This window comes from Kutzneria sp. NPDC052558 (genome assembly GCF_044547355.1).
In the GTDB taxonomy this organism is placed as follows: Bacteria; Actinomycetota; Actinomycetes; order Mycobacteriales; family Pseudonocardiaceae; genus Kutzneria.
In genome coordinates this window covers 42,943-94,241 of sequence record NZ_JBIUAG010000019.1, presented here as the reverse complement: position 1 = coordinate 94,241, position 51,299 = coordinate 42,943, and the positions used below count along the sequence as shown (strand labels likewise).

At 71.6% G+C, this 51,299-nt stretch carries 44 protein-coding genes and 1 riboswitch; of the genes, 8 read left to right on the top strand and 36 right to left on the bottom strand.

Going from position 1 to position 51,299, the window contains the following annotated elements; all coding sequences use genetic code 11:
* Positions 1 to 131: 131 nt before the first annotated feature.
* Genes nadC through nadA form a run of 3 tightly spaced genes read right to left on the bottom strand, consistent with a single transcriptional unit; the run spans position 132 to position 3,597 of the window.
* A complete protein-coding gene (nadC, locus tag ACIG5F_RS30285) occupies positions 132 to 971 on the bottom strand; it encodes a carboxylating nicotinate-nucleotide diphosphorylase (RefSeq protein WP_396523271.1) in 840 nt (279 codons plus the stop codon).
* Positions 968 to 2,584: an L-aspartate oxidase gene (locus ACIG5F_RS30280; RefSeq protein WP_396523269.1), complete on the bottom strand. Its 1,617-nt coding sequence runs from the start codon at positions 2,582 to 2,584 to the stop codon at positions 968 to 970. Before ACIG5F_RS30280 ends, nadC begins: the two co-directional genes overlap by 4 nt.
* Positions 2,581 to 3,597, bottom strand: coding sequence for a quinolinate synthase NadA (nadA, locus tag ACIG5F_RS30275; RefSeq protein ID WP_396523267.1), 1,017 nt, complete (start codon positions 3,595 to 3,597; stop codon positions 2,581 to 2,583). The genes ACIG5F_RS30280 and nadA overlap by 4 nt, the downstream gene beginning before the upstream one ends.
* A 50-nt stretch (positions 3,598 to 3,647) precedes the next feature.
* Here nadA and ACIG5F_RS30270 point away from each other — a divergent pair, with 50 nt between their 5' ends.
* A complete protein-coding gene (locus tag ACIG5F_RS30270) occupies positions 3,648 to 4,364 on the top strand; it encodes an NUDIX domain-containing protein (protein WP_396523265.1) in 717 nt (238 codons plus the stop codon).
* A gap of 5 nt (positions 4,365 to 4,369) precedes the next feature.
* Positions 4,370 to 5,050 carry an LON peptidase substrate-binding domain-containing protein gene (locus ACIG5F_RS30265; RefSeq protein ID WP_396523263.1) on the top strand — a complete coding sequence of 227 codons (681 nt, stop codon included), beginning with the start codon at positions 4,370 to 4,372 and terminating at the stop codon, positions 5,048 to 5,050.
* A gap of 82 nt (positions 5,051 to 5,132) precedes the next feature.
* On the opposite strand, the gene ACIG5F_RS30260 is transcribed toward ACIG5F_RS30265, so the two are convergent.
* The 5 genes from ACIG5F_RS30260 to ACIG5F_RS30240 form a co-directional block, all read right to left on the bottom strand.
* Entirely contained in the window at positions 5,133 to 5,756 is a 624-nt protein-coding gene (locus ACIG5F_RS30260; RefSeq protein WP_396523384.1) for a DUF2567 domain-containing protein, read from the bottom strand.
* 246 nt (positions 5,757 to 6,002) lie between these two features.
* Positions 6,003 to 7,013: a biotin synthase BioB gene (bioB, locus tag ACIG5F_RS30255; protein ID WP_396523261.1), complete on the bottom strand. Its 1,011-nt coding sequence runs from the start codon at positions 7,011 to 7,013 to the stop codon at positions 6,003 to 6,005.
* A 156-nt stretch (positions 7,014 to 7,169) separates the two neighbouring features.
* Positions 7,170 to 7,886: a dethiobiotin synthase gene (gene bioD / locus ACIG5F_RS30250; protein WP_396523259.1), complete on the bottom strand. Its 717-nt coding sequence runs from the start codon at positions 7,884 to 7,886 to the stop codon at positions 7,170 to 7,172.
* A 35-nt stretch (positions 7,887 to 7,921) separates the two neighbouring features.
* Positions 7,922 to 9,187 carry an adenosylmethionine--8-amino-7-oxononanoate transaminase gene (locus ACIG5F_RS30245; protein WP_396523257.1) on the bottom strand — a complete coding sequence of 422 codons (1,266 nt, stop codon included), beginning with the start codon at positions 9,185 to 9,187 and terminating at the stop codon, positions 7,922 to 7,924.
* A 10-nt stretch (positions 9,188 to 9,197) separates the two neighbouring features.
* The gene (locus tag ACIG5F_RS30240) at positions 9,198 to 9,866 is read right to left on the bottom strand and encodes a response regulator transcription factor (protein ID WP_396523255.1); all 669 of its coding nucleotides are present in this window, start codon (positions 9,864 to 9,866) and stop codon (positions 9,198 to 9,200) included.
* A gap of 120 nt (positions 9,867 to 9,986) precedes the next feature.
* On the opposite strand from ACIG5F_RS30240, the gene ACIG5F_RS30235 reads away from it, so the two are divergent.
* On the top strand, positions 9,987 to 11,027 hold the full coding sequence (locus tag ACIG5F_RS30235; RefSeq protein ID WP_396523383.1) for an alpha/beta hydrolase family protein: 1,041 nt from the start codon (positions 9,987 to 9,989) through the stop codon (positions 11,025 to 11,027).
* Here the strand turns inward: ACIG5F_RS30235 and ACIG5F_RS30230 are convergent.
* From ACIG5F_RS30230 to dnaE, 3 genes are all read right to left on the bottom strand, one after another.
* Positions 11,014 to 12,627 (bottom strand): protease pro-enzyme activation domain-containing protein, encoded by a 1,614-nt coding sequence (locus ACIG5F_RS30230; protein ID WP_396523253.1) that lies wholly within the window; start codon positions 12,625 to 12,627, stop codon positions 11,014 to 11,016. The genes ACIG5F_RS30235 and ACIG5F_RS30230 overlap by 14 nt on opposite strands.
* Positions 12,628 to 12,638: 11 nt before the next feature.
* Positions 12,639 to 13,853 (bottom strand): cytochrome P450, encoded by a 1,215-nt coding sequence (locus ACIG5F_RS30225; RefSeq protein ID WP_396523251.1) that lies wholly within the window; start codon positions 13,851 to 13,853, stop codon positions 12,639 to 12,641.
* 128 nt (positions 13,854 to 13,981) lie between these two features.
* Positions 13,982 to 17,518 carry a DNA polymerase III subunit alpha gene (gene dnaE / locus ACIG5F_RS30220; protein WP_396523249.1) on the bottom strand — a complete coding sequence of 1,179 codons (3,537 nt, stop codon included), beginning with the start codon at positions 17,516 to 17,518 and terminating at the stop codon, positions 13,982 to 13,984.
* 223 nt (positions 17,519 to 17,741) lie between these two features.
* Between dnaE and ACIG5F_RS30215 the strand changes: the two genes are divergently transcribed.
* On the top strand, positions 17,742 to 17,918 hold the full coding sequence (locus tag ACIG5F_RS30215; RefSeq protein ID WP_396523247.1) for a hypothetical protein: 177 nt from the start codon (positions 17,742 to 17,744) through the stop codon (positions 17,916 to 17,918).
* Complete coding sequence (locus ACIG5F_RS30210) at positions 17,905 to 18,780, top strand: tetratricopeptide repeat protein (RefSeq protein ID WP_396523245.1); 876 nt, start codon at positions 17,905 to 17,907, stop codon at positions 18,778 to 18,780. Before ACIG5F_RS30215 ends, ACIG5F_RS30210 begins: the two co-directional genes overlap by 14 nt.
* On the opposite strand, the gene ACIG5F_RS30205 is transcribed toward ACIG5F_RS30210, so the two are convergent.
* A complete protein-coding gene (locus ACIG5F_RS30205; protein WP_396523243.1) occupies positions 18,746 to 20,404 on the bottom strand; it encodes a purine-cytosine permease family protein in 1,659 nt (552 codons plus the stop codon). The two genes, ACIG5F_RS30210 and ACIG5F_RS30205, sit on opposite strands and share 35 nt — an antisense overlap.
* Positions 20,405 to 20,534: 130 nt before the next feature.
* On the opposite strand from ACIG5F_RS30205, the gene ACIG5F_RS30200 reads away from it, so the two are divergent.
* The gene (locus ACIG5F_RS30200; RefSeq protein WP_396523241.1) at positions 20,535 to 21,479 is read left to right on the top strand and encodes an AsnC family protein; all 945 of its coding nucleotides are present in this window, start codon (positions 20,535 to 20,537) and stop codon (positions 21,477 to 21,479) included.
* 176 nt (positions 21,480 to 21,655) lie between these two features.
* On the opposite strand, the gene ACIG5F_RS30195 is transcribed toward ACIG5F_RS30200, so the two are convergent.
* Genes ACIG5F_RS30195 through ACIG5F_RS30185 form a run of 3 tightly spaced genes read right to left on the bottom strand, consistent with a single transcriptional unit; the run spans position 21,656 to position 24,535 of the window.
* Positions 21,656 to 22,540 carry an RluA family pseudouridine synthase gene (locus ACIG5F_RS30195; RefSeq protein WP_396523382.1) on the bottom strand — a complete coding sequence of 295 codons (885 nt, stop codon included), beginning with the start codon at positions 22,538 to 22,540 and terminating at the stop codon, positions 21,656 to 21,658.
* 37 nt (positions 22,541 to 22,577) lie between these two features.
* Positions 22,578 to 23,150 carry a signal peptidase II gene (gene lspA, locus ACIG5F_RS30190; protein WP_211765939.1) on the bottom strand — a complete coding sequence of 191 codons (573 nt, stop codon included), beginning with the start codon at positions 23,148 to 23,150 and terminating at the stop codon, positions 22,578 to 22,580.
* Between the two features lie 35 nt (positions 23,151 to 23,185).
* Positions 23,186 to 24,535 carry an aminotransferase class V-fold PLP-dependent enzyme gene (locus ACIG5F_RS30185; protein ID WP_396523239.1) on the bottom strand — a complete coding sequence of 450 codons (1,350 nt, stop codon included), beginning with the start codon at positions 24,533 to 24,535 and terminating at the stop codon, positions 23,186 to 23,188.
* 36 nt (positions 24,536 to 24,571) lie between these two features.
* Positions 24,572 to 24,686: riboswitch (SAM riboswitch) on the bottom strand.
* A 177-nt stretch (positions 24,687 to 24,863) separates the two neighbouring features.
* Between ACIG5F_RS30185 and ACIG5F_RS30180 the strand changes: the two genes are divergently transcribed.
* The gene (locus tag ACIG5F_RS30180) at positions 24,864 to 25,139 is read left to right on the top strand and encodes a hypothetical protein (protein WP_396523237.1); all 276 of its coding nucleotides are present in this window, start codon (positions 24,864 to 24,866) and stop codon (positions 25,137 to 25,139) included.
* 193 nt (positions 25,140 to 25,332) lie between these two features.
* Here ACIG5F_RS30180 and ACIG5F_RS30175 read toward each other — a convergent pair whose 3' ends face one another.
* The 11 genes from ACIG5F_RS30175 to ftsZ form a co-directional block, all read right to left on the bottom strand.
* Positions 25,333 to 26,817: a potassium/proton antiporter gene (locus ACIG5F_RS30175; protein ID WP_396523235.1), complete on the bottom strand. Its 1,485-nt coding sequence runs from the start codon at positions 26,815 to 26,817 to the stop codon at positions 25,333 to 25,335.
* Between the two features lie 107 nt (positions 26,818 to 26,924).
* Positions 26,925 to 27,179 (bottom strand): DUF167 domain-containing protein, encoded by a 255-nt coding sequence (locus tag ACIG5F_RS30170; protein ID WP_396523233.1) that lies wholly within the window; start codon positions 27,177 to 27,179, stop codon positions 26,925 to 26,927.
* Entirely contained in the window at positions 27,176 to 27,724 is a 549-nt protein-coding gene (locus ACIG5F_RS30165) for a TetR/AcrR family transcriptional regulator (protein ID WP_396523231.1), read from the bottom strand. The genes ACIG5F_RS30170 and ACIG5F_RS30165 overlap by 4 nt, the downstream gene beginning before the upstream one ends.
* A gap of 129 nt (positions 27,725 to 27,853) precedes the next feature.
* A complete protein-coding gene (gene ileS / locus ACIG5F_RS30160) occupies positions 27,854 to 30,973 on the bottom strand; it encodes an isoleucine--tRNA ligase (protein ID WP_396523228.1) in 3,120 nt (1,039 codons plus the stop codon).
* 286 nt (positions 30,974 to 31,259) lie between these two features.
* A complete protein-coding gene (locus ACIG5F_RS30155; protein WP_396523226.1) occupies positions 31,260 to 31,889 on the bottom strand; it encodes a hypothetical protein in 630 nt (209 codons plus the stop codon).
* Between the two features lie 126 nt (positions 31,890 to 32,015).
* A complete protein-coding gene (locus ACIG5F_RS30150; RefSeq protein WP_396523224.1) occupies positions 32,016 to 32,819 on the bottom strand; it encodes a DivIVA domain-containing protein in 804 nt (267 codons plus the stop codon).
* 70 nt (positions 32,820 to 32,889) lie between these two features.
* Positions 32,890 to 33,186: a YggT family protein gene (locus tag ACIG5F_RS30145; protein WP_184866210.1), complete on the bottom strand. Its 297-nt coding sequence runs from the start codon at positions 33,184 to 33,186 to the stop codon at positions 32,890 to 32,892.
* Positions 33,187 to 33,205: 19 nt separating this feature from the next.
* A complete protein-coding gene (locus ACIG5F_RS30140; protein WP_396523222.1) occupies positions 33,206 to 33,862 on the bottom strand; it encodes a cell division protein SepF in 657 nt (218 codons plus the stop codon).
* Positions 33,863 to 33,930: 68 nt separating this feature from the next.
* The gene (locus tag ACIG5F_RS30135; protein WP_396523220.1) at positions 33,931 to 34,662 is read right to left on the bottom strand and encodes a YggS family pyridoxal phosphate-dependent enzyme; all 732 of its coding nucleotides are present in this window, start codon (positions 34,660 to 34,662) and stop codon (positions 33,931 to 33,933) included.
* Entirely contained in the window at positions 34,659 to 35,357 is a 699-nt protein-coding gene (gene pgeF / locus ACIG5F_RS30130) for a peptidoglycan editing factor PgeF (protein ID WP_396523218.1), read from the bottom strand. Before pgeF ends, ACIG5F_RS30135 begins: the two co-directional genes overlap by 4 nt.
* 158 nt (positions 35,358 to 35,515) lie before the next feature.
* Positions 35,516 to 36,841 carry a cell division protein FtsZ gene (gene ftsZ, locus ACIG5F_RS30125; RefSeq protein WP_396523216.1) on the bottom strand — a complete coding sequence of 442 codons (1,326 nt, stop codon included), beginning with the start codon at positions 36,839 to 36,841 and terminating at the stop codon, positions 35,516 to 35,518.
* Positions 36,842 to 37,280: 439 nt separating this feature from the next.
* Here ftsZ and ACIG5F_RS30120 point away from each other — a divergent pair, with 439 nt between their 5' ends.
* Entirely contained in the window at positions 37,281 to 38,387 is a 1,107-nt protein-coding gene (locus ACIG5F_RS30120; protein ID WP_396523214.1) for a pyridoxal-phosphate dependent enzyme, read from the top strand.
* A gap of 78 nt (positions 38,388 to 38,465) precedes the next feature.
* Here the strand turns inward: ACIG5F_RS30120 and ACIG5F_RS30115 are convergent, their stop codons facing one another.
* The 10 genes from ACIG5F_RS30115 to ACIG5F_RS30070 all read right to left on the bottom strand — a co-directional run bounded on the left by ACIG5F_RS30115 (position 38,466) and on the right by ACIG5F_RS30070 (position 51,062).
* On the bottom strand, positions 38,466 to 39,581 hold the full coding sequence (locus tag ACIG5F_RS30115; RefSeq protein WP_396523212.1) for an FtsQ-type POTRA domain-containing protein: 1,116 nt from the start codon (positions 39,579 to 39,581) through the stop codon (positions 38,466 to 38,468).
* Between the two features lie 79 nt (positions 39,582 to 39,660).
* A complete protein-coding gene (murC, locus tag ACIG5F_RS30110) occupies positions 39,661 to 41,031 on the bottom strand; it encodes a UDP-N-acetylmuramate--L-alanine ligase (protein WP_396523210.1) in 1,371 nt (456 codons plus the stop codon).
* On the bottom strand, positions 41,028 to 42,110 hold the full coding sequence (murG, locus tag ACIG5F_RS30105; protein WP_396523381.1) for an undecaprenyldiphospho-muramoylpentapeptide beta-N-acetylglucosaminyltransferase: 1,083 nt from the start codon (positions 42,108 to 42,110) through the stop codon (positions 41,028 to 41,030). Before murG ends, murC begins: the two co-directional genes overlap by 4 nt.
* A 14-nt stretch (positions 42,111 to 42,124) precedes the next feature.
* Positions 42,125 to 43,594: an FtsW/RodA/SpoVE family cell cycle protein gene (locus tag ACIG5F_RS30100; RefSeq protein ID WP_396523208.1), complete on the bottom strand. Its 1,470-nt coding sequence runs from the start codon at positions 43,592 to 43,594 to the stop codon at positions 42,125 to 42,127.
* Positions 43,591 to 44,946 carry a UDP-N-acetylmuramoyl-L-alanine--D-glutamate ligase gene (murD, locus tag ACIG5F_RS30095; RefSeq protein ID WP_396523206.1) on the bottom strand — a complete coding sequence of 452 codons (1,356 nt, stop codon included), beginning with the start codon at positions 44,944 to 44,946 and terminating at the stop codon, positions 43,591 to 43,593. The genes ACIG5F_RS30100 and murD overlap by 4 nt, the downstream gene beginning before the upstream one ends.
* A complete protein-coding gene (gene mraY, locus ACIG5F_RS30090; protein WP_396523204.1) occupies positions 44,943 to 46,034 on the bottom strand; it encodes a phospho-N-acetylmuramoyl-pentapeptide-transferase in 1,092 nt (363 codons plus the stop codon). Before mraY ends, murD begins: the two co-directional genes overlap by 4 nt.
* The gene (murF, locus tag ACIG5F_RS30085; protein ID WP_396523202.1) at positions 46,031 to 47,500 is read right to left on the bottom strand and encodes a UDP-N-acetylmuramoyl-tripeptide--D-alanyl-D-alanine ligase; all 1,470 of its coding nucleotides are present in this window, start codon (positions 47,498 to 47,500) and stop codon (positions 46,031 to 46,033) included. The genes mraY and murF overlap by 4 nt, the downstream gene beginning before the upstream one ends.
* Complete coding sequence (locus ACIG5F_RS30080) at positions 47,497 to 49,020, bottom strand: UDP-N-acetylmuramoyl-L-alanyl-D-glutamate--2,6-diaminopimelate ligase (RefSeq protein WP_396523200.1); 1,524 nt, start codon at positions 49,018 to 49,020, stop codon at positions 47,497 to 47,499. Before ACIG5F_RS30080 ends, murF begins: the two co-directional genes overlap by 4 nt.
* A 49-nt stretch (positions 49,021 to 49,069) precedes the next feature.
* The gene (locus ACIG5F_RS30075) at positions 49,070 to 49,558 is read right to left on the bottom strand and encodes a hypothetical protein (protein ID WP_396523198.1); all 489 of its coding nucleotides are present in this window, start codon (positions 49,556 to 49,558) and stop codon (positions 49,070 to 49,072) included.
* 133 nt (positions 49,559 to 49,691) lie between these two features.
* Positions 49,692 to 51,062 carry an FAD-binding oxidoreductase gene (locus ACIG5F_RS30070; protein WP_396523196.1) on the bottom strand — a complete coding sequence of 457 codons (1,371 nt, stop codon included), beginning with the start codon at positions 51,060 to 51,062 and terminating at the stop codon, positions 49,692 to 49,694.
* Between the last annotated feature and the right edge of the window lie 237 nt (positions 51,063 to 51,299).

Below are 51,299 nucleotides of genomic sequence, written 5' to 3'. Positions count from 1 at the left end.
CCGCCCGGGCCGGCCGTCGGGTGGTTTTGGGGGGGGGTCCCCCGGGGGGGGGGGGGGGGGGGGGGGCGCCCCCCGGGGGGGCCCGGGGGGGGTGCGGGCGCGGGGCCCCACGTCCGCGTGGGCTGATTCGGCTACATGTCCATCCCCAGGTCCAGGACCGGCGAGGAGTGGGTGAGGCCGCCGACCGACAGGTAGTCGACGCCGGTCTCGGCGTAGACCCGGGCGACGTCCAGGGTCAGGCCGCCGGAGGCCTCCAGCAGGGTGCCGGTGCCGGCGGCCTTGGTGCGGCGGAAGGCCTCGGCGCACTGCTCGGGCGTGAAGTTGTCCAGCAGCACGAGTTCGGCGGCGGCCGCGAGGGCCTCGTCGAGCTGGTCGAGGGTGTCGACCTCGACCTCGCACGTGAGCGTGGGCGCGTAGGCCCGGGCGGCGGCGAGGGCGGCGCTGACCGAGCCGGCGGCCTGGACGTGGTTGTCCTTGATCAGGATGGCGTCGCCGAGGCCGAGGCGGTGGTTGACGCCGCCGCCGCACCGCACCGCGTACTTCTGCAACAACCTAAGGCCGGGAAGGGTCTTGCGTGAGTCCCGTACCGCGCATCCGGTGCCCTCGATGGCGGCGACCCAGGCCGCGGTGGCGGTGGCGATGCCGGACAGGTGGGTCAGCAGGTTCAAGGCTGTCCGCTCAGCGGTGACGAGGCCACGAACCGGACCGCGCACGACCAGGGCCGGGGAGCCGGCGGCCAGGTGGGCGCCGTCGTCGACCTTGGACACGAGCTCGTAGTCGGTGACCTCGTCGAGCACGGCCAGCGCAGCCGGCACGCCGGCGATCACACCGGCCTTGCGCGGCGTGAAGCTGGCGACGGCCACGGCGTCGGACGGCACGGTGGCCAGGGTGGTGGCGTCCGGGCCGTAACGAAGGTCCTCGGCCAGCGCGGTCTTGATGACCCGCTGAAGATCGTCGATGTCGATGCTCACGCCACACCCCCGAGCAGAGGACGCTCGGACAGGAACGGCCGGCCGGCGGCGTCCAGGCGCACCGGGATGGACCGCTGCCACGAGGCGTCGTTGCGGTTCGGATAGTCGTCGCGGACGTGGCAGCCGCGCGACTCGGTGCGCTCGGCCGCCACGGCCAGCAGGATCTCGGCGGCCATGGTCAGGGCCGCGTCCTCGACGCCGACCCGTGTCCGAAGTGGACGGACGACGGTCGACTTCTCCAGCACGGCGGTGGCCGTGGCCAGGCCGTCCACGGTGCGGCCGATCGCAGCGTGCCGGGACATGGTGCGCTGCAACACATCCCGCTCGGTCACGGCCCACGCCAGCGAACCCAGCAGCTCCGCCCTGCGCGGATCGCCGAGCAGGCCGTTGGCCCGGTCGAAGGCGATCGCCCGAGCGGCCCGGGCGCCGACGACCAATCCCTCCAGCAAACTGTTGGAGGCCAAGCGGTTCGCGCCGTGCAGACCGGACCGGGCGACCTCGCCGGCGGCGTACAGGCCGGGCACGGCCGTCCGCCCCTCGACGGTGGCGACCACGCCGCCGCACGAGAAATGTGCTGCCGGGGCAACGGGAATCGGGTCCACAGCCGGGTCGACGCCGATTGCCGCGCAGGCGGCGTGCACGGTTGGGAAGCGACCACGGAAGGCCTCGCCGGCCAGATGCGTGGCGTCGAGGAACACGTGATCCGTGCCGGTTTCGTTCATACGACGGGTGATCGCCGCCGACACCACGTCACGAGGAGCCAGGTCGGCCAGCGGATGCACGCCGACCATCACGCGGGAACCGTTGGCGTCGACCAGAACCGCGCCTTCGCCCCGCACGGCCTCGGTCACCAGCGGGCAGCGGCCCCGGGCGCCGGAACCCGTGTACAGCACGGTCGGGTGGAACTGCACGAACTCCAGATCCGCGACGACGGCCCCGGCCCGTAGGGCCAGCGCCAGGCCGTCGGCGGTGGCGACCTCGGGATTCGAGGTGGCCTGGTACATCTGCCCGAGGCCGCCGGTCGCCAGCAGCACGGCCGGCGCGCGCAGCACGCCCGGCACGCCTTCCCCGTCCAGCACCAGCAATCCGGCCACCGCACCGGACGGCGTGCGCAACGCCTCCACGGCGACGTGGTTGTCCAGCATGGCGATCCGGCCATCGCGGGCCTGCGCCAGCAGGGCGCGTTCGACCTCGGCTCCGGTCGCGTCGCCGCCGGCGTGCACAACACGGAACGCCGTGTGGCCGCCTTCCCGGGTACGCGCCAGCTTGCCGTCCTCCCCCTGGTCGAACACCGCGCCCCACCGGCGCAGACGTTCCACCGCCGCCGGGCCGTCGGCGATGATCGCCGCGACCGCCGACGCGTCGCACAGGCCCGCGCCGGCGGTCAGCGTGTCGGCGACGTGCCGGTCGACGGTGTCGCCCTCCTCGTGCTCGCCGGGCAGCACCACGGCGACCCCGCCCTGGGCCCAGCGGGTGTTGCCGTCGCCCAGCGCCGCCTTGGTGACGACCAGAACCCGCAGGCCCAGGGCCTGCGCGTCCAGCGCGGCGGTCAGGCCGGCGACACCGGAGCCGACCACCACCAGGTCGGCGTCGGCCTCCCAGCGGGGCCTCATTCGGCACCGCCGGGCTGGCCGATCTCGATCATCCGCTGCACCGAGGCCCGGGCCCGCGAGGCCGTGTCGGCGTCCACGAAGACCTCGTCGGCCTCGTCACGCAGGCAGCGCAGCAGCGCCGCGGGCGTGATCATCTTCATGTACCGGCAGGACGCCCGGTCGTTGACCGCCTGGAAGTCGATCTCCGGCGCGGCCTTGCGGAGCTGGTGCAGCATGCCCACCTCGGTGGCCACCAGCACGCTGCGGGCGTTGGTGGCGCGGGCGGCGGTCAGCATGTCGCCGGTGGACAGGATCTTCACCTTGTCCGCCGGCACCGCGCCCTCGCCGGCCAGGTAGAGCGCCGAGGTGGCGCAGCCGCACTCGGGGTGGATGAACAGGTCCGCCTCCGGGTTGGCGGCGGCCCGGTCGGCCAGCTCGGGGCCGTTGATGCCGGCGTGCACGTGGCACTCCCCGGCCCAGACGTGCAGGTTGTCCCGGCCGGTCACCCGGCGCACGTGCGCGCCGAGGAACTGGTCCGGGCAGAACAGCACCTCACGGTCGGCCGGGATGGAGGCGACCACGTCCACGGCGTTCGAGGAGGTGCAGCAGATGTCGGTCTCGGCCTTCACCTCGGCGGTCGTGTTCACGTAGGACACGACCACCGCGCCGGGGTGCTCGGCCTTCCACTCCCGCAGCTGCTCGCCGGTGATCGAGTCGGCCAGCGAGCAGCCGGCCCGGGCGTCCGGGATGAGCACCCGCTTGTCCGGACTGAGGATCTTCGCCGTCTCGGCCATGAAGTGCACGCCGCAGAAGACGATCGTGGACGCGCTGCTGTTGGCCGCGATGCGGCTCAGGGCGAGCGAGTCGCCGGTGTGGTCGGCGATGTCCTGGATCTCGGGCAACTGGTAGTTGTGCGCGAGCAGGACGGCGTCGTGCTTGTCGGCCAGCCGGCGGACCTCCTCCCGCCAGGCGGCGTCCGGCCGGACCCCGGTCCAGCCGTCCTCGGTCCGCTCCAACTGCGCGGTAGCGGCCATGGTTCCTCCTCGGTTTGCGGTCCCCCAGTTTTCGCCTTACAATCGAAAACATGCCAGATCCTATCAGCCCACCCCGGTTAACACGCAATGACGTTCTGGCTGCGGTGCTCCAGGTGAGGCGGGAATCACTCCAGGTGCTGCTCTGGCGACGCGCTCAGGAACCGCACGCCCACCGCTGGTCACTGCCCGGTGGCTGGCTCCGGGACGACGAGGACGTGGAGACCTCGATCCGCCGGCAGCTCGCGGAGAAGGTGGACGTCAGGAAGCTGGCGCATGTCGAGCAGCTGGCCGTGTTCAGCGCGCCGGACCGGGTGCCGGGCGCCCGCGTCGTCGCCAGCGCCTTCCTCGGGCTCATCCCGTGCGACGTCGACCCCGAGGTCCCCGAGGACACCGCCTGGCACCCGGTGGACGACCTGCCCGACACCGCCTTCGACCACGACGCGATCGTGCGACGGGCCCAGGGCCGGCTGCGGGCCAAACTGTCCTACACCAACCTCGGCTTCGGGCTGGCGCCGCCGGAGTTCACCATCTCGCAGCTGCGCGAGCTGTACTCGGCGGCGCTAGGCTACCGGGTCGCCGCCACCAACCTGCAACGCGTGCTGTCCCGGCGCGGCCTGTTGGAGGCCACTGGTCACACCTCGCCGCCGGGGCCGTCCGGAGGCCGCCCAGCTGCGCTGTTCCGGTTCACCGGGCACGGCATGCTCGTGACTGATCCGTTCGCCGTGCTGCGACCACCCAGCAAGGGATCCGGCTCCGACGTACGGTAGACGGCGTGGCCGAGACGCTCCCGATCTTCCCGCTGGGCACCGTGCTGTTGCCCGGAGCGTCCTTGCCACTGCACATCTTCGAGCCGCGCTACCGGCAGCTGACGGTGGATCTGGTGACCGGCGCGGTGACCGGGCGCAGCTTCGGCGTGGTCGCGATCCGGCAGGGCTGGTTCACCGACGTGGACGAGCTCTCCCAACTGCACGAGGTCGGCTGCTCGGCGACGCTGCGCCAGGTCAACCGGCTGCCCGACGGGCGGTTCGACATCGTCACCCGCGGCGAGCGCCGGTTTCGCCTGCTGGACCTGGATTCCGGCAGCGCGCCGTACCTGCTGGGCAGCGTGGAATGGCTGCCCGACGCCGATGTCGCGCCGGCCAGCGTGGCCGCCGCGCCGCAGCTGTCCGAGTCGGCGCGGGCCGCGCATCGGCGCTACTGCAACGCCGCCTGGCACCGGGAGGACTGGGCCGAGCCGGAAATCGGCGCGGACACCGGCACGCTGGCGCACCTGCTGGCCGCCGACTGCCTACTGACCATCGAGGACCGACAGGGCCTGCTGGAGGAACGCAACCCGTTGCGGCGCCTGCGAATGGTGCGCCGGGTGCTCAACCGCGAGACCGGCATCCTGCGCGAGCTGCGGGCAGTCCCGGCGGCCATGTCCGAGTTCAGCGTCAAACCCAGCGCCAACTAGTGACGCTAGGAAGGGGGCTTTCCTCCACTCGGAGTGGAGGAAAGCCCCCTTCCTAGCGTCGAGGAGCATCGAGTGAGGGGGCTCAGCCGAGGCGGCGGCCCAGGTCGTCCATGCCGTTCCAGGCGGTCATGGTGCCGTAGGCCAGGGCGGTGGCCAGCGGCTGGGCCAGGATGACCCAGCTCGACTCCAGCACCGGGGCCTGGTCGAAGACGGTGCGGTTGGCCGGGGTGCCGGCCAGGGCGTAGTGGCCGCCGGCCCAGGACACGCCGACCTTCATCGCCAGCCACGCGCCCAGGGCCGAGCCGAGCACGGCGGCGATCATGATCACCGGGCCGCGGCGTTCGCGCAGCAGCCAGACCAGGCCGCCGACGACCAGGCCCATGCCCAGGCCGAGCAGCACGAACAGGATCAGGTCGTCGAACCGGTGGTAGCTCTCGTCCAGCAGCGGGATCTGCTGGCCGTCGACCAGGATCACCCGCTGGGCCGGGGCCAGGATCGACCACAGCCAGCCGACCAGCAGCCCGGTCAGGGCCACCGTGGACAGCACGCTGACCGCCGGCAGCAGGTCCCGCTTGACCACCACGCGAGGACGTCTGGCGGCCGGCAGCATCGCCATGATCGCGGCCACCGACGGCACCTCGGGCGGGGCCCCGACGACGGCCGACGACGGCTCCGGATCCTTCTCCGTCACCGGCGGGATGCGCATCGGCTCGGCCCGCTCGCCCGCTTGCTCCGACATCCTGGTGACCCTAGCCGACCGAGGGTGACGTCGACGTGCGCTCGCCGTGTCGGCTGCACTGCGCCACCCATCCGGCTGGAGTCACCTGGACCACCATGCGCCGTCCGCAGTCCGCACAGAACCGCGGCGGGTCGATCGAGGCCAGCATGACCGCGCAGTGCCCATGGTCGCCCTCGGCCGCGACACGGCCGCAGCGGGCGCAGAACTCGGCGCTCACAACGTCTGGCTCAGAGCCTTGACCGGCATCTGGAGCTCGTCGAGCATCTCCAGGTCCTGCGCGGCCGGCCGGCCCAGGTTGGTCAGGTAGTTGCCGACGATGATCGCGTTGATGCCGCCCAGCATGCCCTGCTTGGTGCCCAGGTCGCCGAAGGTCAGCTCGCGGCCGCCGGAGAACCGCAGCAGCGGCCGGGGCATGGCCAGCCGGAACGCGGCCACGGTGCGCAGCGCGTCGCGGCCCTCGACCACCTCGTACTGCTCGTACGGGGTGCCCGGCTGCGGGATCAGGAAGTTCATCGTGCACTCGTCCGGGCCCAGCTCGGCCAGCTGCGCGGCGAACTCGGCCCGCTGCTCCACGGTCTCGCCCATGCCGATGATGCCGCCGCAGCAGACCTCCATGCCGGCCTCGCGGATCATGCGCAGGGTCTCCCAGCGCTCCTCCCACGTGTGCGTGGTGACCACATTCGGGAAGTGCGAGCGGGCGGTCTCCAGGTTGTGGTTGTAGCGGTGCACGCCCATCGCCACCAGCTCGTCGACCTGCTCCTGCGTGAGCATGCCCAGCGAGCAGGCGATTTGGATGTCGTTGCCGTCCTCGCGGATGGCCTGGATGCCCGCCTTGACCTGGGACATCAGCCGCGCGTCGGGCCCGCGCACGGCGGCCACGATGCAGAACTCGGTGGCCCCGGTGTCCCGGGTCTCGCGGGCGCTGCGCACCAGGCCGGGGATGTCCAGCCAGGCCGAGCGGACCGGCGACGGGAACCGGCCGGACTGGGAGCAGAAGTGGCAGTCCTCGGGGCAGCCGCCGGTCTTCACGCTGACGATGCCCTCGACCTCGACCTCCGGCCCGCACCAGCGCATCCGCACCTCGTGGGCCAGCCCCAGCAGCTCCTCCAGCCGGTCGTCGCCCAGCCGCAGCACCTCGACCAGCTGCTCCTGGGACAACCCCTCGCCGCGCTCCAGCACCTGCTCACGGGCGATGGCGATGATGTCGGTGTCCACGGCGGTCACAGTCCCACCTCGCTAGCGCTCGGCGAGTCTGCGACCGAGGCCTCTGTGGTGAATGGTGCCCTCGCAAGCTCGGTCACTAACTGATCTCCTCACTCGGCGTCGAATGCAGTCTGCCGCACCCGACCGGCACGTCTCGTGTTACGAGCCTCACGCTGCTCAGGCCGTGAACTGCTCGGCGAACACGTCCGGGTCGAACGTGCCGCCCAGCCACGGCGACATGGCCGCCCGCGCGACCTCCAGGAAGTCCGTGGGGTCCAGCAGCCCCGCGCCCGCCGGCAGCGCCCCGAGCAGCGGCCCGCCGGCCGCCTCGGGCAGGTCGACGAGGTTGCAGCGGGAGGCCAGGTCCGGCTCGGCCGGCCAGCTGCCGATCACCACGCCCGCGCACTCGATGCCCCGCTTGAGCAGCACCTCGGCGGTCAGCGCGGTGTGGTTGAGGGTGCCGAGGCCGGCCTCGGCCACGATCAGCACGATGGCGTTGAGGGCCCAGGCCACGTCGGCCAGGGTCGCGCCCTCGTCGTCGAACCGCACCAGCAGCCCGCCAGCGCCCTCGACCAGCACCAGGTCGTGCTCGGCGGCCAGCTCGGCCACCACCGAGGCGATCTCGGCCGGGTGCACCTGCGGCAGGCCGGCGCGGGTGGCGGCGGTGTCCGGGGCCAGCGGCTCCGGGTAGCGCCGCAGCTCACGCGTGGTGATCTTGCCGGCGAACCGGGCCACCTCGTCCAGGTCGCCCGGCTCCTGCGGGCCGACGCCCGTCTGGGCCGGCTTGACCACGGCGACCCGCTGGCCGCTGTCCACCGCGAGCGCCGCACAGGCCGCCGTGACCATGGTCTTGCCGACCTCGGTGCCCGTGCCGGTGATGACGAGGATGTTCACGACCCGTCAGATTAGTGGCTGGGCCGGGGTCGGGCTCAGCCGACCGCCGCGGCCGCAATGATGGCGTTGCAGACCTGAGACAGGTCGTCGTCCCCGATGACGTACGGCGGCATGGTGTAGACGAGGTCGTTGAACGGCCGCAGCCACACGCCGTGGTCGACGGCGGCCTTGGTCGCGGCGGCCATGTCGACCGGGTGGTCGAGCTGCACGGCCCCGATCGCGCCGAAGACCCGCACGTCGGCGACCCCGGGCAGCTCACGGGCGGCCTCCAGGGCGTGCAGGCCGGTCTCGATCCGCTTGATCTCACCCCGCCAGTCCTGCCCGAGCAGCAGGTCGATGGAGGCGTTGGCGACGGCCGAGGACAGCGGGTTGCCCATGAAGGTCGGACCGTGGGCCAGCACCGGCACCTCGCCGCGGGAGATGCCCTCGGCCACCCCCGACGTGCACAGCGCCGCCGACATCGTCATGTATCCGCCGGTCAGGGCCTTGCCCAGGCACATCACGTCGGGGCTGACGCCGGCGTGGTCGGCGGCGAACAGCTCGCCGGTGCGGCCGAAGCCGGTGGCGATCTCGTCGAAGACCAGCAGCACGTCGTTGGCCAGCGTGACCTCCCGCAGCACGTGCAGGTAGCGGGGGTCGTGGAAGCGCATGCCGCCGGCGTTCTGCACCACCGGCTCGACGACCACGGCCGCCAGCTCGTCGGCGTGCTGCTCGACCAGGTCCACGAGGTGCTGCACGTAGTCGTGCTCGAACTCGCGCGGCGGCGGGTCGGCGAACACCTGCCGCGGCAGCACGCCGGTCCACAGGGAGTGCATGCCGCCCTCGGGGTCGCACACGCTCATCGGGTGGAAGGTGTCGCCGTGGTAGCCCCGACGCCAGGTCAGCAGCCGGGTCTTGCCGGTCCGCCCCAGCGACCGCCAGTACTGGAGGCACATCTTGATGGCGACCTCCACCGACACCGAGCCGGAGTCGGCCAGGAACACGTGCCGCAACGGCTCGGGGGTGATCTCCACCAGCTTGGCCGCCAGCGCCACGGCGGGCTCGTGGGTGAGGCCGCCGAACATGACGTGGCTCATCCGCCCCAGCTGGTCGGTGACCGCAGCGTCGAGCACCGGGTGGCGGTAGCCGTGGATGGCCGACCACCAGGAGGCCATGCCGTCGACCAGCTCCCGCCCGTCGGCCAGCCGCAGCCGCACCCCCTCGGCGTCGGTGACCACCAGCGGGTCGATCCGGCCGGGCATCGGGCCGTAGGGATGCCAGACGTGGGCGCGGTCCAGGGCGAGCAGCTCGTCGGGGGTCACGGCGAGGACCCTAACCCGGCCGCACCAGTCCGGTCTCGTACGCGAACACCACCGCCTGGGTGCGGTCGCGCAGGCCCAGTTTCGGCAGGATCCGGCTGACGTGCACCTTGACCGTCGAGTGGGCGAGGTGCAGCCGGCCGGCGATCTCGGCGTTGGTGCGACCGGCGGCCAGTTCCATGAGGATCTCTCGTTCACGGGCGGTGAGCGCGTCGAGCACGCCCTCCGGGAAGGAGGGCCGAGCCAGCGCCACGGCCTGTTCCAGTTCCCTTGTGACTTGGGCCCGACGCGTCCGCATGACAACGCCGAGCGCCGCCGCCGCGACGGCGCCGATGGTCAGACTCGTTGCGGCAACGAGGAATCCGCCCCAGCTGAGGGCGTACGCGATGATGCCGGCCTCCAGCACCGCCGCGGCGGCGAGCAGCCGGCGCAGTCCCGTGTGCGCGCCAACCGTATAGATCGCCACCAGCAGCGCGATGTCCGCCGGCAGCCTGATCTCCAGCAGTAGCTGGACGAACGCGGCCGAGGCGACCAGGCCGAAGACCAGGACCGGCGCCTGCCGACGCCAGGCCAGCGGGGCCGTCAGCGCGACCTGCAACGGCCACGCGTCGGGCACCAGGGCGAAGGTCGCCAGGAAGAGCGCGGCGGCGAGCGCGGCGTCCGCCGCCACGGTTCGGTTCACGCGGACAAAGTAGGCCCCACCAGCTGAGAAACCGCTGAGCTATATCCCGGGATATAGGGCCAGAACACATCTCCAGACAGACGCGGGCGAGGTGCCGGCCGCCCTAGCGTTCGATGCGTGATGACATTCCTGACCGCAGCGGCCATGGTCGCCGCGACCGTCACGGGCATCCACCTGCCCGCGCCGACCGGACCGCTTCCGGTCGGCAGCAGCACCCTGCACCTCGTCGACCGCAGCCGGCCGGACATCTGGGCCCCGGCGAACTCCCGTGAGCTGATCGTCAGCCTCTACTACCCGGCCTTCCCCGGCGGGCCGCCCGTGCCCTACGCCTCGGCCGCCGAGACCACGCTTCTCGTGCAGGCCCAGGGATTTCCGGCCGCCGCGGCCCAGGCCTTCGCCGACGCCACGACCAACAGCCACGCCCAGGCCCCGCTGCCCGGCCGACATCCGCTGGTGTTGCTGTCCCCCGGTCTCGGCGCACCGCGCTACACGCTGACCACCCTCGCCGAGGACTTAGCCAGTCACGGCTACGTCGTGGCTTCCCTCGACCATGCCTACGAATCCGTCGGCACCCTGTTCCCCGGCGACCGCATGCTGCCGTGCCTCGCCTGCGAGGCCGAGGACCTCCGCCCGCTGGTGCTCAACCGGGCCAAGGACGCCTCGTTCGTCATCGATCAGCTGACCACTCGGTACCCCGGGCTGATCGACCCGAACCGGATCGGCATGGCCGGCCACTCCATCGGCGGCGCGAGCGCACTGGCGGCGATGGAGGCGGATCCGCGGATCAAGGCCGGCGTCGACATGGACGGCGCGTTCCACGTCGACGCACGCGACGGCATGAGCCGGCCGTTCCTCATGCTCGGCAACGCCGGCCACGGCCCCGGCGGCCAGGACTCGACCTGGGACCAGGTCTGGCCCGAGCTCAGCGGCTGGAAGCGGTGGCTCACCGTCACCGGGTCCAACCACTACTCCTTCACCGACGCGCCCACCCTGCTGGCCCAGTTCGGCGCCCCCATGCCGGGCCTGCCGGCCGACCGGGCCGTCGCCATCACCCGCGACTACGTCACCGCGTTCTTCGACCAGACGCTGTCGTGCCGGCCGGAGCCGATCCTGGCCGGCCCCACCCCGAGCAACCCGGAGGTGACCTTCAACAGCCCTTGAGCCGCGCCAGCAGGGCGGCGCCGTCCGGGGAACCCAGGCCCGTGCACGGGTCCCAGCCCGGCGAGGCCGGATAGCCCTGGTTGTCGCCGGCGGTCACGTCCCGGAAGCCGGCCGCGAGCACACCCGGTTGAGAATCCTTGTACAGCAACGGTTGCAGCAGTCCCAGGGGGCGCCCCAGCTGCTGCGCCAGGCGGGCCACCAACGCGGCCCAGAGCGGGGCGACGGCGCTGGTGCCGCCGGCGGGAGAGGTTTTCCCGTGCACCAGAACGGAATACCCGGTCCGCGGATCGGCCACGCCGGCGACGTCGGGCACACCCCGACCGCCATCCGGTGTGCCACAAATGGATTGGTAGTCCGGGCGGGGAAAGAAGACACTGACCCCACCGCCGGTGGCGTTCTTGCCCACGCCGTTGTTCCACACGGTCTCACTGTCGATCACGCCGGTCGAGGGGTCGGCGTGCAGCGTGGTTCCGCCGCAGGACAACACGTGCGGGCTCGACGCCGGGAAGTCCACATGCCGCCGGCCGTCGGTCAGCTCGTCGGCGGCGCCCCAGTCGCCGCTGGAGACGATCACGGTGACACCGAGGGCGGCCGCGTCGGCGAAGGCGTCGTCGAGGGCCCTGCGGGTCTGCTCGGTCCACAGGTCCTCGGCCGCGCCCCAGCTGATGCTCACCGCCACCGGCGTGGGCAATGCGTGCACCGCCGCGCTCACCGCGTCGACAAAGCCCTGATCGGTATTGGGCGCGAAGTACACCACCTGCCGCACCTCCGGCGCGAGGCCGCCGATCACCTCGATGTCCAGCAACACCTCGTCATCGCCGGTGGTGTTGGGCGCGTTCGCCCCGTCGTCCACCGCCACCGCCCGCACCGACACCGGTCCGACCCCGATGTCCTGGAAGTACTGCGACAGCTCGGCATCGGTGTAGCCGCCGCCGAGCTCCACCACCGCGACGGTCTGGTCCACACCGGCCACCGCCGCCGGAAACCCATAGATCCTGCCGAGTTGAGGAGGTGTATAGGAAACCCTGGGCGCCTCGACACCAGCGCCGGTGCCCGGGCCCGAGTCAGAGCCGGAGCCGGTGCCTGTGTCGGCGCCGGAGTTCGTGTCGGTGCCGGTGCCGGAATCGGTGTTGGCGTTGGCGTCGATCTGGACGCGGGGGCGGCGGACCTGGGGGCGGTCGTCCAGGCCGAGCACGGCCTGCACGACACCGTCCAGTTCGGCCGGGACCTCCAGGGCGCCGACCCGGCGGCGGTGGCGGGCGTCGCCGACCAGGGAGACGCCGAAGGCGCGGTGCAGGGCGGCCAGGTCGCCGCGGACGGTCAGGCGGCGGGAGGCCGGGTCCTCGGCCACCACCTCGACGCCGAGTCCACTCAGGACGGTGCGAACCCGTTGCGCGTCGGCGGGATCGGCGCCGTAGCGGTCGGCGAGGTCCTGCCGGCCGATGGTGGACGGCCCGTACACGAGAGCGGCCGGCAGCTCGGCCCGCCGCCGGAGCACCACGGTCGCGGTGATCACGGTGGCGGGATCGAGCGTGCCGGCCGGGACGACGCCTGGGGCCGCCGGGCGAGTGCTACCGGGCAGTTCTACTCGTCCTGGCATGCCCTCGATAGCTACAGGACGACCGGCAGCTTCTCAAGTCCGTGGATCAGGATGCTGATTCGCCACTGGAGCTCGTCGGCGGAGCCGGCCAGCTTCATGTCGGGGAACGCCTTGAGCAGGCCGCGGAAGGCGATCTCGCCCTCCAGGCGGGCCAGCGGCGCGCCCAGGCAGTAGTGGATGCCGTGGCCGAAGGCCAGGTGCCCGCCGACCGGCCGGGTGATGTCGAGCTCGTCGGCGTGGTCGTAGTGGGCGCCGTCGCGGTTGGCCGAGCCCAGGCCGACCAGCACGAGGGCGTTGGCCGGGATGGTGACGTCGCCGAGCACGACCGGCTCGGTGGTGTACCGGAACGTGGCCATGTTGACCGGGCTGCGGAAGCGCAGGAACTCGTCGACGGCCGAGGCCATCAGCGACGGGTCGGACTTGAGCAGCGCCAGCTGCTCGGGGTTGGTCAGCAGGGCCAGCACGCCGTTGCCGATCAGGTTGACCGTGGTCTCGTGCCCGGCCACCAGCAGCAGGAAGGCCATGCCGATCAGCTCCTGCTCGCTGAACCGGTCGCTGTCCTCGCTGGTCTCGATCAGCGCCGACAGCAGGTCCTCGCCCGGGTTGGCCCGCTTGGCCGCGATGAGCTTGGCGAAGTAGCCGGCCATCCACTGCCCGGCCTGCTGCGTCGCCTCCGGGCCGGAGCTGGAGATCAGGGTGTTGGAGGCGCGGCGGAACTGCTCGCGGTCCTCGTCGTCCACGCCGAGCAGCTCGCTGATCACGGTGATCGGCAGCGGGAAGGCGAACACGTCCAGCAGGTCGACCTCGTCGCCGGCGGACAGTTGGCCCAGCAGCTCGGCGGTGATCTCCTCGATCCGCGGCCGCATCTGCTCGATGCGGCGGGCGGTGAAGGCCTTGGTGACCAGCCGGCGCAGGCGGGTGTGGTCCGGCGGGTCCATGGACAGCATGTGCTGGCTCAGGTCCGGCGCGAACTCCCGTGCCTGGCCGTCACCAGTCCTGGCCAGCTCCATGGCCGCGCGCATGCCGGCGCTGTTCTTCTGCACGGTCGGGTCGGCCAGCACCGCCTTGGCGTCCTCGTACCGGGTGACCACCCACACGCGGAAGTTGTTGGGGGTGATCACCTCGTGGGCCGGCGCGTCGGCGCGTAACCGGGCCTGGATCGACTGCGGGTTCTGGAAGAACTCCGGCGTGAACAACTCGGCGGGCGCCGTCTCGGTGCCTGTCATGGGGCTCTCCCCTCGTGCCACGTAATCAGCGTTAACCAACGATAGGTTAACCCCGTTTACTCCAGTGTGCCGAGGGGGTGCCCCGGGCGCATCCATTATCGACGAATGTGCCCGGGGTCACAGGCCTTTCAGCCCAGGCAACCCGGTCCCAACAGGGCCTTGAGATCGCCCATCAGTGAGGGTGACGGCTCCACCCGCAGCGCGTCGTCCAGCCGCAGCATGGTGCCGCGCCGGCCGTTCATCAGGTTCAGGTGCACCTCGGTGGAGCCGGGGTGCGACTTGAGCACGTCCTTGAGCTGGGCCACCAGCGGCCGGGTGCACTTGGCCGCGTGCATGGTCAGCTTCACCGGCATGCCGCTGGCCGCCATCTCCAGGTCCGGCAGGGCCAGGTCGTTGGCGATCAGCGAGATCCGGTCGTCCCGCTTGGCGATGCGGGCCTTGACCAGCACGATCGCGTCCTCGGCCAGGCTCATGCCGACCACCGAGTAGGTCTTCGGGAAGAACAGCACCTCGATGCCGCCGGCCAGGTCCTCCAACTGGGCCGAGGCCCACGAGTCGCCGGACTTGTTGATCCGCCGGGTCACCGAGGCCAGGATGCCGCCCACGGTGACCTGCGCGCCGTCGGGCAGGTTGCCTTCCAGGATGGTGGCGATCGCCGTGTCGGACTGGGCCTCCAGCACCCGCTCCACCCCGTTGAGCGGGTGGCCGGACACGTACAGGCCCAGCATCTCCCGCTCCAGGGTCAGCTGGTGCTTGGAGTCCCACTGCTCGTCGGGCACCTTCACGTCGAACACGCCGCCGGCGTTGTCCTCGCCGTCGTCCCCGCCGCCGAACAGGTCGAACTGGCCGACCGCCTCCGCCTTCTTGGTGTCCATGATCGCGTCGACGGCCTCGATGTGCACCATGTGCAGGCCCTTGCGCGGATGGCCCAGCGAGTCGAACGCGCCCGCCTTGATCAGCGATTCGATGACCTTCTTGTTGCAGGCGTTGGCGTCCACCTTGCGCAGGTAGTCGGAGAAGTCGACGAACGCGCCCTTGGCCTCGCGGGCGGCCACGATCGAGTCGACCACGTTGGCGCCGACGTTGCGGATCGCGCCCAGGCCGAACCGGATGCTGTCGCCGACCGGCGCGAACTCGCGCATCGAGTCGTTGACGTCCGGCGGCAGCACGGTGATGCCCATCTTGCGGCACTCGGCCAGGTAGATGGCGGCCTTGTCCTTGTCGTCGCCGACCGAGGTGAGCAGGCCGGCCATGTACTCGGCCGGGAAGTTGGCCTTCAGGTAGGCGGTCCAGTACGACACCAGGCCGTACGCGGCCGAGTGGGCCTTGTTGAAGGCGTAGTCGGCGAACGGGACCAGGATCTCCCAGAGGGTCTTGACGGCGTCGGCCGGGTAGCCGTTGTCCAGCATGCCCTTCTCGAAGCCGGCGAACTCCTTGTCCAGGATCTCCTTCTTCTTCTTGCCCATCGCGCGGCGCAGCAGGTCGGCCTGTCCCAGCGTGTAGCCGGCCAGCTTCTGCGCGATGGCCATGACCTGCTCCTGGTACACGATCAGGCCGTAGGTGGTGCCGAGGATGTCCTTGAGCGGCTCGGCCAGCGCCGGGTGGATCGGCGTGATCTCCTGCTGCTTGTTCTTGCGCAGCGCGTAGTTCGTGTGCGACTTGGCGCCCATCGGGCCGGGCCGGTAGAGCGCGCCGACGGCGGAGATGTCCTCGAAGTTGTCCGGGCGCATCAGGCGGAGCAGGTCGCGCATGGGGCCGCCGTCGAGCTGGAACACGCCGAGGGTGTCGCCCCGGGACAGCAGCTCGTAGGTCTTCTTGTCGTCCAGCGGCAGGGTGTCCAGGTCGGGCGGGGTCTTGCCGTTGAGCGTGATGTTCTTCATCGTGTCGTCGATGACGGTGAGGTTGCGCAGGCCCAGGAAGTCCATCTTGAGCAGGCCGAGCGTCTCGCAGGTCGGGTAGTCGAACTGCGTGATGATCGAGCCGTCCTGCGGCCGCTTCCACACCGGGATGTGGTCGGTCAGCGTCTCCGCGGACATGATCACCGCGCAGGCGTGCACGCCGGCGTTGCGGATCAGGCCCTCCAGGCCCCGGCCGGTGTCGATGATCTCCTTGACCTGCGGGTCCTGCTCGTAGAGGGCGCGGATCTCGGTGGCCTCGGCGTAGCGCTTGTGGCTCGGGTCGAACAGGCCGTTGAGCGGGATGTCCTTGGCCATCACGGCCGGCGGGTAGGCCTTGGAGATCCGGTCGGCCACCGCGTAGCCGGGCTGCCCGTACAGCACGCGGGCCGAGTCCTTGATCGCCGCCTTGGCCTTGATGGTGCCGAAGGTGATCACCTGGGCGACCTTGTCCTCGCCCCACTTCTCGGTCACGTACCGGATGACGTCGCCGCGCCTGCGCTCGTCGAAGTCGATGTCGATGTCGGGGGGGCTGACCCGGTCGGGGTTGAGGAACCGCTCGAAGATCAGGCCGTGGGCCAGCGGGTCCAGGTCGGTGATGCCCATCGCGTAGGCGATCAGCGCGCCCGCGGCCGAGCCTCGGCCCGGGCCGACCCGGATGCCGTTGTTCTTGGCCCACATGATGAAGTCGGCGACCACCAGGAAGTAGGCCGGGAAGCCCATCTGAAGGATGACGCCGATCTCGAACTCGACCTGCTTGCGGTGCTCCTCGTCCACGCCGCCCGGGAATCGGCGCTCCATGCCGGCCCAGACCTGCTGCTTGAAGTACTCGTCCTCGGTCATGCCCTCGGGGATCGGGAACCGCGGCATCAGGTTGTGGAACTCGAACATGCCGGTGGTGTCGACCTTCTCGGCCACCAGCAGCGTGTTGCGGCAGCCCTCCTGCCACGGGTCGGAGGAGTCGATGGCGCGCATCTCCTCCGGCGACTTCAGGTAGTAGCCGGTGCCGTCGAACTTGAACCGGGTCGGGTCCTGCAGCGTCTTGCCGGTCTGCACGCACAGCAGCACGCCGTGGGCGTCGCGGTCGGTGTCGTAGGTGTAGTGCGAGTCGTTGGTCACCACGAACGGCAGGTTGAGCTGCTTGGCCACGGTGACCAGGCCGTCGCGGACCCGGCTCTCGATCTCGATGCCGTGGTCCATCAGCTCCACGAAGAAGTTGCCCTCGCCGTAGATGTCCTTCCAGTCCGAGGCGGCCTGGAGGGCCTCCTTGTCCTGGCCCAGCCGCAGCCGCGTCTGCACCTCGCCCGACGGGCAGCCGGTGGTGGCCATCAGGCCCTTGGAGTTGGCGGCGATCAGCTCGCGGTCCATCCGCGGCCACTTGCCCAGCTGGCCGTCGATCGAGGCGTAGCTGGAGGCCCGCATCAGGTTGTGCAGGCCCTCCTTGCTGGCCGCCCAGATCGTCTGGTGGGTGTAGGCGCCGCTGGCCGACACGTCGTCGTTCTTCTGGTGCGGCTCGCCCCAGGTGATGCGCTTCTTCTCGTGACGGGAGCCCGGCGCCATGTACGCCTCGATGCCGATGATCGGCTTGATCCCGGCGGCGGTGGCCTGCTTGTAGAAGTCGTAGGCCCCGTACATGTTGCCGTGATCGGTGATCGCGGCCGCCGGCATGCCCAGCCGATCGCACTCGGTGAACATGTCCTTGAGCTTGGCGGCCCCGTCGAGCATCGAGTACTCGGTGTGCACGTGCAGGTGCACGAACGAGTCGGACATGGTAGGCGGCCTCCCCTGGGCTGAACGACGAGCGCCGTCTATCTTGCCTCGGTTTCCCTCCGTATTCGAACGCGCCCCACGGCGTTTCGCCACCGAACTTCCGGGGGGCGCATCGCCGCAGGTCGACGCGGGGTTGTCGACGCTGTGCCCGAAGGGGGATTCCTGGTTCCTCTAGGGGCAGGCCCCCTTCCGCGCACGCCCCTCCCGGGTGAGGCTGCGCGACATGGACGAAGACCTGCTCTGGATCTTGGACGAGAAGGCCAACCACAACGAGACCTCGGTCGAGGAGCTCGTCTGGCTTCTGGACGAGAAGGCCAACCACAACGAGGTGTCGCTGGAAGAGCTGTGGCCCGCAACCGAGCCGCACTACCACAACCAGGTCGCCGGTGAGCGTCGCTGAGTTGCTCGCCACGGCCCGCAGCCGGTTCGACGCGGGCCGGGCGTTGGAGGCGGTGGAGCCGGCGCGGGCGGCGCTGACCAAGGTGGAGCCGGACTCGGAGCGGGCCGCCAACATCCACGTGGCGCTGAGCGCGATCCACGAGCGGCTGTCCCGGTACGACGAGGCCGAGCACCACGCGCTGCGGGCGGTGGCGCTCACGGACCTGCCGCCGCACGGGCGGCTGCGGGTGCACGCGCTGGCGAGCCTGGCCCAGATCGCCCGGATCCGGGGCCGTCTGGACGAGGCGGAGGGCCTGTACCTCGCGGCGCTGAGCATCGCCGAGGAGGACACCGCGACCTTGCTGTGCGGCCTGGGCGTCGTGCACAAGTACGCGGGCCGCTACGACGACGCGGAGCGGGTCTACCGCGAGGCGCTGGCGTTGATCGGCCCGGACGAGCCGGCGGCCGCGGCCGTCTGGCACAACCTCGGCGGCATCGAGCACTCCCGGGGCCGGCACGCGGAAGGGGAGCCGCACGCCCGCAAGTCGGTGGAGCTACGCGAGCGAACGCACGGCCCGGACCACCCGTCGGTGGCGGCGGACCGGGCAGCGCTGGCGTCGTTGTTGTTGGGGCAGCGCCGATTGGACGAGGCGGAGGACCTGTACCGGCAGGCGCTGGCCGTGTTCGAGCGGGTGTACCCGGCCGACCACTACGACGTCGCCGTCACGTGCAACGACCTCGGCATGGTGCTGGCCGCCCGGGGCGACAAGGACGAGGCGCGCCGGTACTTCCGACGCGCCATCGACATCAAGCGCCGGATCCTCGGACCCGGTCACACTGACACGACGCTCACGGTGCGCAACCTTGCCGCGCTGGGGAGCTGAGCGGCACCAGCACGGGCCCGGTGGTCTGACACGCCTGTCCGCACGCGGTTTCCAGCGTGCAGCACAGTGAGCACACCGCGCCGCCGTGGTGCACGCAGTCGACGATGTCCGGCAGCTCGTACGGGTCCTCGCACACCACGCAGTCGTGCGTCACGGTGAGGTCCGCCGCGCCGGAATCGGGGCCGGACACCAGGTTCGGCCGCGCGAGGTAGTACTTGCCGCCGGTCGCCTTGGCGATCACCGGCACGGCGACCATGGCGATGGCCAGCGCGATGAACGGGCTCCACGCGGCGGCGATCGGCCCGAAGGCACCGAAGTAGGCGACCACCGACACCACCGACGCCAGCACCATGGAGCCGAAGCCGACCGGGTTCACGGCGTACAGGTAGGCCCGCTTGAACTCGATGTACGGCGGGCTCCAGCCCAGCGGCTTGCAGATCACCAGATCCGCGACGACCGCCCCGATCCACGCGATCGCCACGTTCGAGTAGAAGCCGAGGATGTTGTTCAGGAACGCGAACGCGCCGAACTCCATCAGGGCCAACGCGATGCCGCAGTTGACCAGCACGTACCAGGCGCGCCCCGGATGCCGGTGCAGCACCCGGGAGAAGAAGTTGGCGAACGACAGCGAGCCCGAGTAGGCGTTGGTAGTGTTGATCTTGATCTGGGAGACGATCACGAACAGCGCGGCCAGCGGCAGGGTCACCGCGCCCAGTGCCGGCCGGACGGCTTCCACGTAGGGGGCGATCGGCTCCAGGACGGCGGACTGTCCGATCGCCCCCAACGCGCAGAACGCCAGGAACGCGCCGCCCAACTGCTTGAGCGCTCCCAGCACCACCCAGCCGGGCCCGGCGGCGATCACGGCCGCCCACCAGGCCCGCCGGTTGGAGTCGGTCCTGGTCGGCATGAACCGCAGGTAGTCGGCCTGCTCGCCGATCTGCCCGATCAGCGACAGCGCCACGCCCGCGCCCAGCCCGACCCCGGTCAGCGACAGCCCGCCGCCGAACGAGGTGAACTGCCCGAACTTCTCGGGATGCGTGGCCAGCACGACGATGAACGGCAGCACCAGCCCAGCCAGCCACACCGGCTGGGTCCACACCTGCATCTTGGCCAGCGCCCGCATGCCGAACAGCACGAACGGCAGCACGATCAGCGTGGTCAGCAGGTAGCCCAGGGCCAGGGGCAAGCCGAAGGCCAGCTGGAACGCCTGCGCCATGATCGACCCCTCCAGCGAGAAGAAGATCACCGTGAAGCTGGCGTAGATCAACGAGGTCAGGGTCGACCCGAAGTAGCCGAAGCCCGCGCCCCGGGTGAGCAGGTCCATGTCCACGCCGTAGCGGGCGCAGGCGGTCGCGATCGGGATGCCGGTCAGGAAGATGACCACCGCGGCGATGCCGATGGCCAGCGCCGCCGACGAGAAGCCGTGCAGCATCACGATGCTCGCGCCGATGGCGAAGTCGGCGAGATAGGCGATGCCGCCCAGCGCGGTGCTGGCCACCGAGAACGGGGACCAACGGCGGAAGGCGTTGGCCGCGTAGCGCAGCGAATAGTCCTCGCTGTCCTCGTTGGCCGCCAGCCAGGCATAGCGGCGCTTGGGCCCGGTCTTCTGCGCGGTGACGGTCATGGCAACCGAAGGTAGGAACCCCCTTTTACGTCCAGGTTCCGTCACTGTTACCCCACCTGGGCAGGTGATCTTCTGGCCGCGGGCGCACCGGGACGGACGACGCGGCGGCCGACCGGGTAGCGTGCCAGGCGTGGCTGTGCCGGATCCTGTCGATTTCCGCCTGCTCTCGCTGATTGCCGAGACCGGGCGGGCCGCTGTGCACGACGTCGCCGCACGGCTGGGCATGGACCCGAGGGAGGCCGCGGCGCGCCTGGTCGCGCTGTCCGCGGCCGGTTTGCCGCTGCTGGTCGGCGTGGAATGCGACCCCAACGGGATCCGCGCCGCGCTGGCCGCCGCCAGCCGCCCGCAGCAGCAGTGGCCGGCGTATCCCCAGCAGCAGCAACCACAACAGCAGCCGCAGTACGCGCCGCAGCAGCAGATGCCGCCCCAGTACCAGCAGCAGCATCCCCAGCCGCAGTACGCACCGCCGCCCCAGTACGCGCCTCCCCAGAACGTGGTGGCCCCGCAGAGCGTGCCGTTCCCGGTCCAGCAGCCCGCTCCGCCCGTGCCGCCACAGCCTCAGGCCCAACCGGTCGGCGGCACGTGGGGCCCGCCGCAGACGTCCGCGTGGGCCCGGGGTGATCAGCAGACCGTCAAGGCCGAGCCCGTGCCGCCGCCCAAGTTCACCGTCGGCTCCACGCAGCAGACCGTGGGCCTGGAGGGCGAGCAGCTGTCCATCCAGCTCGTCGAGGTCGTCGACCCCGCCGACTTCCTGTTCACCGCCGCCGGCTACCGCCTCCAGGAGGGCGAGCGGGCCGTGGTCGTGCACACCGAGCTGACCAACCGCGGCACCGTGCCCTTCTCCTCGCTGCCCGACCTGTACCTGCTCCTGGTCGCCGCCGACGGTCAGACGGTGTCCAAGGCCCCCGTGTCGCTGTCCTCCCGGCCCCCGCACCGCATCGGCGTGCAGCCCGGCGAGACCGCCGGCGGCCACACCGTCTACGTGCTGCCCGACTCCACCGACCTCACCTCGGTCCGCTGGAGCCCCCGCCCCGACGACCCCGCCCATTCCCTCACCTGGGAGATCGAGGTCTAGCTCCCCCGCACCTCGCCGCCCACCCACCCCCCAGTTTTTTCCACATGCGCTTCCCATGTGGCATCAGACGCCAAGTAGGAAGCGCATGTGGCGTACAACCGGGGGGATTGCCACATGCGCTTCCCATGTGGGTTCAGGTGCCAAGTAGGAAGCGCATGTGGCGAAAGAGGTGGAGGTCAGCTTTCGGCGCGGATGCGGTCGAGGGCGATGCGGAGGTCGTCCGGGTACTGGCTCTCGAAGGTCACCCATTCGCCGTCGGCGGGGTGGTGGAACGACAGGGTCTTGGCCTGTAGCCATTGCCGGGTCAGATCGAGGCGCTTGGCCAGCACGGGGTCGGCCCCGTACGTGAGGTCGCCGACGCACGGGTGGCGCAGGGCGGAGAAGTGCACGCGGATCTGGTGGGTGCGGCCGGTCTCCAGGTGCACCTCGAGCAGCGAGGCGGCGCGGAAGGCCTCCAGCATCTCGTAGTGGGTGACGCTGGGACGGCCGCCGGCGACGACGGCCCACTTGTAGTCGTGCTTGGGGTGCCGGTCGATGGGCGCGTCGATGGTGCCGCGCGTGGGATCGGGGTGCCCCTGCACGAGGGCGTGGTAGACCTTGTCCACGGTGCGTTCCTTGAACGCCCGCTTGAGCACGGTGTAGGCGTGCTCGCTCTTGGCCACGACCATCACGCCGGTGGTGCCGGCGTCGAGGCGGTGCACGACGCCCTGCCGCTCGGCGGCGCCGGAGGTGGAGATCCGGATGCCGGCGGCGGCGAGGCCGCCGACGACGGTGGGGCCGGTCCAGCCGGGGCTGGGGTGCACGGCGACGCCGACGGGCTTGTCGACGACCACGACGTCGTCGTCCTCGTGCAGGATGACCAATCCTTCGACCGGCACGGCCTGCACGGTGACGGGCTGCGCGGGCGCGGGCAGCGTCACCTCCAGCCAGGCGCCGGCGATGAGCCGGTCGGACTTGCCGACGGCGCGGCCGTCGACGACGACGTCGCCGGAGTCGGCCAGCGTGGCGACGGTGGTGCGGGACAGCCCGAGCAGCTTGGACAGGCCGGCGTCCACACGCATGCCGTCGAGACCGTCGGGCACGGGCAGCTCGCGCAGGTCACTCACTGGTCTTGGCCTCCCGCGTCGAGCGACCGTCGTAGTCCCGGCCCAGGATCGCCATCAGCACGATCAGCGCGCCGCCCACGCAGATCGCCGAGTCGGCGAAGTTGAACACGGGGAAGTACTGGGCGTTCGGCCCGAACACGGAGATGAAGTCGACGACGTGCCCCTGGAGCGCGCCGGGGGCGCGGAAGATGCGGTCCAGCAGGTTGCCCAGCGCGCCGCCGAACACGAAGCCGAGCCCGACGGCCCAGCCCCGCGAGCGAAGCCGCGGCGCCACCCAGATGATCGCGGCCAGCACGCCGACGCAGATCACGCTGAACACCCAGGTCATGCCGGTGACGCCGAGCGAGAACGCGGCGTACGGGTTGCGGATGACGTCCAGGTAGACCAGGCCGCCGGCCAGCGACACCGGCGGCTTGCCCTCCAGGTTGGCCACGACCAGGGCCTTGGTGACGATGTCCAGCGCCAGCGCCACGACGGCGGCCGTCACCAGCAGGCCGATCCGGCGGGGCAGCAGCCGCTGCGCCGCGACCGGTTCGGTGTTGGGCTCGGTGCTCACGCCACCCATTGTCCCTCAGCCGCGGACCAGCTCAAATTCGCACCTCAGGCGGCGACGAACGGCGGCAGCGGGCGGTTGTCGTCGGCCGGCGCCCAGCGGCCGTCCTGCTGCACGTATGTCCACTTCGGCCCCTCGGTGACCAGCTTGCGCAGGGCGCCGACGAGGCGGTCCACGTGCTCGGTGGTGCTGCCGAGGCCGAGGCTGGCGCGCAGGGCGCGCTGCTCGGTGGCGTCGACGCGGCCCAGCAGGCGGCGGGTGGCCACGTGCGCGCAGAACGCGCCGTCACGCACGCCGATGCCGTACTCCGCGGAGAGCGCGGCGGCGATGAGGCCGGCCTCGTGGCCGTGGATGGTGAAGCTGACGACGCCGACCCGGTCCGAGCCGGGGAAGATGCTCAGCTCGTGCAGGCCGGGCACGGTGCGCAGGCCCTCGCGCAGGCGGGTCAGCAGCGCCTGCTCGTGCCCGACGATGCGGTCCCAGCCGTGACGGGTGATGGTGTCGCAGGCGGCGGCCAGCGCGTGCACGCCGACCACGTTGGGCGAGCCGGCCTCGTGCCGCTCCGGCACCGCGGACCACGACACGCCCAGGTGGTCGCCCCAGTCCACGACGTTCTTGGTGGCGCCACCGCCGACCAGGTACGGCTCGGCCGCCTCCAGCCAGTCGGCGCGGCCGATGAGCGCACCCGCGCCGTAGGGGGCGTAGAGCTTGTGGCCGGACAGCACCACGTAATCGACGTCCAGGGCCTTGATGTCCACGGGGCGGTGCGGCGCCAGCTGCGCGGCGTCGAGCACGATGCGCGCGCCGAAGCGGCGGGCCACGGCCGCGAGTTCGGCCACCGGCCACAGCTCACCGGTCACATTGGACGCACCGGTGACGACCACCAGCCGCGGGCCCTCCGGGCACAGCTTCAGCGCCGCCTCCAGCGCCGGCACGGCCGCGGCCGTCGACTCGGGCGTCTGCACGCGGCGCACGTTCGGGCCACGCCACGGCAGCAGCGCCGCGTGGTGCTCGGTGTCGAACAGCACCACGGAAGTGCGGCGCGGCAACGACTTCGCGAGAAGGTTGAGCGAGTCGGTGGTGTTGCGGGTGAACACGACCGTGTCCGAGGAGCGCGCGCCCACGAAGCGCCGCAACGTGTCCCGCGCCTGCTCATAGACCTTTGTGGACACCTGCGAGGCGAAACCCGCGCCACGGTGGACACTCGCGTACCAGGGCAGCAGCTCGTCGACCGCGTCGCGGACCTGTTCCAGACAGGGCGCGCTGGCCGCGTGGTCGAGGTTGGCGTACTGGATGCGCTCCCCGGTCACCAGCGGCACCGACAGGCGGGCGCCCACGACGGCGGGCACGGTGGGGATGTCGGTGGTGTTGCGGGCCGGCGGGATCGCGATGGTCACAGGGGTGCTCCTCGGGTCAGGGACCCGCCTGGAGTGGGTCCGCGCTTGCCCGGTCGCCGTGTGCGACGGGCCTGGTCCTCACCCGGGGCACCCCACCGCGGAGGAGGGTTGCCGGCCAGCTAGCCGGGGCTTGACGCTGGCACTCATGACCTAACGGGGACCACCGTAACCGACGGTGTGCGGCCGAGTCGAGGGTCCTTCCACATCGTGAGAGGGCTCACTAACGAGTGATTTCGTTCCCGGTGGGGTGACGGGCCGGTCTTTTCCCGGCCGCACCGGCGCAGACTCGGCCACGCACCAGGTGTGGCCGAACCGCTCGGAGGTAGTCATGTTCCGCGAGCTCGACGACGAGCTCAACCGGCATCTGGCGATGCTGGCCGATCTCGCCCGGGACCCGGACGACGGCCTGGTCAGCAGCGTCACCCGCCGGCAGCTCCCGCGCGTCGTCGACGCCGTGGCGACCCTGCTCAGCGAGCACTCCCCCGACCAGCACGGCCGCTGCGGCGCCTGCCGCCCCGACCACTGGTGGCAGCCCCGCCCGACCTTCCCGTGCCCGGCCTACCTGGCCGTGCACAGGGCGTTGTTCGCCGGCACCCTGAGCTGAGTCAGCCACACGGCGGCCGGTAGTCCACCCCCGGCTGCTCATGGCCCCGGTCCGCCTCGCTGAAGGCAGCGTCCGGGCCGGCGACAACCCGGTCGACGTCCAGGTCCACCGAGGGCGATGCTGAACACGGTGCCGCTCAAGGATTTTGTCGGCAGCGTGACCTCGTCGCCCCGGCTCCACCGGCCGTTCCACCTCAGTCGGTGCCGGACTCGCCCTTCCACTTGGCGAACCGGCCGGCGCGGTCCACCGCCCTGATTCTTCGCTCCGCGGCGTCGCGGGCGGTTTCGGTGGCCACCACCAGCAGCTGATCGTCCTCCTGAAGCCGGGTGGTGGAGGTGGGGGTGAAGCCGGCCTCGCCGCGCACGATGAGGCTGATCGAGGCCCCGGTCGGCAGCCGCAGCTCGGACAGGTAGACGCCGTGCAGCTTGGAGCCGGCCTGCACCTTCACCTGGAGCAGTTCGGCCCCGAGGGTGTCCAGCGGGGCCGAGTCGACCTCGATCTCCTGGGCGTCGGTGGACCCCTTGATCAGCCCCAGCCAGCGGCCGATCAGCGGCAGGGTCCCGCCCTGCACCAGGGTCAGCACGACCACGAGCACGAAGACCACGTCGACCAGGTGCTGCGCGCCGGGAACGCCGTTGGTCAGCGGGATCAGGGCCAGCACGATGGGCACGGCGCCGCGAAGCCCGGACCAGGACAGGAAGACCTGCTCCCGCCACTTGATCCTGAACGGGGTCATGGACAGCAGCACCGACAGCGGCCGGGCCAGCAGCAGCAGGACCGCCCCGGCGACCAGGGCCGGGATCAGGGCGCTGACCAGCCGGTGCGGCGAGGCGAACAGGCCGAGTAAGACGAAAAGGCCGATCTGGGCCAGCCAGCCAAGGCCCTCGGCGAACGAGAGCGTGTCGGACCGGTGCGGCAGCCGGGAATTGCCCAGCACCAGGCCGGTCACGTAGGTGGCCAGCAGGCCGGAGGCGTGCAGGATGTCGCCGGTCGCGTAGGCCAGCACGCACATCGCGACCGTGGCCACCGGGTACAGGCCGGTGGCCGGCAGCGCGGCCCGCCGCAGCGCCATCGCCCCGAGCCAGCCGACGATCACGCCGACCGCGGCGCCGGCGGCCAGCTCGTAGACGACCAGCAGCGGCGTGGTCCAGCTGACCGGATCGCCGGCCACGAGCAGCACCACGGCGATGAACACCGGCGCGTCGTTGAGGCCGGACTCCAGCTCCAGCGCGCCGACCAGCCGCTTGCTGACGCCGACCCCGCGCAGCACGCTGAACACGGCGGCGGCGTCGGTGGAGGACAGCACCGCGCCCCACAGCAGGGCGGTCCGCCAGTCCAGGCCCAGCAGCAGGTGCAGCGCCGCGCCGGTGACCGCGACGCTGACCAGCACGGCCACAGTGGACAGTGCGATTCCCAGCCCCAGCGACCTTTTCACGTTCGACCACCGAGTGGTGAGTCCGCCCTCGGCCAGGATGAGGACCAGCGCCGCGATGCCGAGCGACTGGGTGAGCTCGGCGTTGTCGAACCGGATGCCGAAGCCGGCCTCGCCGATCAGCAGGCCGATGCCGAGATAGAGCAGCAGGGACGGCAGGCCCAGGCGCACCGACAGGCGGACGGCGACCACGGAGAGCAACAGCACCACCGCACCGATACCAAGCGCAGTCGATAGATCGGCCATCCCACCTCCCGGATGTCACCTGTCCGCGTGAACATTGTGCGTGACGATCACGGAAATGTACTAATCGGCCACTTTGGATGTCCACAATAGACAGTGTGAACCGGCTGCTATGCTAGAAGTTCGCGCAATCGCTCGAAAGCATCGGGAAGTTCCACGATCTTGTCGCGGCCGCGCTCCCCGGACACGATCACCACGTCCTGACGGCGGATGCCGAATGCGCCGGCCAGCGCCTTGCGCACGGCCTCATTGGCCTTGCCCTCCACCGCGGGCGCGGTGACCGCCACCACCAACGCCCCGTTGCCCCACACGCCGCCGACGGCTTCCCGTCGTGCGCCGGGTTTTACGCGCACAGCGAACCTCATCGGGTGGTCATCAGCTGGAAAGCGCTGCGCGCGTAGGCCACCCGGTTGTCGATATCGACTCCACGGCGGTCGATCTGCACGTGGCCGAGCAGGAAGGTGTGCATCTGGAGCGCGCGGTCCCGGGCGGCGTCCGGCTCGAAGCCCATCGCCGCCAGCCGGGACTCCAGCAACGCCAGCCGGCCCTCGCTCAGCCGCCGCATCGCCGCCGCCACCTGCGGGTCGTCGGTCGCCGCGATCATGGCGAACTCGATGTCGTTCTCCGGGCGGTCCACGATCACCCGGCTGAAGATCAGCCACAGCTGCTCGTCCGGCGGCCGCTCCACCGCGGCGAACGCGGTCATGCCGCCGACGATGTCCCCGGTCCAGCGGTCCAGCGCCGCCTGTAGCAGCGCCTCACGACTCGGGAAGTGCCAGTACGCGCTGCCCTTGGTCGCCCCCAGCCGCTGCGCGAGCGGCTCCACCGCCAGCGCCGCCACGCCCCGCTCGGCGATCATCTCCAGGGCGGCGAGGACCCAGTCGTCCTTCGTCCGGCGCTTCCCGGCCACGATTCCATACGCTACCGTATGGATATGTTCCGTACGGCAGCGTATGGAGCAAGGTGAGGGGGAGCACGGGCTACACAGTTGTGGCGACCCCGGTGCCATGGGGGTGACCGGGGTCGCCATCCCCTCCGATCAGGCCTTGGCCACCAGCACGGTGACCTCGCCGCCGTCGCCGACGGCCCCGCTGACCCCGCTGCCCACCGGCCCGTAGGCCACCGCGTCGGCCAGGGTCTCCGAAGCCAGGAACGCCTCGTGCGTCCGCACCGCGGCCACCACGTCCTCGGCCGCCGAGACGGTCAGCGTGATCCGGTCCGACACGTCCAGGCCGGCGTCGCGACGGGCCTGCTGCACCACGCGGACCACGTCCCGGGCCACCCCCTCGGCGGCCAGCTCGCCGGTGACGGCCGTGTCCAGCACGACCAGGCCGGCCCCGCCGGGCAGCGCCGCCGTCGCGGCCGGGTCGGTGGCCACCAGGCGCTGCTCGTACTCGCCGGGCAGCAGGTCGATGCCGGCCGCCGACACCGAGCCGTCCTCGGCCGTGGTCCACTCGCCGGCCTTCACGGCCTTGATCACCTTCTGCACCGCCGCGCCCAGCCGCGGCCCGCAGGCCCGAGCGTTCACGGTCAGCTGGAACTGGCCGTAGGCCGCCACGTCGGTGGTCAGCTCGACCGCCTTCACGTTGACCTCGTCGCCGATCAGCCCGACGAACGGCCGCAGCGCCTCGGCGTCCGGCGTGGCCACCACCAGCCTGGCCAGCGGCAGCCGCACCCGCAGCTTGTTGGCCTTGCGCAGGGACAGCGCCGCCGAGCAGACCTGCCGCACCTCGTCCATCGCCGACACCAGCGCCGCGTCCGCCGGCACCTCGTCGGGCTTGGGGAAGTCGGCCAGGTGCACCGAGCGACCGCCGGTCAGGCCCCGCCACACCGACTCCGTGGTCAGCGGCAGCAGCGGCGCCGCCACCCGGCTCACCAGCTCCAGCACGGTGTGCAAGGTGTCGACCGCGTCCTGCTCGCCGGCCCAGAACCGGTCCCGGGAGCGTCGCACGTACCAGTTGGTCAGGACCTCCAGGAAGTCGCGCACCGCGAAGCACGCGCCGGCCAGGTCGTAGTTGTCCAGCGACTCGGACACCGCGACCACCAGGTCGTGGGTCTTGGCCAGCACGTACCGGTCCAGCACGTGCTCGCTGTCCACCCGCCACGTGCCCTGCACCCCGGCCGCGTTGGCGTACAGCGCCAGGAAGTACCAGGAGTTCCACAACGGCAGCACGGCCTGGCGCACCGAGTCGCGGATGCCCCGCTCGGTGACGACCAGGTTGCCGCCGCGCAGGATCGGGCTGGACATCAGGAACCAGCGCATGGCATCCGAGCCGTCCCGCTCGAACACCTCGTTGACGTCCGGGTAGTTGTTCAGCGACTTGGACATCTTCTGGCCGTCGTCGCCGAGCACGATGCCGTGCGCGATGCAGTTGCGGAACGCCGGCCGGTCGAACAGGGCGGTGGCCAGCACGTGCATGTTGTAGAACCAGCCACGGGTCTGCGCGCTGTACTCGACGATGAAGTCGCCGGGGTAGTGGTTGTCGAACCAGTCCGTGTTCTCGAACGGGTAGTGCACCTGGGCGAACGGCATCGAGCCCGACTCGAACCAGCAGTCCAGCACCTCCGGCACGCGACGCATGGTCGACTTGCCGGTCGGGTCGTCGGGGTTGGGCCGGGTCAGCTCGTCGATGACCGGGCGGTGCAGGTCGGCCGGGCGCACGCCGAAGTCCCGCTCCAGCTCGTCCAGCGAGCCGTAGACGTCGACCCGCGGGTAGGCCGGGTCGTCGGACATCCACACCGGGATCGGCGAGCCCCAGAACCGGTTGCGGGAGATGTTCCAGTCCCGGGCGTTGGCCAGCCACTTGCCCATCTGGCCGTCCCGCACGTGGTCGGGCACCCAGTTGATCTCCTGGTTGAGCTCGACCATGCGGTCCCGGAACTTGGTCACCGCCACGAACCAGGACGACACCGCCCGCTGGATCAGCGGCGTGTCGCAGCGCCAGCAGTGCGGGTAGGAGTGGTCGTAGGTCTCGTGCCGCAGCAGCACGCCCCGCTCGCGCAGGTCCTTGATGATCGGCTTGTTGGCCTCGAACACCTGGAGGTCGGCGTACGGCGGCACCTCGGCGGTGAACCGGCCGCTGGCGTTGACCGGCACCACCGGCTCGATGCCGGCGGCGTCGGTGACCACCTTGTCGTCCTCACCGAAGGCCGGCGCGATGTGCACAAGGCCGGTGCCGTCCTCGGTGGTCACGTAGTCGGCGGCCAGGATCTGGTGGGCGTTCTCCCGGCCGGCGAAGAAGTCGAACACCGGGGTGTAGCGGCGGCCCAGCAGCTCCGTGCCCTTGAACCGGGCCAGCACCGTCGGCTCCTCGCCCAGCTCGCGGGCGTAGACGCGCACGCGGGCCTCGGCCAGCACGTACTTCTCCCCGTTGGCCTCGACCGTCACGTAGTCGACGTCGGGGTGCACCGCGATGGCCAGGTTGGACGGCAGCGTCCACGGGGTCGTCGTCCAGATCAGCGCCAGCTCGCCGGACTCCAGGCGCATGCCGACCGTGACCGCCGGGTCCTGCCGGTCGCGGTAGGTGTCGTCCATGCGGGTCTCGGAGTTGGACAGCGGCGTCTCGCAGCGCCAGCAGTACCAGAGGACACGGAAGCCCTCGTAGACCAGGCCCTTGTCCCACAGGGTCTTGAAGGCCCACATGACGCTTTCCATGTAGTCCAGGTCGAGCGTCTTGTAGTCGTTCTCGAAGTCGACCCAGCGGGCCTGGCGGGTGACGTAGTCGCGCCACTCCTGGGTGTAGCGCAGCACCGAGGTGCGGCAGGCGTCGTTGAACTTGTCCACACCCAGGGCCTCGATCTCGGCCTTGGACGAGATGCCCAGCTCCTTCTCGGCCCGGAACTCGGCCGGCAGGCCGTGGCAGTCCCAGCCGAAGCGCCGCTCCACGTGGCGGCCGCGCATCGTCTGGTAGCGCGGCACCACGTCCTTGGCGTAGCCGGTCAGCAGGTGGCCGTAGTGCGGCAGGCCGTTGGCGAAGGGCGGGCCGTCGTAGAAGACAAACTCGTTGCCGCCGTTCTCGCCGGCCGGGCGGTCGTCCACGCTGGCCTGGAACGTGCGGTCGGCGCCCCAGTAGTCCAGGACCGCGGTCTCCAGCTGCGGGAACGAGGGCTGCGCGGGCACGCCGCCGCCGTCGGTGAACGATTCGAGTGGATAGGCCATCGGTGCTGCTCCTCGCGGTCCCGTCGTCCGTCGTGACGGGGACGACACGCCTGCCGGCGCACCGCGGTACCACCCCGATTGCCGCCGAAGCGGCCGCTCGTTTGCGGGCTGTGACGGGCCCACCCGTCCGGTTCTACTGAGGCCCCGGCAGGGCCCGTTCTTCCGGAGGCTCCCCGGTGATGGCCGGATCAACACCTGTGCTGCTGTGTCAAGCCTAACGCGAGCCGGCAAATCGCTTCCGGCCCCCACCGGATCGGGGGAAGCGGGTATCTGGCTGAGGGCGGCGTCAGTCCCGGCCGGCCCGGGTGGCCGCCGCGAGGGTGGCGTCGGGGGCGCAGCGGGCGCAGGGGGTGAACCCCAGTTGCCGGGCTTCGTTGACCGGCAGCGGGATGGTCGGGCGGTCGCCGAGCCATGCGCACGATGCGAGGTGGTAGCGGGGGCGCTCGTCGAGCACGAGCACCTCGTCGGTCAGCTCGGAGACGACCAGCGCGTCGGCCGCGTCGGTGTCCTCTTCTCCGGGTTCTCGCTGATCATCACGATTCGTGCCGATCTGGACACCCCCGGTGGCAGGGCTGTCAAGATCACCTGTAGCCTGCGATTCTCCCGGTCCACCCTCGTCTTCCTGGGGGTCCGCATCAGATTCGTCGTCTCCGCCGTCGACGATCGGCTCGGCGGCAGCAGTGCTCGCGACGGCGTCCGGGCGCGCCTGGGCGCGGCGCCGGCGCTGCCAGTCCACGAGCAGCACCACGGCGCCGACGACGCTGAGCGCGACCGAGCCCCAGGCCCACTGGGTCTGGGTGGACACGAGCGCGACCACCAGCAGCGCGAAGGCGGCCAGCACGCACAGCAGCACGACGTAGAGCAGCCCGGAAGACCTTCCGGGGCTACCCGACGACGCTGTGTTGTTCGACGACACGCAGCGACCCTACGACACCACCCAGCCGTTCACGGCGGAACGACGCGGGCCGATGTCGAGCGACCGGCGCGTGCCATCGCCGGCAGACCCCAGCGACTGGCCTGCCCGCGGAGAATCAGATCCGACTCACCCAGCCTCGGCGCGGGCGCCGAACGTGTAGCCACCGCTCTGGCGTCCCTCGGAGGGAGCGGCCGAAGTGCGGTCGTTGAGCTCGGCCAGCTGGGACTCCAGCAGGCTCTTGAGCCGGGTCCGGTACTCGCGCTCCATCGTGCGGAGCATGTCGATCTTCTTCTCCAGCGCGTTCTTCTCCTGGGTGATGTTGCCCATCACCTCGGCGTGCTTGCGCTGTGCGTCGCGGTCCAGGGCCGCGGCCTTCTCCCGGGCGTTGCGCTCCAGGGTCTCCGACCGGGTCCGGGCGTCGTTGAGCATGGTCTCGGCCCGGGTGCGGGCCTCGTTGACCATGGTGTCGGCCTTCGCCCGCGCCTCGGAGAGCAGCTGCTCGGACTTGGTGCGGGCCTCGGCCAGCATCGAGTCCGCCTCGCCCTTGGCCTCACCGGTGAGCCGGTCGGCCATCTCCTGGGCCAGCCCCAGGACCTTGGCCGCCTGCACGTGGTGGTCGCCACCGGGCGTGGTCTGCTCCATCACCGACGGCGGCGGGACGGAAGCGAGGCGACGGGGTTCCTCGCGGCCGGACATGGGGCCGGAGCCGACCTTGCTCCGGGCGTCGTCCAGGTCGGCGCGCGCGGCCTCCAGCTGGGAGTCCAGCTGCTCGACCTGGGCGCGCAGGTCGGAGTTCTCCTCGATCAGACGGGCCAGCTCGCCCTCAACCAGGTCGAGGAAGGCGTCAACCTCGTCCTCGTTGTAGCCCCGCTTCCCGATAGGAGGCTTGCTGAACGCGACGTTGTGCACGTCAGCGGGGGTCAACGGCATCAGATCACCTCACGGCAGTCACGACTGTTGCGGCACCGGGATCCCCGTCACCCGGGCTGCGTCAGCCGCATCAGGATGTATGCGTCAGTTGCAGACTCAGTTGCATCAGTATGTACACGACCAGGAACACGACCATAATCGATAGGTCCAGCCCGACGCCCCCGATCCGTACCATCGGTATCACGCGACGGGCCAACCGGACCGGAGGGTCTGTCACTGTGTAGATGGTCTCCAGCGTGACCGCAACCCCTCCGGCGGGTCGCCACTCCCGGGAGAACGCCCGGACGTACTCCACGACCAGGCGTGCCGAGAGCAGCAGCCAGAAGAAGAACAGCACGTAGTAGACGACCACGAAGACCGGTTGCACGCCACCACTGTGCCACCTGTCATGACTTGGGCAGGAAGCCACCCTCCGCGAGGCGCCTCCGGTCCTCGGCGGTCACGTCGGTGTTCGGCGGTGAGAGAAGGAACACCTTGTTGGTGACCTTGTCCATGCTGCCGCGCAGCGCGAAGGCCAGACCGGCGGCGAAGTCGACCAGCCGCTTGGCGTCCGCGTTGTCCATATCGGTCAGGTTGATGATCACCGGCGTGCCGTCCCGGTAGTGCTCGCCGATGGTCCGCGCCTCGGTGTAGCTGCGCGGGTGCAGGGTGATGATCTTGGCCAAGGGGTGTGCCACCGGATCCTGGGCCGGCCGCAGGCGCGTGACCGGCTCGTGCTTGGGCTCGACCGCGAGCGCGCCGTGGGTCGGCGCCTCGGTCGCCCAGCTGCGGCGGCCGCGCGACCGGTCCTCGGGCAGCTCGTAGCCGTCCTCGTCGTAGTCGGCGCGGTAGGACGAGCGGGCCGACAGCGTGCTGCCGGCCGGGCGCCGCCGACCGCTCGAGTACCGATCGTAGTCGCCCTCGTCGGCGGAACGATCATCGCGGGTGCGGTCGTGGTAGTCGTCCCGGTAGTCGGCGACGTAGCGGCCGTCCTCGTCGTAGCCGTCCAGGTCGTCGGCCGGCACCATCCCGAAGTAGGCCTTCAGCTTCTGAAGTGCGCTCATGCCCGACCCTTCCTCCGCGACTCCCCGACGAACTGGACGCGCGACGACGCGCCCGGGTTCCCCGCCGCCTACGGCGAGGCTAGCCCTCTGTACCCCAGCAGGCCCGTTCCGACACGCACGCATGTGGAACCCTGCCCGATCGCCACCGCCAGGTCGCCGCTCATCCCGGCGGACAGCTCGACCGCCGCCGGATGATCGGACCGAACCCTGGCGGCCGCCCTGGACAAGAGTTCGAACGCCGCCCGTGGATCCATCGACAATGGTGCGACTCCCATCACACCGCGCAAGATCAGTTCACCCGATCGGGCTACCTCGTCCGCGAGTTCCAGCAGTCCCGACAGCGGTACGCCACCGCGCTCGGTGTCCCCGTCCAGACTGGCCTGGATCAGCACGCTGAGCGGCTCGGAGCGGCTCCCCCTGGTCCGGGCCCCGGCGACGGCCTTGGCGAGCGCAGCGGCGAGCCTGGGCGAGTCCACCGACTGGACCTCGTCCGCCCATCCCACGATCGAGCGAGCCTTGTTGCGCTGCATCCGGCCCACCATGTGCCACCGGACGGGCGTGTCGGGCAGCGCCACGGCCACCTCGGCCGCCTTCGGGGCGGCCTCCTGGTCCCGGTTCTCGGCGAAATCGGTCACGCCCAGCCCGGCCAGCAGGATCGCGTCGGAGGCCGGGAAGGTCTTGGTGACGGCCAGCAGCTTCACCTCTTCGGGGCTGCGTCCGGCTTCCCGGCACGCCTCGGCGATCTGCTCCCGGACGTTGGCCAGCCCGGCCGCGAGCTGGGCGCGGCGCTCCTCGGTCACGCGTCGATCCAGGTCACGGCGGCCAGCCGGCCGGTCTTGCCGTCGCGGCGGTGGCTGAACAGGGTCTTGTCCTCGACCGTGCACCTCGGGTCCACGCCGATCCTGGCCACGCCCAGGCCGGCGAGCTGGTTCCACAGGCCGGCCCGCAGGTCCAGGGCCGGCGTGCCCTTGCGGGACTTGGTGGCGCTGCCCGGCAGATGGGCCTCCACGTCGTCGCGCATCGCCGCCGGCACCTCGTAGCACTCGCCGCAGACGCTCGGCCCGAGCAGCACCTCGATGCGTTCGGCCTTGGCCCCGGCCTCGACCATCGCCGCCACCGCCGCCGGCACCACGCCCACCCGGGCCCCGACCCGGCCCGCGTGCACCGCCGCCACCACGCCGTTGTCGGCGTCGGCCAGCAGCACCGGCACGCAGTCGGCGACCAACGCCACCAGCGCCAGGCCCGGCCGGGCGGTGACCAGGCCGTCGGTCGCCTCGGCCGGCTCGGCCAGCGGGCCGGCCACGGTCGTGACGGTCCGGCCGTGCACCTGCTCCATCCACACCAGGTGGTCCACGCCCAGCTCCCGGCTCAGGCGCTCCCGGTTGGCCCGCACCGCCGACGGCTCGTCGCCGACGTGATCACCCAGGTTGAACGACTCGTAAGGGGCCTTGGACCGACCGCCGGCCCTGGTCGTGACGACTCGACGAACACGCATGACCCGATTCTCCCCGCTCCCCCTGCTCCGCACGTGAGTGGCTTACTTGCGCCCACAGCCCACCTGAGCCACTCAGGTGCCCCCCAGACGCACGTGAGTGGCTCATTTCGCTTCTGAAGCGAAATGAGCCACTCACGTAGAAAAAAAGGGCGGCGGGGTCAGCGGCGCATGAAGGGGGGGACGTCGACCTCGTCGTCGGGGTCCTCGGGCAGCGGCACGGCCCGGGAGGGCAGCGAGCCGCGGTGCTCCGACGAGGAGGGGTAGCCGTTGCCGGGCCGGCTGACCGGGGGCAGGCCGGAGCCCTGCTGGGGGCTCGGCTGCTGCTGGTAGCCGGAGTTCGGCGGCACCGCCGTGTAGCCGTTGGAGGACGGTTGGGTGTGGTGCTGCTGCACCGGCGGCGGGGGCGGGGCGACCGGCTGCTGCGCCTGGGGCTGCGGGGCCGGAGTGCTGAGCTGACCGGACTCGGCGACGGCGGTGGCCGTGCTGGGCCGCGGGGGCGAGGTCAGCGCGGTCGGCTCCAGCTTCTTGTGGGTCGGTCCGCCGCTGTCAAAACCCGCCGCGATCACCGTGACCCGGACCTCGTCGCCGAGGGAGTCGTCGATGACCGTGCCGAAGATGATGTTGGCGTCCGGGTGGGCGGCCTCCTGGACCAGCGACGCCGACTCGTTGATCTCGAACAGGCCCAGGTCGGAGCCGCCGGCGATGGCCAGCAGCACGCCGTGGGCGCCGTCCATGGACGCCTCCAGCAGCGGCGAGTTGATCGCCTTCTGGGCGGCCTGCACGGCCCGGCCCTCGCCGCGGGCGGAGCCGATGCCCATCAGCGCGCTGCCGGCGCCGGACATGACGCTCTTCACGTCGGCGAAGTCCAGGTTGATCAGACCGGGCGTGGTGATCAGGTCGGTGATGCCCTGGACACCGGACAGCAGCACCTCGTCCGCGGAGCGGAAGGCGTCCATCAGGCTCACGCCCACGTCGCCGAGCTGGAGCAGCCGGTCGTTGGGGATCACGATCAGGGTGTCGCACTCGTTGCGCAGCTGGGTGATGCCGTCCTCGGCCTGCTTGGCCCGGCGCTTGCCCTCGAAGCTGAACGGCCGGGTGACCACGCCGATGGTGAGCGCGCCGAGCTTGCGGGCGATGGAGGCGACCACCGGCGCGCCGCCGGTGCCCGTGCCGCCGCCCTCGCCGGCGGTCACGAAGACCATGTCGGCCCCCTTGAGGACCTCCTCGATCTCCTCCCGGTGGTCCTCGGCGGCCTTGTGCCCGACCTCGGGGTTGGCGCCCGCGCCGAGGCCGCGAGTGAGCTCGCGGCCGATGTCCAGCTTGACGTCCGCGTCGGACATCAGCAGCGCCTGCGCGTCGGTGTTCACCGCGATGAACTCGACGCCCTTGAGCCCGACCTCGATCATGCGGTTGACGGCGTTGACGCCGCCGCCGCCGATGCCGACGACCTTGATCACCGCGAGGTAGTTGTGCGGGGGCGTCATCGGATCCGCCTTCCTGATCGTGGTACTCGAGCTCTCGTCCTGCGGTGGTCACCTTCCCGTCCTGGCCGCCCCCGGCCAGGCTCCGGTCAAACCCTCGACCTCAACCAGAGGCTTCAAGTTATGTCAACCCCGACATTGGGGTGGACGGTATGCACCGCAGGTGCGACGGTCCAGCAGCCACGCCGAACACGGACCCAGGTCTTCGACGGCCGACCGTCGGCCGCCCCTCAATCAGGCATGTCCCCGAGTGCGGCATCCACGCCGAACCACGCACTGCAGAGCGTAGTCTGTGCGGCCGCCGCCCGTGTGCCGTGGGGCGAGGTCCGGCGCCTTCCCGGACATCGGGGCCGCACTTGCGGAATACGCCGCGACGGCGTTCTTGACGGAGATCACCTCGCCGCCGCCCGCGATCACGGTGGGTAGCCAGTACAGTGGCTTCGTGCCTGGTCCCGTGCGTGTCTGCCCCGAGTGCGGGCGGCAGTTCGAGTTCACCGATCCGGCGTGGCGCTGCTGCGGCGTGCCGATGCGGCTGGCCGCGCCGCCCGCGGCCCCGGTGGCGCTGGCCGAACTGGCCGGTCGACCGCTGACCACCTGGCGTTACGCCGAGGCCCTGGGCGTGCCGGCCGACCTGTGGCGGACGGCCACGCTGGGTGAGGGCATCACCCCGCTGCTGCCGGCCGGCGACGACATCTCCGTCAAGGTCGAGTACGCCAGCCCGACCCTGTCGTTCAAGGACCGCGGCGTGGTGCTGCTGCTGGCCCAGGCCCTGGCCGCCGGGGCATCGCGGGTGATCGCCGACTCCAGCGGCAACGCCGGCACGGCCGTGGCCGCGTACTCGGCACGGGTCGGGCTGCCGGCCGAGATCTTCGTGCCCGAGAACACGTCGCCGAAGAAGATCGCGCAGGTCAGGGCCCATGGCGCGGTGGTCAACCTGGTGCCCGGCAACCGGGAGGCGACCGCCGCCGCGGCCGTCGCGGCGGTCGAGCGGGGCGGGGTGTTCTACGCCAGCCACGTCTACAACCCGGTGTTCCACCTGGGCACCGCGACCTACGCGTTCGAGGTGTGGGAGCAGTTGGGCGGGCGGCTGCCGGACACCTTCGTGCTGCCCGTGGGCAACGGGACCTTGGTGCTCGGAGTCACCCGAGCGGTGGCAGGGTTGCTGGCGGCCGGGCGGATCCCGAAGGCCCCGCGGATCGTGGCCGTACAGGCAGCCAACTGTGCACCGTTGTCTGCCGCTTGGCGCACCGGCTCCCCGACGCCGCTGGCCGTGGACGCCCGGCCGACTCTCGCCGAGGGCATCGCCATCGCCGCCCCGGCCCGTGGCGCGGAAATCCTTGCCGCCGTGGACGAATTCGCCACCGTGACCGAGGAGCAGCTGCTGGCCGGCCGGGCCGAACTGGCTCGCAGCGGGTGGTACGTCGAGGACACCGCCGCGGTCTGCTGGGCCGCCGCCCGCGCCGCCGTCGGCGCCTGGGGCGAGGTCGTCGTCCCCCTCTCCGGCGCCGGCCTCAAAACCGGCTGGACCCCCGCGAGTCGCCCCAGCTGAGTCAACACCGCGCGTCACACCGAATTGATGAAACATTTTCATCAATTCGGTGTGACTGTGGGCGGGACTCGCCGGGTCTCAGGGGTTGGAGATGGTGGCCAGCTGGGGGCTGGAGACGTCGTAGACCTTGCCGGGCTGGGTCATCAGGGCGGTGAGGACGCCGGCCTTGCGGGTGGAGTCGGCCACGCCGCCCCAGCGGACCTGACGGCCGGCCGACAGGGCCAGCACCACCGAGTTGGGGGACTTCGCCGACACCGACAGGACCTCGGCCCGGATCTTGTCCGGCACCGCCGTCAGGACCTGGACCACGGCCACCGCCGTCGGGTCGCTCGGGTCCGAGCGCGGCAGCTCCAGCTCCGGCAGGCCGGCCGGCGCGGCCGAGACCGTGGCGAAGTCCTTGGCCGTGTGGTCGATCAGGTGCGCGCCGTCCGGGGCCTTGATCACGCCGACCGCGACCCGCTCGGCCACGTCGATGCGCACCGTGCCCGGCCAGGAGCGGGAGACGTTGACCGAGGCCACCCGGTTGAGCTGGGCCACCCGGTCGCGGATGCCGGCCAGGTCGATCGTCAGCATCGGCGAGCCCGAGCTCACCGACGCCGCGTCGAGGACCTGCTTCTGGCTGAGGTCCTTGGTGCCCAGCACCTGCACCGACCGCACGCCCAGCAGCGGCGTGAAGTAGACGCCGTACAGCAGGCCCATCGTGCCCAGGACCAGGGCCAGCGCCACGATCCGCCGCCGCATGATCTTGGCTCGGCCCGGGCCACGCCGCCGCGACCGCACCCGCTCGGCCCGCCGCACCCGAGCCGAGATCGGACGCTCGGAGGAGGGGCGGTCCGGCCGGTCCACGGCACGCCGGTCGGCGGCGGGCCGGGACGAACCGGCGCGCTGGGCGGCGGTCCGCCCGGAACCGGCGCGATCAGCGCCGCCGCGGTCCGGAGCAGGCCGAGCGGAGCGGGCCCGTCCCGAGCCGGCACGCTCCGAGCCCGCACGGTCCGCAGAGGAGCGGTCCGAGTCGGCACGGTCGGCGCCGGGGCGAGCGGATCGGTCCGAGCTCAGCTGGTCCGGAGCCGAGCGGTCGGAGGCGGATCCGTCCGCGGCGGGGCGGTCCGGGGCGCCGGTGCGCTCGGTGGCGGCCCGGTCGGGTCGGGGCCGCCTGCGGGCCGGCCGCTCGGGCGGCCCCGCCTCCTCGGTCAACTCGCCTCCACAGTCACAGAGCCACGATCACTGCGCCGCAATCACCGGACGCCGGCCATGGATTCCGCCGCACCGACGATCACCCGGCCGGGGTGACGGCGGTGAGGATCTCGGGGCCGAGCATGGTCACGTCGCCGGCCCCCATGGTCAGCACCAGGTCGCCGGGCTTGACCAGGCCGGCGACCAGGGCCGGCACGCGGTCGAAGGACGGCTCGTAGTGCACGGCCCCCTCGGGCAGGGTGACGGCGTCGGAGACCAGGGCCCCGGTGACGCCGGGCATGGGGTTCTCCCGGGCGCCGTAGACGTCCAGCACGACGACCTCGTCGGCCAGGCCGAGGGCCTCGCCGAACTGCACGGAGAACTCCCGGGTCCGCGAGTACAGGTGCGGCTGGAAGATCACCAGCAGCCGGCCGTCGCCGGCGACGGGCCGGGCGGCCCGCAGGGCGGCGGTGACCTCGGTGGGGTGGTGGGCGTAGTCGTCGTACAGGCGAACCCCGGCGACCTTGCCCTTGAACTCGAACCGCCGCCGCACCCCGCCGAAAGCGGCGAGCCCGGTCAGCAGACCGGCGAGGGGCGCGCCGAGTTCGAGGCCGGCGAGCAGGGCGGCGACGGCGTTGGCGGCCATGTGCGCGCCGGGCACGGCGGTCCGCACCTCGACCCGCTCACCGTCGATCTCCACCACGGCGAGGCCGCCGGTCTCGACCGGCTGGTACGACAGGATCCGCGCGTCCGGCCCCTCGGCGCCGTAGCGCCGGACCCGCACGCCGAGCTTCTCGGCCCGGTCGGCCAGCGCGGCCGAGCCGGGGTCGTCGGTGCAGGCCACGAGCACGCCGTCGGGCTCGATCCGCTGCACGAAGGCGTCGAACACGCCGACGTAGGCCTCGACGGTGCCGTGGTGGTCGAGGTGGTCGGCCTCGACGTTGGTGACGACGGCGACCGCCGGCTCGAACACCAGGAACGAGCCGTCGCTCTCGTCGGCCTCGGCCACGAACACGTCGCCGCTGCCATGGTGGGCGTTGGCCCCGGACTCGTTGAGGTCGCCGCCGATGGCGAACGACGGGTCGAGCCCGCAGTGCTGCAACGCCACCGTGAGCATGGACGTGGTGGACGTCTTGCCGTGGGTGCCGGCGATGCACGCGGCGCGGCGGCCGACCATGAGCGACGCGAGGGCCTGCGACCGGTGCAGCACGGTGATGCCGCGCGCCTTGGCCTCGACCAGCTCCGGGTTGTCCTCCTTGATGGCGCTGGACACCACCATGGTCTGGGCGTCGCCCAGGTGCTCGGCGGCGTGGCCGAGTTCGATGCGCGCCCCCTGCGCCCGCAGCGCGAGCACGGTGCGCGAGTCCTTGGCGTCCGAGCCGGACACCTCGACGCCGCGGGCCAGCAGGATGCGGGCGATGCCGCTCATGCCGGCGCCGCCGATGCCGACGAAGTGGATGGGCGGCTTCACTTGTTCACCACCGACAGCACCATCTGGGCCAGCACGTCGGCGGCGACTCGGTGGCCGCCGTTGCGCGCGGCGTTGCTCATCACGGCCAGCCGGGTGCGGTCGCCGACCAGCGGCAGGATCTCCTCGACGACCCGCTCCGAGGTGAGGTCCTCGTCCTTGATGAGCAGGCCGCCGCCGGCCTCCACGATCGGCAGGGCGTTGAAAGCCTGCTCGCCGTTGCCGATCGGCAGCGGCACGAACACCGCCGGCAGCCCGACCGCGGACACCTCGGCCACGGTCATCGCGCCGGAGCGGCACAGCATCAGGTCGGCGGCCGCGTAGGCGAGATCCATGCGCTCCACGTACGGCACGGCGACGTACGGCGGCGCGCCCGGCACCTGCTGCACCACGAGCGAGTTCTTGGGGCCGTGGGCGTGCAGCACGCTCACGCCGGCGCGCGCGAACGCGGCGGCGGCGTTGGACACGGCGTTGTTGAGCGTCCGGGCGCCCTGCGAGCCGCCGGAGACGAACAGCACCGGCGCGGTCGGGTGCAGCCCGAAGAACTGGCGGGCCTGGGCCCGCAGCGCGGCCCGGTCCAGGGAGGTGATGGAGTGCCGCAGCGGGATGCCGATGACCTGGGCGTCGGGCAGGCCGGAGCCGGGCACCGCGGCGGCCACCTTGACGGCGAACCGCGCGCCGACCTTGTTGGCCAGGCCGGCCATGGCGTTGGCCTCGTGCACGACGATCGGCACCTTGCCGCGGGCGGCCAGGTAGGCCGGCAGCGACACGTAGCCGCCGAAGCCGACCACCACGTCGGCGTGCACCCGGTCCAGCACCGCCTTGGTCTGCTTGATCGCCTCGCGCACCTTGAGCGGCATCTTGAGCAGGTCGGGCGTGGGCTTACGGGGCATCGGCACCGGCGGGATCATCTCCAGCTGGTAGCCGCGGGCCGGCACGATCTTGCTCTCCAGGCCGCGCGCCGTGCCCAGCGCGACCACCCGGGCGTCGGGGCGGGCCCGCATCACGGCGTCGGCCAGTGCCAGCGCCGGCTCGATGTGCCCGGCGGTCCCGCCGCCCGCGACGACAACGCAGGGGCCCATCCGGTCTGGGGCGGTCAACGCCGTCCTCCTTCTGTCGAGCGTCCGTGTCCGGAACGCCAGGCGCTGCGCCGCCGGTACTCGGTCGGCGGCGCAGAGCGGTGCACCCGTCGCCGCTCCTCGGGCGAGGGCGCGGCGGCCCGGCTGCCACCGGTGCTGCGCCCAGTGCCCCGAGGAGCACTGCCGCGCGGCGGTGTCGATGGTCGCACCGGCTTGCGCCGGGCCGACGGCCGGTACGGCTCGGGCGCCGGCAGGCGCAGCAGCCCGCCGACCCGGCCGGGGCCGAGCGAGCGCAGCGCCGCCACCGCGTCCGGCTCGTTGCGGGCGCAGTTGGCGAGGATCCCGAACGCCATCATGGTTATCACGATCGAGGTGCCACCCGCCGAGATCAGCGGCAATGTGATTCCCGTGACGGGAAGCAACCCGATCACGTAGCCCACGTTGATGGCCGCCTGGCCGACCACCCACGCGGTCAGCGCGGCGGCCACCAGCCGGATCCACGGGTCGGTGTTGCGGGCGGCGATGCGCAGGCCGACCACGGCCAGCATGGCGAACAGGCCCAGCACGACCAGCGCGCCGACGAAGCCGAGCTCCTCGCCGATGAGGGCGAAGATGAAGTCGTTCTGGATGTTGGGCAGGTAGTTGAACTTGGCCGCCCCCTGGCCGAGGCCGCGGCCGAACAGGCCGCCGTCGGCCAGCGCGTACAGCGCCTGAAGCGGCTGCTGGCCGGCGCCGAGCGGGTCCGCGCCGGGGTTGAAGAACACCAGCAGGCGGTCGTTGCGGTAGCCGCTGCCCAGCGAGGACACGACCACCGCGGCGGCCGCGCTGCCCAGCACCACGGCGAACAGCCGCATCGGCGCGCCGACGTACCAGAGCAGGGCCAGCAGCACGATGCCCAGGCTCACGGTGCTGCCGAGGTCGGGCTGCAACATGATCAGCGCGAACAGCACCAGGGAGACCGGCACCAGCGGCACCAGCAGGTGCCGGTACTGGCTGAGCAGGGCCCGCTTGGTCACGAGCACGTGCGCGCCCCACAGGGCCAGCGCCACCTTGGCCAGCTCCACCGGCTGGAAGGACAGCGAGCCGAGGGTGAACCAGGAGTGCTCACGGCCGTTGGCCCCGGAGCCCAGCGGTGTCAGCACCAGCGCCAGCAGGCCGCCGGAGATCAGCAGCAGCGTGGGGCTGAACTGGCGCAGCCAGCGCAGCGGGACGCGCAGGCCCAGGTAGAAGCCGATCAGGCCGAGCGTGTCCAGCAGCATCGGCTTGCCGAAGCTGGACAGCGTGGTCTTCTGCGCGTCCTGCACCGCCGACGCGGACAGCACCATCACCAGGCCGATCACCGCGAGCAGGCCGAACACGGCCAGCAGCAGGTGGAACGACGCGAGCGGCCGGCCCAGCCACGCGGTCAGGCCCTGCCGCAGGGCGGAGACCCGGCTCGTGCTCCGCGTCCGGCGGGCGGTCCGCTCCTTGGCCGGCGCGGTGGTCATGTGGGCAGGCCGAGCCGGGCCAGCACCGCGTCGGCGAACGCCCGGCCGCGGTGCCCGTAGTCGGTGAACATGTCGAGGGACGCGCCCGCCGGGGCCAGCAACACGACATCACCCGGACGTGCCATCGCACCGGCCAGGTCGACCGCACTCGTCATGGCGCCATCGTCTCCCGCGGTCACCAGCCGGACCGGGACATCCGGCGCGTGTCGCGCCAGCGCGGCGGCGATCACGTCCCGGTCCTGCCCGATCAGCACGGCCCCGGCCAGCCGGGGCGCGGCCTCGGCCACCAGCTCGTCCACGGAGACGCCCTTGAGCTGGCCGCCGGCGATCCAGACCACGCGGTCGTAGGCCCGGATGGACGCCGCGACGGCGTGCGGGTTGGTCGCCTTGGAGTCGTTGACGTAGGTGATGCCGCCCAGCTCGGCGACCACGGCCGCGCGGTGGGCCGCCGGCCGGAAGGCCCGCAGCCCGTCGGCCACCGCCTGCGCCGGCACGCCGTACGCCCGCGCCACCGCCGCCGCCACCAGGGCGTCGGTCAGTCCGGGCGCGCCGTTGGGGGTGACGTCCCTGGCCTCGACGAGGTCGTCGGCGCCGAATGCGCGGTCGACCAGCTTGCCATCCAGGATGCCGAGCTGGTCGTCAAGGGGCTCGTCCAGGGTGACGCCGACCTTGCGCGGCGACGGCGAGTTCACCAGCAGCTTGGCCACGTACGGGTCGTCGACGCCGCCGATGGCCACCGCCCCGGTCAGCACCCCGGCCTTGGCCTGCGCGTAGGCCTCCATGGTGCCGTGCCAGTCCAGGTGGTCCTCGGCGATGTTGAGCAGCGCCCCCGCGGCCGGACGTACCGACGGGGCCCAGTGCAGCTGGAAGCTGGACAGCTCCACGGCCAGCACCTCGGGCCCGCTCTCCATGGCCTCCAGCACCGGCAGGCCGATGTTGCCGCAGGCGATGGCGTGCACGCCGGCCGCCTTGAGGATCGACTCCAGCATGCCGACGGTGGTCGTCTTGCCATTGGTGCCGGTGACGACCAGCCAGGCCGGCGGATCGTCCAGCCGCTGGCACAGCCGCCAGGCCAGCTCCACGTCGCCGATGACCTCGATGCCGGCCTCGGCCGCGGCGACCAGCAGCGGCGAGGTCGGCTTCCATCCCGGCGCGGTGACCACCAGGTCGGTGCCGGCCGGCGGCTCGGTCAGGCCGGCGACCAGTTCCACGCCGGTGGCGGCGAGCTTGGCCAGCCGGTCGGCGCTGCCGTCGGTGACCGTGACGTGCGCGCCTTCGGCGACCAGCGCGCGCACCACCGAGGGACCGGTGACGCCGGCCCCGGCGACGAGAACCCTCTTGCCGGTGATCATCCGCTCAGACTCAGCCAGTCGCTGTAGAACAGACCAAGGCCGAACATGCAGCAGATGCCGCCCAGCAGCCAGAATCTGATGATCACCGTGGTTTCGGCCCAGCCGGCGAGCTCGAAGTGGTGATGGAACGGGGCCATCCGGAACAGTCGCCGCCGGGTGGTGCGGAAGGCGGCGATCTGGCTCGAGACCGAGACCACCTCGACCACGAACAGGCCGCCGATGATGATCATGAGCAGCTCGGTGCGGGTGACCATGGACAGGCCGGCCACCAGGCCGCCCAGCGCCAGCGAGCCGGTGTCGCCCATGAAGATCTTGGCCGGGGCCGCGTTCCACCACAGGAAGCCGATGCAGCCGGCCATCGCCGAGGCCGCCACCAGGGCCACGTCCAGCGGGTCGCGCACGATGTAGCAGCCGAGCGAGGTGACCGTGGCGCAGTTCCAGCGGAACTGCCAGAACGAGATGATCACGTACGAGCCGAGCACCATGGCCGAGGTGCCGGCGGCCAGGCCGTCCGCGCCGTCGGTCAGGTTGACCGCGTTGGACCAGGCGCTGACCACGGCGTAGCAGAACACCACGAAGCCGACGGTGCCGAAGGAGATCACCGACACGTCGCGCACGAAGGACAGGTTGACCGAGGCCGGGGTGATGCCGTCCCGGTTGGCGAACTGCACCGCCAGCAGGGCGAAGGTGATGGTGGCGACGAACTGGCCGACCAGCTTGGCCGTGGCGTTGAGGCCGAGGTTGCGCTGCTTGCGGATCTTGATGAAGTCGTCCAGGAAACCGACCAGGCCCAGCGCCGAGGTCAGGAACAGGATGAGCAGGCCGGTGATGCTGATCGGCACGTCGGCCTGCGAGGAGCTGCGGGCCATGTAGCTGTAGAGGTGGGAGACCAGGTAGCCGGCCCACATCGCGACCAGGATGGCGACGCCGCCCATGGTGGGCGTGCCGCGCTTCTTCTGGTGGCTCTGCGGTCCTTCCTCGCGGATCTCCTGGCCGAAGCCCTGCCGGGAGAACACCCGGATCAGGTAAGGCGTGAGCAGGATGGACACGACCAGCGCGACGGCGGCCGCGACCAGGATGTTCTTCATGTGTTGAGCAGCTCCTCGGCGACCCGCCACAGGGCCTCGGACTTGGACGCCTTGACCAGCACGACGTCACCGGCTTGCAACTCGTCTCGCAGCAGGGCCACGGCCGCGTCCACGTCCGGCACCAGCACCGACTCCTGCCCCCAAGAGCCTTCCAGATGGGCCCCCTGGTGCATCGGCCGGGCCTTCTCGCCGATCACGACCAGCCGGTTGATGTCCAGCCGCACGGCCAGCCGCCCGATCTCGTCGTGCGCGCTCACGTGGATGTCGCCGAGCTCGGCCATGGTGCCCAGCACCGCCCAGGAGCGGCGCTGGCGGCCGCCGGCCCGGGCCATCTGGGCCAGGCTCTTCAGCGCCGCCCGCACCGACTCCGGGTTGGCGTTGTAGGAGTCGTTGACGAAGGTGACGCCGTCGGCCCGGGTCCGCACGTCCATGCGACGCTCGGACACCCGCTCCGCGTTGCCCAGCCACTGCGCGACCTGCTCGACGGTCGCGCCCAGCTCCAGCGCGACCGCGACGGCCGACAGGGCGTTGCCGACCTGGTGCTCGCCGTGCACGCCCAGCGTCACGTCGGCCTCGCCCTGGGGCGTGATCAGGTGGAAGCTGGCCCGGGCCTCCTCGTCGAGCACGATGTCGGTGGCCCGGATGTCGGCCTTCTCGTCCTCGCCGACCATCACGACACGGGCCTTTGTCCGGCTGGCCATGGCGGCGACCAGCGGATCGTCGGCGTTGAGCACGGCCAGGCCGTCCTCGGGCAGGGCCTCCACCAGCTCGCCCTTGGTCTGGGCGATGCCCTCGCGGGAGCCGAACTCGCTCAGGTGCGCGGTGCCGACGTTGAGCACCACGCCGATGCGCGGCGGGGCGATCTCGCACAGCGCCGCGATGTGGCCGAGGCCGCGGGCGGACATCTCCAGCACGAGGTGCCTGGTGTCGCGGTCGGCCCGCAGCACCGTCCACGGGTGGCCGAGCTCGTTGTTGAACGAGCCGGGCGGGGCGACGGTCGTGCCGAGCGGGGTCAGCACCTGGCCGATCAGGTCCTTGGTCGAGGTCTTGCCGGACGAGCCGGTGACGCCGACGATCACCAGGTTGGGCAGCCGGTCGGCGACGAGGCGGGCGATCTTGCCCAGCCCGGCCAGCACCGCCATCCCGGAGCCGTCCTTGTCCCCATGCAGCACGAAGGCGCGGGAGTGGCCCTCGGCGGCCGGCGGCACGATCACCGCCGGGGCGTCGACCTCGCGGGCGGCCAGCACCGCGACGGCGCCCTTCTCGACCGCCTGCGCCGCCAGGTCGTGACCGTCCACGCGGGCGCCGGGCAGCGCCACGTACAGGCCGCCCTCGGTCATCACGCGGGTGTCGAACTCGACCGTGCCGGTGATCTTCATCTCGCCGGTATGCCCAAGATCGCCATCAGGACTGTGCAGGCGTCCGCCGACCGCGTCGGCGATCTCGCGCAGCGTCAACTCGATCACTTGGCCACCTCCGCGATGGCCGCGGTCAGCTCGTCCCGATCGGAGAACGGGTGGATCACTCCGGCGACCTCCTGTCCGGTCTCGTGTCCCTTGCCGGCGACGATCACCACGTCGCCGGGGCGGGCCTGTCCGACGGCGTGCCGGATGGCCGCGCGGCGGTCGGCGATCTCCACCACCGTGTCCCGCCGGTCGGCCGGCACGCCGGCGAGCATCTGCGCCCTGATGTCAGACGCGTTCTCGCTGCGGGGGTTGTCGTCTGTGACGATCGTCAGGTCGGCGCGGACCGCCGCGGCCTCGCCCATCAGCGGGCGCTTGGCCGCGTCGCGGTCGCCGCCGCAGCCCAGCACCACCAGCACGCGGCCCTCGGCCCGGGCCCGCACCGCGTCCAGGGCCAGCGCCACCGCCGCCGGCTTGTGCGAGTAGTCGACCACCGCGGTGAAGTCCTGGCCGAGGTCGACCCGCTCCATCCGGCCCGGCACCTGCACCTTGGCCAGGCCGACGGCGATCGCCTTCTCGTCCACGCCGATCGCGTCCAGCACGGCGATCGCGGTCAGCGCGTTGGCCACGTTGTAGGAGCCGGCCAGCAGGATCTCCACCGCCAGCTTGCGGCCGTGGCCGTGCGCGTAGAACGTCTGCGAGCCCGACCGGGACACCACGATGTCGCTGGCCGTCCAGGTCGCGTCGTGCGCCGTGGACACGGTGATGGTGGACGGTTTCACCAGCCGTTCACCCCACGGCGTGTCCGTGCAGACCACCTCGACCTCGGCCCGGCCGTCGAACAGCTTCGCCTTGGTCTGGAAGTAGTCCTCCAGGTCGGGGTGGAAGTCCAGGTGGTCCTGGGAGAGGTTGGTGAAGGCGCCGGCCGCGTAGTGCGTGCCGCCGACGCGGCCCAGGGCCAGGGCGTGGCTCGACACCTCCATCGGCACGTGCGTGACGCCCTTCTCCAGCATCACCGCGAACAGCGCCTGGAGATCCGGGGCCTCCGGGGTGGTCAGCGCGCTCTCGATCCGCTCGCCCGCGATGCGCAGCTCCACGCCGCCGACCAGGCCCGTGCTCAGGCCCGCCGCGGCGAGGCCCGCCTCCAGCATGTACGTGGTCGTCGTCTTGCCCGAGGTGCCGGTGACGCCCAGCACCTTCAGCTTCCGCGACGGTTCTCCGTACACCGTGGACGCCGCCGCGCCGAGGACCGCTCGGGGGTCGTCGTGCACCAGCACCGGCACGTCCTTGAGGGACTCTCGCTCCGCGCCGGCCTGGTCGGTCAGCACCGCGACCGCGCCCGCGCGCAGCGCCTCGTGGACGAAGTCCGCCCCGTGGGCCCGTGAGCCCGGCAGCGCGGCGAACAGATCGCCCGGCCGCACATGCTGGGCGCGCAGGGTCACGCCCGTGACGGGCTGAGCGCTCTCGGCGTGGTCCAGCCGCGCCCCGATGGCCGCGGCCAGCCGCTCGGGCGCGGTTGGCTCGATCTTGCTCGGGCGGGGCGGGGCGACTGCGACCTTGCCCGGTAGTGAGTTGGCAGGCACGCGCGAGAGGCTACCGGCGCACCCTGCGCGACCGGCCACGCCCCTGTCATCAGGGCGTAGATGATGATCTTGTACTGTCCGCTCCGATCGGCTTCGGCAGGACCAGGCCGGGCTTGGGGGCGGCGAGGATCAGGCCGACCACGGCCAGGAATCCGGCGGCCAGCACCGCGTGATAACCGGCCGTGACGCCGAGCGGGCCGGGCATCTGGATCAGGGAATGGCCGCCGCGGCGCATGGTTTCGTACTCGCCCGTCCGCCACCAGCCCAGCGCCGTGCCGGCGGCCATCACGTGCCAGCCGGCGTAGAGGATCGAGGCCTCCAGCAGCAGGAGCCAGGTCCGCGGCCGGCGCCTGGTCCGCCACGCCAGGTAGACCCCCGGCAGCGCCGGGACCAGGCCCATGGCCAGCAGAAACGCCAGGAACACGGCGTCCCCCGGGCCATCGGCGGGCGAGAGCGTCCCCACCACCCAGAATCCGCCCGCCAGCTGCGTCCACCCCAGCCACCACGCCACCCGCGCCGCGTTCCCCAAACCCACCATCGTCCCTCCCGGCCCCCAATCCTGCCAGCCGAACCGCACGGAAGGGGGCTTTCCTTCACTCGGAGTGGAGGAAAGCCCCCTTCCACGCGATGGTTTGGGGGCGAACGGTCAGGTCTAGGCGTGAAGCGGGGGGTCAGCCGAGGGCGGGTTTGATGTTGCCGTTGTGGTGGAAGACGTTGTCGGGGTCGTAGGCGGCCTTGACACGGGCCAGGCGCTCGTACTTGACGGGGCCGTAGGTGAGGCGGACCCGGTCCTGCTCGTAGTCGGCCATGAAGTTCACGTAGCCGCCGGTGTTGCTGGCGTGGGGCAACAACTTCTCCCAGTAGTCACGCACCCACACGCGGTCGGCGGCGAGCAGCTCGGGGCTGGGGCAGATGGCGGTGAGCCCGACGACGAAGCCGGTGCGGCGAGTGCCGCCGAAAGCGGTGGCGTGGTCGGGAACATCGGCGTAGGCGCCGCTGAGCAGGGCGATGGGGGTGGCGGACAGCGGCGAGGCCTTGCCGGGCAGGTTGGCCACCAGCACGTCGATCAGCCCGTCGCTGAGGTCCTCGGCATAGACGGACTTCTCGTACGCGAAGTTGCCGCGATACCCGATGCCGTCGAGGGACTTCTGCAGCTCGGTGTACGGCAGCGGCGTCACCATCTCCCACAGCGGCGGCAGCGTGTCGCGAACCCGTTGGGCCAGCTCGGAAAACGCGGCGGTGCCGGCGAATCCGGCCAGCATCACGCCGTAGCCGAGCTTGCCGTGGTGTTCGGCCGGCACGAACGGGGCGGGCGGCGCGGTCATGCCGACGATCATCAAGCCGCCGCCGTCGAGCGTGGGCACGAGATCGCGGGCCAGCCGCAGGGCCTGCGCGCCGCGTTCGACCTCGAAGAAGAACAGTCCCATGTCGACCAGCGGCCCGACCGGGTGCAGCCGGTACTCGAATTCCGTTACCACGCCGAAGTTTCCGCCGCCGCCACGCAACGCCCAGAACAGGTCCGGATGCGACTGGGCGCAGGCGCGCACCACCCGGCCGTCGGCCAGCACGACCTCGGCGGAGATCAGGTTGTCCACCGACAGGCCGTGTTTCCCGGTCAACCAGCCGAATCCGCCGCCGAGCGTGAGGCCGCCGATGCCGGTGTCGCTGTAGGTCCCGGCCGGCACGGCCAGACCGTGGGCCTGGGTGGCGGCGTCGAGATCGGCGTTGGTGGCGCCGCCGCCGACCCGCGCGGTCCGGTTGACCGGATCGACGTGCACGGTGCGCAGCCCGCCCAGGTCGATCAGCAGCGCCCCGTCGGCCACGGCCGCGCCGCCGAGATTGTGACCGCCACCGCGGACGGTGACCTCGAGGTCGTTGGCGCGGGCGTAGGTCAGGCAGGCGGCCACGTCGGCCGGGCCGGTGACCTGGGCGATGATCGCCGGCTTGCGGTCGATCTCCCCGTTCCAGATCTTGCGGGCGTCGTCGTAGCCCGCGTCGCCGGGGACCAGCTGCGGGCACGGCACATCGGTGATGGGCGGCATGGCCGACATCATGGGGCTGAACCGTCACGGCGGCGTCACGCGTAGCAACAGGCGGACGATCTCCCCGCGACAGAAGGGAATTCCATCGTGTTCGACGATGCCAACAACTGGTGAGGTCTAACGGCGGTGGGGGGGGGGGGGCCCCCCCGCCCCCCCCCCCCCCCCCCCCCCCGCCCCCCCCCCCCCCCCCCCCCCCCCCACACCCCCCGCCGCCCCCCCCGCCCCCCCCCCCCCCCC

What these genes read in the sequence shown, in the direction of transcription:
- ACIG5F_RS30280 (WP_396523269.1), bottom strand. Translation starts at nt 2,584, where the DNA reads ATGAGGCCCCGCTGGGAGGCCGACGCCGACCTGGTGGTGGTCGGCTCC.
- nadA (WP_396523267.1), bottom strand. Translation starts at nt 3,597, where the DNA reads ATGGCCGCTACCGCGCAGTTGGAGCGGACCGAGGACGGCTGGACCGGG.
- ACIG5F_RS30270 (WP_396523265.1), top strand. Translation starts at nt 3,648, where the DNA reads ATGCCAGATCCTATCAGCCCACCCCGGTTAACACGCAATGACGTTCTG.
- ACIG5F_RS30260 (WP_396523384.1), bottom strand. Translation starts at nt 5,756, where the DNA reads ATGCGCATCCCGCCGGTGACGGAGAAGGATCCGGAGCCGTCGTCGGCC.
- ACIG5F_RS30235 (WP_396523383.1), top strand. Translation starts at nt 9,987, where the DNA reads ATGACATTCCTGACCGCAGCGGCCATGGTCGCCGCGACCGTCACGGGC.
- ACIG5F_RS30230 (WP_396523253.1), bottom strand. Translation starts at nt 12,627, where the DNA reads ATGCCAGGACGAGTAGAACTGCCCGGTAGCACTCGCCCGGCGGCCCCA.
- ACIG5F_RS30225 (WP_396523251.1), bottom strand. Translation starts at nt 13,853, where the DNA reads ATGACAGGCACCGAGACGGCGCCCGCCGAGTTGTTCACGCCGGAGTTC.
- dnaE (WP_396523249.1), bottom strand. Translation starts at nt 17,518, where the DNA reads ATGTCCGACTCGTTCGTGCACCTGCACGTGCACACCGAGTACTCGATG.
- ACIG5F_RS30215 (WP_396523247.1), top strand. Translation starts at nt 17,742, where the DNA reads ATGGACGAAGACCTGCTCTGGATCTTGGACGAGAAGGCCAACCACAAC.
- ACIG5F_RS30205 (WP_396523243.1), bottom strand. Translation starts at nt 20,404, where the DNA reads ATGACCGTCACCGCGCAGAAGACCGGGCCCAAGCGCCGCTATGCCTGG.
- ACIG5F_RS30195 (WP_396523382.1), bottom strand. Translation starts at nt 22,540, where the DNA reads ATGCGTGTGGACGCCGGCCTGTCCAAGCTGCTCGGGCTGTCCCGCACC.
- lspA (WP_211765939.1), bottom strand. Translation starts at nt 23,150, where the DNA reads ATGGGTGGCGTGAGCACCGAGCCCAACACCGAACCGGTCGCGGCGCAG.
- ACIG5F_RS30180 (WP_396523237.1), top strand. Translation starts at nt 24,864, where the DNA reads ATGTTCCGCGAGCTCGACGACGAGCTCAACCGGCATCTGGCGATGCTG.
- ACIG5F_RS30175 (WP_396523235.1), bottom strand. Translation starts at nt 26,817, where the DNA reads ATGGCCGATCTATCGACTGCGCTTGGTATCGGTGCGGTGGTGCTGTTG.
- ACIG5F_RS30170 (WP_396523233.1), bottom strand. Translation starts at nt 27,179, where the DNA reads ATGAGGTTCGCTGTGCGCGTAAAACCCGGCGCACGACGGGAAGCCGTC.
- ileS (WP_396523228.1), bottom strand. Translation starts at nt 30,973, where the DNA reads ATGGCCTATCCACTCGAATCGTTCACCGACGGCGGCGGCGTGCCCGCG.
- ACIG5F_RS30150 (WP_396523224.1), bottom strand. Translation starts at nt 32,819, where the DNA reads ATGCCGTTGACCCCCGCTGACGTGCACAACGTCGCGTTCAGCAAGCCT.
- ACIG5F_RS30140 (WP_396523222.1), bottom strand. Translation starts at nt 33,862, where the DNA reads ATGAGCGCACTTCAGAAGCTGAAGGCCTACTTCGGGATGGTGCCGGCC.
- pgeF (WP_396523218.1), bottom strand. Translation starts at nt 35,357, where the DNA reads ATGCGTGTTCGTCGAGTCGTCACGACCAGGGCCGGCGGTCGGTCCAAG.
- ftsZ (WP_396523216.1), bottom strand. Translation starts at nt 36,841, where the DNA reads ATGACGCCCCCGCACAACTACCTCGCGGTGATCAAGGTCGTCGGCATC.
- murG (WP_396523381.1), bottom strand. Translation starts at nt 42,110, where the DNA reads ATGGGCCCCTGCGTTGTCGTCGCGGGCGGCGGGACCGCCGGGCACATC.
- ACIG5F_RS30100 (WP_396523208.1), bottom strand. Translation starts at nt 43,594, where the DNA reads ATGACCACCGCGCCGGCCAAGGAGCGGACCGCCCGCCGGACGCGGAGC.
- murD (WP_396523206.1), bottom strand. Translation starts at nt 44,946, where the DNA reads ATGATCACCGGCAAGAGGGTTCTCGTCGCCGGGGCCGGCGTCACCGGT.
- mraY (WP_396523204.1), bottom strand. Translation starts at nt 46,034, where the DNA reads ATGAAGAACATCCTGGTCGCGGCCGCCGTCGCGCTGGTCGTGTCCATC.
- ACIG5F_RS30075 (WP_396523198.1), bottom strand. Translation starts at nt 49,558, where the DNA reads ATGGTGGGTTTGGGGAACGCGGCGCGGGTGGCGTGGTGGCTGGGGTGG.
- ACIG5F_RS30070 (WP_396523196.1), bottom strand. Translation starts at nt 51,062, where the DNA reads ATGCCGCCCATCACCGATGTGCCGTGCCCGCAGCTGGTCCCCGGCGAC.